This window comes from Plantactinospora siamensis (assembly GCF_042434095.1).
Taxonomy (GTDB): Bacteria; Actinomycetota; Actinomycetes; order Mycobacteriales; family Micromonosporaceae; genus KBS50.
The window spans coordinates 114,924-168,454 of record NZ_JBHLUE010000034.1 but is presented as its reverse complement, the minus strand read 5'-3'; the positions used below and the strand labels follow the sequence as shown (position 1 = coordinate 168,454).

Here is a 53,531-nt window from a genome sequence, read left to right as displayed (position 1 = left end):
TGACCCGGCCGCAACCCGGCTCCGGCCGCAACCCCGGGGGACTGACCCGGCCGCAACCCGGCTCCGGCCGCAACCCCGGGGGACTGACCCGGCCGCAACCCGGCTCCGGCCGCAACCCCGGGGGACCGACCCGGCCGCAACCCGGCTCCGGCCCGGCCCGCAGACCCCGTGGCCGACCTGGCGCGTAACCCCGGCTCCGGCCCGGCCGCAGACCCCGTGGCTGACCTGGCGCGCAACCGGCGGCACGTCGGGGGAGGGCTGCGACGCCACCGACCTCCCGGCTCCAGCCCGGCCCGCAAACCCCGTGGCCGACCGGGCGCGTAACCCCGGCTCCGACCCGGCCCGCAATCCCGGGTCCGGCCCCGGCCGCGAACCCGGGAGCCTGAGCCACCGGAACCCCGGATCCGAGGTACGACCGGGACGCTCCCACCCGGCGGGGATGCTCCTCCCGCCCGCTGGGGAGGCCCGGACCGGCGCCGGTGGCGCACCGTGAACCTCACGGCGCCGGTCGGGCGTCGCGGCCGGGCCGGCGGCGCCGGGACGGCGTCACGGGGGAGGAGCGGGACCATGCTGCCCATCGCCGATGAGGCGCTGCGAGACTGGTTGTCCGGGGCGTTGACCCGGGTCGACGGGACCATCCGGGGCTCCCTGTTGGCGCCGGACGATCCGTTCCTCACCGAGGTGGCCACGCACCTCACGGCGGCCGGTGGCAAGCGGTTGCGGCCGGCGCTGGCCCTGCTGGCGGCGCAGTTCGGCGACCGGGACGCCGGGAACGTCGTCGCGGCGGCGGCCGCCGTCGAGCTGATTCACGTGGCGTCGCTCTACCACGACGACGTGATGGACTCGGCCGACGTGCGGCGCGGGGTGCCCAGCGTGAACGCCCGTTGGGGCAACCGGATGGCCGTCCTGGCCGGCGATTACCTGCTGGCCCGCGGCGCCGAACTCTGCGTGCCGCTGGGGTCTGAGGCGCTGCGCGAGCAGGCGCGGCTGCTGACCCGGCTGGTCCGCGGTCAGCTCCGGGAGACGGTCGGCGCGCGCGCCGGCAGCGACGCCGAGCGGTACTACCTCGGGGTGATCGCCGACAAGACGGCCGCGCTGTTCGCGCTGGCCCTGCGGCTCGGCGCGCGGGCCGCGGGCGCGCCGGCCGGCGCGGTCGAGGCGCTCGGCCGGTACGGCGAGGCGCTCGGGCTGGCGTTCCAGCTCACTGACGACCTGCTCGACCTCACCGTGCCGGTCCAGGTCTCCGGCAAGCCGGCCGGCGCCGACCTGCGCGGCGGGGTGGCCACCCTGCCGATGCTGCGGGCCGCGCGCGGTCCCGGCCGGTCGGCGGTACGACTGCGCCGGCTGCTCTCGGCCGGTCCGCTCGGCGCCCCGGGCCGGCGGGCCGCCGCGCGGCTCATCCGGCGCTCGCCCGCGCTGGCCGAGACCGGCGTCGAGGTGGACCGGTACGTCGACCGGGCCCGGGCCGAGCTGGTCGCGCTGCCGGCCGGGCCCGCCCGGGACGCCCTGGCCGACCTCGCCGCGGCCCTCGGCGCCCGCGGCCGGACCCTCGTGGCGGGATGATCCCGCCGACCCGCCGACCCGCCGACCCGCCGACCCGCCGACCCGCCGACCCGCCGACCCGCCGACCCGCCGACCCGCCGGGCGCCGCCTGGACGCCGGCTGGACTCCGCCTCGGCTCGACCGAGGACTTTGACCCGCGCCCTAGGACGGCGGGGTCGACCCGGTCAGGGCCGCGGCGCCGGACCGGGTGCGATCAGCGCGGCCGCCTCGCCGGTACGCACCATCCGGTGCCACCGGAGCCGGTTGCCCAGCAGGGCGGTGACCACCGACTGCACGACCACCAGGTACATCAGCTGCCGGTAGACCACCTGCTGGAACGGCAGACTCCACAGCGGACCGTACCGCTCGCGGTCCAGGTGCAGCGCGTACCCGGCGGTCAGCGCCTGGAGCGCGAGCAGCCCGAACCAGGCCGCGGCGAGCTGGGATCCGGGCAGGAACACGAGCCCGTACACCGCGTACACGTCGACGGCCGGCGCCACCAGCGGCAGGCCGACCTGGAAGACGGCCAGGTACGGCAGCGCCCGGCGGCCCAGCTTGCCGGCCGGTCCGCCGGACCGCACCGTCCGGCGGTGCTTCCACATGGCCTGCATGGTGCCGTAGCACCAGCGGTACCGCTGCCGCCACAGCTGGCGCAGCGACCCGGGCGCCTCGGTCCAGGCGATGGCCCGTTCCTCGTACACCACCCGCGAGCCGGCCCGGAGCACGGCCATGGTGAGGTCGGTGTCCTCCGCCAGGGTGTCCGTGGGCACCCCGCCCACCCCGTGGAAGACCTCCCGGCGGAAGGCGCCGATCGCGCCGGGGATGGTGGGCATGCAGCCCAGCACGTCGTACATCCGGCGGTCCAGGTTGAACCCGATGACGTACTCCAGGTGCTGCCACCGGCCCAGCAGCCGGCGCCGGTTGGCGACCTTGGTGTTCCCCGAGATCGCCCCCACGGCCGGGTCGGCGAAGCCCTGCACGAGGTGGTGGATGGTGTCCGGCTGGAACACCGTGTCGCCGTCCACCAGGATCAGCAGCCGGCCGCGGGCGTACCGGGCGCCGGTGTTGAGCGCCGCCGGCTTGCCCGCATTGGCCTGCCGGATCACCCGTACGCCGGGCAGCCGCAGCCGCTCGACGAGGTCCGCCGTCCCGTCCGTGGAGCCGTCGTCCACCACGATCACCTCAAGCCGCGGGTACGCGCTGGTGACCAGGGAACGGACGGTGGCCGCGATGTTGGCGGCCTCGTTGTACGCCGGCACGATCACCGAAACCGGCAGCCCCACCCGGGCGTCCAGGGCGCGCCGCCGGCGCACCTGCCGCAGGTGGACCCGGGCGCACACCAGCTGTACGGCCAGCCGCGCCAGGCCCAGCACCAGGGCGATGGTGAGCAGCACGGTCATCACCCGGGCGATGGCCGCGGCGCCGAGCTGCACCGATCGCAGCGCCAGGCCGCCGAGGCGCGCGCCTGCCGGGGCCGGCACGGTGGCCGGCGCCGTGCCGAGCCCCTCGCTCACCGTGCTGAACCGGTAGCCCCGGTCGCGCAGCGCGGGCAGCAGCCGGTCGAGCGCGGCCACCGTCTCGGCCCGGTTCCCACCGCCGTCGTGCATGAGCACCACGGCGCCGCGGGCGCCGGCCGGCGTCGCCCCCCGGACGATGGCCGGCACCCCGGGCCGCTCCCAGTCCCGGGTGTCCAGGTCGGCAAGCACCGCGATCCGGCCGCTGCGGCGCAGCGCCGTCACGTCGTCCGCGGTGAGGGCCGACGGCACCGAGGAGTACGGCGGGCGCAGCAGCGTCTCCCGACGCCCGGTGGCAGCGCTGATCGCCTTGCTGGTCAGGTCGAGCTCGAGATCCTGCCGCCAGCCGGGCAGCCGGGCCAGGTCGGCGTGGGTGTAGGTGTGCGACCCGAGCTCGTGACCCTCGGCGAGGATCCGCCGGACCAGCTCAGGGTGCTCGTTGACCCGGGCGCCGACCACGAAGAACGTGGCGTGCGCGTGGTTGCGGCGCAGCGCGTCCAGGATCCGGGGCGTCCAGACCGGGTCGGGGCCGTCGTCGAAGGTGAGCGCGATCGTCCGGGCCGGCATCGTCCGGGCCACCGGCCGGTCGCCGTCGAGGCGCAGCACCGGACCGCCCCCGGTCACCGCGGCCGCAGCGGGCCCCGCCGGCACGTCGGATCCGGCGCGGCCGGAGCCGCCGCCCAGGCCCGTCACGTACCCGTTCAGGGTCAGCGCGGCCAGCAGGACCGCGAGGCCGAGCCCGAGCAGCAGCCAGTGCGCGCGGGGGTCCCGGCGCGCGACGTGCCGGGACACGGCTACCGGGCCTTGGGCGACTTGCCGACCCGGCCGGGCGGCGTGGCGTTGTGTCCCACCCCGTGGCCCGCCCGGGCGGTGGCGCTCGGGGTGGGGATGACGCTGGCGGTCGGGACGCCCGCCGTGGTGGGGCTCGGTTCGGGCGCGGCCGACGGCGCCGGCCGGACTTCGGCGGCCGGCGCGCGGCCCGGCGGGGGCGCGGTGGAGACCGCGCTGCCCACCTGCTCGACCACGGTGCCGCCGCGCTCGGGTCGGGCCCGGTCCGGCCACCCGGGCAGCGGGGCGCCGGCGCCGGTGCCGAGGGCCACCGCCGCGAGGGAGAGGCCGGCCAGCAGGGCGGCGCCGAGGCCGAGCCCCAGCACGACGATCCGCCGGCGACGCCGGCCGGAGCGGTCCACGAAGACCGGCCGCGGCCGGCGGGGGTCGGTGGGATCTTTCGACGGGTTTCCCCGCATCTGCCCTCTCTCAGTCCTTCTTGGCCGGTGGGCTGGCCACCGGCGCCGCGTCGGATTCCGGCTTAGTCGGCTTCGCCTTGGGCGTCTGCTTCGCCTTGGGCGTCGGCGTCTTCTCCTGCCCCGGCGGCGTGCTGACCTGACCGGGCGGCACGGTGGCCTGCCCCGGGGGCGTGCTGGCCTGGCCGGGCGGCACGGTCGGCGGCCCACCCGCCGGGCTGGCCACGACGCCCGCGCAGTACGCCTCCACTCCGGCGGCGCCGCCGGCCGCCGTCACCAGCCGCTGGTAGGACGGGCTGCGCAGCGCCTTTTCCCGCCGGACCGGGTCCTTGTGCAGGTAGGCCTTGCACAGGCCGACAATCTCCGGGGCGGCGCTACCTGGCCCGACGGTCCCGGCGGGGCCGGAGATTGACGCGCCGGGGGATCCGATGACACCGCCGGGCGCGGTGGCGGCGCTGGTGCCGTCCTGCCCGGGCGCCGGAGCGGGTGTGGTGCTCGGCCGGTCGACCGGGCCGTCCTTGGTGAAGACGTGGGTGCCGGCCGCGAGGGCGACCCCGGCGGTCACCGTGGTGGCCCCGATGGCGGCCCAGGCCGCGGCGCCCGCGGTGAGCCGCCGCCGCCAGCTGCGGGCCGGCGCCGGCCGGCCGGGCGCCCGGGCCGCCTGCCGGAAGGCCGCGAGCGCGCGCTCCTCCCCGGCCAGCTCGCCGGGCCGGGGCGGGGCCGCCGCGGCCGCGAGCAACCGCGCCACGGGCTCGGCGCCGGCTTCCCGGCCGGGGGTGTCGAGCATCCGCTCCATCGCCTCCGCGTCCCGGCGTCCGGTCCGGCGGATTCTCATGGCTGTTCCTCTCGGCGCCCGCTCACCGTCGGCGCGGTGCTCGGGTCGGTGTGGCTTCCCCGGCGCGGGCCCGGGGGCCCGGCCGCCGGGCGCTGCCCGGCGCCGGCGCCGTCCTCGGCCAGCATCGCGGCCAGCCGGCGCAGGCCCCGGTGGGCGGCCGTCCGGATCGCACCGGGACGGCGGCCCACGATCTGGCCGGCGCTCTCGGCGTCCAGGCCGAGGACGGCGCGCAGCAGCACGGCCTCGGCCTCGCGTTGCGGCAGGGTGGCGATCAGCGCCAGGGCGTTGTCGGTGGCCAGGCCGTCGGTGGCCCGCTGGGCGGTGTCGTCGACCGCCGGCAGCAGCTCGGCCAGGGTCTCCATCGGGACGGTGACGACCGGGCGGCGGCGCCGGTGCCGCAGGTGATCGAGCGCACGGTGCCGGGCGATCGTCGCGGCCCAGGCCCGGAAGCCCGGCCCGCCGTCGAACGCGGCCAGGTCGCGGGCGATCTGCAGCCACGTCTCGGAGGCCACGTCCTCGGCGTCCGCCCCGACCAGCACGGTGAGGTACCGCAGCAGGCCCGGCTGCACGGTCCGGTAGACGATCCGGAACGCGTCCTCGTCGCCCCGCTGGGCGGCCCGTACGGCGGCGGTCAGGTCAGCGGTCACGGTGTCCGGTGCCCGCCGGGAGCGGTGATCGGCGGCCGGCGGGGCGATCAGGGTCGTCATCGGCGCGCGTCAGCCCCCGGCCCGGCCGGCCGGCCGCGCACGATCCGGGCCACCCGCCGGGAACCGCCTGATCCGGAACCATCTGCCGCATACCGCGCGCACCGCCCGCTCTCCGTGACCTCCGCCAGCCGCCTGAGGCTAGGGGGTCGGCGCGCGCTCATCAACCGGCCCCCGCCCGCGCCGGGTACGGCGGCGTGGCGGTCGCCCGCCGGAGCGAGCGCCGCAACGGCGACGACGGGGAGATCGGGGCGCACCGCCGTCACCTCCGATCTCCTGGCGTTGGGGGGCCGCCGCCCAGGTGGGTGAGCGGCGGCCCGGCGTGGGAGTCGACCCCCTGCCGATCCCACACCCGATATGCGCCGGCCCTCCCGGCCGCGTTACACCGGCGGCGGTTCCTTTTGTCGCATCACCGCTGGTGACGGCCCGGATCTCGTGCGTCACCGTCGGCGCCTGGGCCGCCGCGGGCGTCGACCGCGGCAAGCCGCCCGCCATCCGGGCCCGCCCATCGGCGCCGGCGCGCCCGCTCGCCCATCGAGGCCGGCCCGCCCGTCCGGCGCCCGCCGGTCGGTCAGCCGTGCCCGCCGTGGAACGGCGTGACCACCCCCACATAGCCCAGGTGCAGCGACATGCCCTGATCGGCGTGGCCGAGGTTGTGGCAGTGGTTCATCCAGACTCCCGGATTGTCCGCCCGCAAGGCCACCTGCCACACCTCGCCCGGCCGGACGTCGAAGGTGTCCAGCCACAGCGGGCTGCCGGTGACCGGGCGGCCGTCCCGGGAGAGCACCAGCACCCGGTGGCCGTGCAGGTGCCACGGGTGGGTCTCCAGGCCCCGGTTCACCACGGTGAACCGCACCAGATCGCCGTCGCGCACCAGCAGCGGGGGGATGTCCGGGTGCGCGCGCCCGTTGACCGTGTACGCGTACCGCGGCACGCCGTCCACGAGCGCGAGGCCACGGTCGAGCACCAGGGTGAAGCGGCGGTCGAACCGGTCGGCCGGGGAGATCGACGCGGGCGCCGGCGTCCCGTACCGGGTCAGGTCGAGCTCCGGCCAGCCGGCCGCGGTGCCGTCGTCGGTCCCGGCATCGCCGCCGGCCGCGGGCTGGCCGGTCCCGGCCGTGCCGCCACCGGCCGGGCGCCGGCCCGCACCGGTCGGGCCGCCGTCTGCGGCGCGGCCACCCGCCGCGCCGGTCGCCGGGTCGCCACCCGCCGTCCCGGCCGGGCCGGGTGGCGCGAGGAGCAGCCGGGTCCGGCCGTCCACCAGCAGCCGCACCGGCCCGGCCGGCGCGGCGAGGGCGAGGTCGTACCGGCCGCCGGCGGGCAGCCGCAGCGTCGACCGGGTCAGCTCACCCGGCTCGTGCAGGTCCGTGCCGTCCACCGCGACCAGCCGGTACGCCGTGCCGACCAGCGCGAATCCGTGCGGCCCGCTGTCGGTGTTGATCAGGCGGAGCCGGACCGGCGTGCCGGGCGGCACCTCGCGCCGGTCCACCTCGTCCCGGTCGCCGAGCAGCAGGGTCCCACCGAGGGTGTGCACCGCAACCGTGAAGTCCAGGCCTCGGGCCGGCCGGCCACGGGGGGAGACCACGAGGCTGCCGTAGAGACCCATCCGGACGCCGCGGCTGGACACCTGGTGGGTGTGGTACCAGTACGTCCCGACCTGGTCGGCCCGGAAGCGGTACCGGAACTCGCCCCCCGGCGCCACCGCCTCCTGGGTGACCCCGGCCGCGCCGTCCTCGGCGTTCGGTACGTCGTAGCCGTGCCAGTGCAGCGTCACCCCGCCGGAGATGTCGATGTTGCGCAGCGTCACCTCGATCAGGTCGCCCCGCACGGCGGTCAACGCCGGCCCCGGAACCGTGCCGTCGAAGGTCCAGGCCGGCGCCGTCCGGCCGGAGCCGAGCCGCACGGTGGCCTGCCGGGCGGTGAGGGTGAACCGGCGCACCGTGCCGCCCGGGTCGGGCGTCGCCGGGCCGGCCAGCCCCGTGACTGGCCGGATCGGGAGCCCGCCGCCGGCCTCCGGCGCCGCCCCGCCGGCGTCCACGCCCGGCCCGGGGAGCAGCGCGAGCGCCGTACCGGTGATGGCCAGCGCGAGCAGGACCGCGGCGCCGGCCCGGACGTACCGCCGGGTGCCGGCCGGCGCCAGCACCCGGGCCGTGACCAGCGCGGCCACGCCGACCAGCAGCACCGCGAACAGGCCGCCCGCCCACCGGACCGGGTAGCCGATCAGCAGCGGGTAGAGCAGACCCGCCGCGGCGGCGTACCCGGTGAGTAGGAGCGGGACCGCGAGCCGGCCGGGACCACCCCTTGGACCCGCCGTCCCCGCCGGACCCGCCGTCCCGGCCGGACCCGCCGTCCCCGCCGGACCGGCCGGACCCGGCGGATTCGGCCGGTCGGCCCGGGGTGGCGTTGCGCTCCGGCGGCCGCCGCCGCGCCGGCGCAGCTCCACGCTCGGGCGGCGACCGCGGACCGCGACCAGCGCGGCGACCGCGGCGGCCAGCAGCGGTAGCGCCAGGGTCACCCGGTCCTGGACGAACCACCAGCCGCCGGTCGCGGCCAGCGCCGCCACCACCACGAACCGGGCCAGCGTGCTCAGCGCCGCCATGGCGATCAGCGGGGTGAGCGCGCGGGCCCGGCGGCCGAGCGCGGCCACCACGCCGGCGCCCAGCCAGCCGGCGGTGGCCAGCGCGGCGGCCACCAGATCCGCCAGGAGGAGCTGGCGCACGGTCATGGTCGGGGCGCCGGGGCAAACCCGCCGGACCGGCCCGACTCGCCCGCCCGGCCCGACTCGCCCGCCCGGCCCGACTCGCCCGCCCGGCCCGACTCGCCCGCCCGGCCCGATTCGCCGGACCGGTCCGGCCGGCTGGACCGGGCCAACTCGCGGGACCGGGCCAGCACCCGGCCGCAGACGCCCATGATCAGCAACCCGTTGACCGCGTGCAGCCCGAGGATGGCCAGCGAGACGGCCGGGGTCCGATCCTCGGTGGCGCCGCCGACGGCCCTGCCCAGCTCGACGATCAGCACCTGGACGACCACCAGGCCGAGCGGCAGGATCGTCAGGCCGATCAGCCGCCCCGGCGCGCGGGCCAGCGCCGCGGCCACGGTGGCCAGGATCGCCGCCAGCGGAATGACCGCCATCCCGACGATCCCGTGCGCGGTGTAGGAGTCGTCGTCGTTCGGCCGGTCGAAGGCGCCGACGGCGGCCAGGTAGAACTGGACCACGACGGCGGCCAGCAGCAGCACGCTGAGCACGACATAGGCCCGGCGCATCATCGGGCACCCCCGGCGACGGACCGGTCGGCCGCGGCCCGGCCCTGCGCCGGCCGCGATGTCCCCTGTGGAATGAACAGCTCGGTGAGCATCATGCGACGATGGTGGGCCCGGCCGGGCCGCCGGGTCGTCGCCGCGCGGGCGACAGTCCGGTACGCCGCGCGGCTGCGGCCGCCACCCGGCGGGTACGTCGGACGGCGTACCCGGCTGCGCCCCTCGACGGATCCGTCGCGACGCCCCGGCCATCTACGATCGGCGCATGACAGCCGGCTCCGGTGACGCGTTCCCGGCCGTCGGCGGGTCCGCCCGGGCACCCTGGTGGCGGCCGTCTCCCTGGTGGCGGCCGTCCCTGTGGCGACGGCTGCCGCCGCTGGCCCGGGACGGGCTGCTGGCGGTCTTCGTGGCGCTCATGCAGATCCAGGGCACCCGCCGGGCCGCCGGGCTGACCGAAATGGCCGCGCTCAACCGGTTCGGCCAGGTGGCGCACGCGTTGATCCTGCTGTTCAGCGGCCTGGTCCTGGTGTTCCGCAGCCGGTGGCCGGTGGCCGTCTTCGGGTTCGTGGGCCTCAGCAGCCTGGCCTACTACTCGGCCGGCTATCCGGACGGCCCCGGCTGGGTGGGCCTGTTCGTGGCCCTCTACACCGTCACCGCCGAGGGTGACGGCCGGCGGTCGGTCCGGATCGCCACCGGGGGCCTGGTGGCGCTGAGCGTCGGCTGGCTGGTGATCGCCCACGTGCGGCCGCCGGCAGACGTCGGCTGGGTTTTCTTCCGGATCGGCACGGCCGCCATGGCCGCCGCGCTCGGCGAGTCGGTGCGGACCCGGCGGGCGCTGGCGGCCGAGGCGGAGGCGCGGGCCGAGCGGGCCGAGCGGGCCGGCCGGGCGGAGGCGCGCCGGCGGGTGGACGCCGAGCGGCTGCGGATCGCCCGGGAGGTGCACGACACCGTGGCGCACTGCATCGCCGCCGTCAACGTGCATGCCGGGGTCACCGCGCACGTGCTGGACAAGCGCCCGCAGCAGGCCAGGGAGACGCTGCTGATGATCGAGCAGACGAGCGCCCGGGCGCTGCGTGAGCTGCGGGCCATCCTCGGCGTGCTCACCGACCCGGACGAGCAGCGCCGGGCGCCTGCGGCGGGGCTCGACCGGATCGGTGAGCTGGTGGAACTGGCCCGTGACGCCGGCCTCACCGTCGAACTCGACGCGGGGGTGGTGGCCGGGGACCTGCCGAGCGCCGTGGACGCGGCCGCCTACCGCATCCTGCAGGAGTCGATCACCAACGTCATCCGGCACGCCGGACCGACCCGGGTGGCCGTCTCGGTCCGGTGCGTCCCGGACGAGCTGTGGATCCGGGTGGTCGACGACGGCGTTCCCGGCCGGTCACCGGCCCCGGCCGGCTGGGCAATCCTGCCGGGTCCGACGGGCGCGCCGACCTCGGCGGGGGTGGGCGGCCGGGGGATCGCCGGCATGCGCGAACGCTGCGAGCTGTTGGGCGGGCGGGTGACCGCCGGCCCGCGCGCCGGCGGCGGGTTCGAGGTGTCGGCCTGGCTCCCGGTCGGATCGGTACCGGCGCCGCGGACCGGGCCGGGTGGTGCCGGGTGATCAAGGTGCTGCTCGCCGACGACCAGGTGCTGGTCCGGACGGGCTTCCGGATGCTGCTCGACGTCGAGCCGGACCTCACGGTCGTCGGCGAGGCCGCGGACGGCGCGGAGGCGGTTTCGCTGGCCCGCGCCAGCCGGCCGGACGTCGTGCTCATGGACATCCGGATGCCGGTCCTGGACGGCATCCAGGCCACCCGGCGGATCGCGGCCACCGACGGCCTGGCCGGGGTACGGGTGCTGATCCTCACCACCTACGACACCGACGGGTACGTCTTCGACGCGCTCGACGCGGGCGCCAGCGGCTTCCTGCTCAAGGACAGCGGGCCGGCCGAGCTGCTGCACGGCATCCGGGTGGTGGCCGCCGGGGACGCCCTGCTCGCGCCGCGGATCACCCGCCGGTTGATCGCCCGGTTCACCTCGGTCCGGGCCGTCCACCAGGCCGGCGAGCAGCGGCTGGCCGTGCTCACCCCGCGCGAGCGGGAGGTGCTGGCGCTGGTCGGCCAGGGGCTGTCCAACGACGAGATCGCCGACCGGCTCGTGCTCAGCCCGGCCACGGCGCGTACCCACGTCAGCCGGACCATGACCAAGCTGGGCGCGCGGGACCGGGCCCAGCTCGTGGTCCTCGCGTACCGGACCGGGCTGGTCCGGCCATAGCCCCGCGCCGGCGGACGACACCCGGCGGACGGCCATAGCCCCGCGCCGGCGGACGACACCCGGCGGACGGCCGTAGCCCGCGCCGGCGGACGACACCGGGCGGGCGGCGCGATACGGTTGGGGGTGCGGGTGGCCGGCCACGGGCGTCCGTTCCGGATCGACGAGAAGAAGGCAGGGCCGTGTCCGCGGCGTCAACCATCACCGCCGAGGCGGCCCGCCGCCGCACCTTCGCGGTCATCTCCCATCCCGACGCGGGCAAGTCCACCCTCACCGAGGCGCTCGCGCTGCACGCCCGGGTGATCGGCGAGGCGGGGGCGGTGCACGGCAAGGGCGGCCGGCGGGGTGTGGTGTCGGACTGGATGGCCATGGAGCGCCAGCGGGGCATCTCGATCACCTCGGCCGTGCTCCAGTTCGCGTACCGGGACCTGGTGATCAACCTGCTGGACACGCCGGGCCACGCCGACTTCTCCGAGGACACCTACCGGGTGCTCACCGCGGTCGACTGCGCGGTCATGCTGCTGGACGCGGCGAAGGGCCTGGAGCCGCAGACCCTGAAGCTGTTCGAGGTGTGTCGGCACCGCGGCATCCCGGTGATCACCTTCATCAACAAGTGGGACCGGCCCGGCCAGGACCCGCTCGCGCTGCTGGACGAGATCGAGCAGCGGATCGCGCTGAAGCCGACCCCGCTGAGCTGGCCGGTCGGGATCGCCGGACAGTTCCACGGCGTGATCCAGCGCGGGGACGGCGTCATGACGGCCTTCCACCGGACCCCGGGCGGCGCCACCACGGCGATCGAGGAACGCGTCGAGCCGGTCGAGGCCGCGCAGCGGTACGGCCCGGACTGGCAGCGCGCCCAGGAGGAGCTGGAGCTGCTCGAGCTGACCGGCGCCGACCATGACCAGGGCGAGTTCCTGGCCGCCAAGACCACCCCGGTGCTGTTCGGCGCCGCGGTGGCCAACTTCGGCGTCCGGCAGCTGCTCGACGCGCTGGTCGCGTACGCGCCGCCGCCCGGCCCGCGGCCGGTGACCGACGGCGACCCGCGCCCGGTCACCGCGCCGTTCGCCGGCTTCGTCTTCAAGATCCAGGCGAACATGAACAAGGCGCACCGGGACCAGGTGGCGTTCGTCCGGATCTGCTCGGGCCGGTTCACCCGGGGGATGACCGTGCTGCACGGCGGCACCGGCCGGCCGTTCGCCACCAAGTACGCGCAGCAGCTGTTCGGCGCGGACCGGGAGACCATCGACGAGGCGTACCCGGGGGACGTGGTGGGGCTGGTCAACGCCACCGCGCTGGGCATCGGGGACACCCTGCACGAGGGCCCGTCCGTGCGGTTCCCGGCGCTGCCGTCGTTCACCCCGGAACACTTCGCGGTGCTGCGCTCGCCGGACACGGCCACCTACAAGCGGTTCCGGCGCGGCGTGGAGCAGCTCGACGCCGAGGGCGTCGTCCAGGTGCTCCGCTCGGACCGGCGCGGCGAGCAGTCACCGGTGCTGGCCGCGGTGGGTCCGATGCAGTTCGAGGTGGCCCAGGCGCGGCTGGAGGCGGAGTTCGGCGTGCGCACCACCCTGGAACACCTGCCGTACGAGGTGGTCCGCCGCACCGACCCGGCAGGCGAGGACCTGCTGCGCACGATGGCCGGGGCCGAGGTGCTCACCCGGGTCCGCGACGGCGCCCTGCTGGCGCTGTTCACCAGCAACTGGCGGATGCGCGCCATCGCCGACAACACCCGCGGCCTGTCGCTCGCCCCCCTGCTCTAGCTCGGTGTAAGGAAGGGCCCCTTCTTATCGTTTTTTGTATAGGAAGGGCCCCCTGCTAACGCTCCGGCTGACGGGCGCTCAGTCGCGGAGGGCACGCAGGATGCGGGTCAACTCGGCCTGGTCGTCGGCGCCCAGCGAGCCGAAGAACCGGTCGGCCGCCTCCCGGCGGGTCGTCTGGATCGCGGTCGCGACCTCGGCGCCCCGATCGGTGAGCGCCACCAGGGTGGCCCGGCGATCGTCCGGGTCGGGCCGGCGCTCCACCAGGCCGCGCTCGGCTAGCCCGTCGATCACCTCGGTGGTGGAGCGGGGGGCGATGTGCAGGTGTTGGGCGACCTTGCTGAGCCGGGAGGGACCGTGCCGGACCAGCACCGCGAGCACCCGGGCGTGGCTGGGCGCGATCTCCCAGGGCTCCAGCGCCTCCCGATTGGCCTGGCGCAGTCGCCGGGCCACCGACCAGAACGCCTCGGCCAGGGTGTCCTCGTCGTTGTCGGGCTGCCGGTCGAGCACGGGAATAGCGTACCAGCGGATGCGGTTGTACCCTCATGTTGAGGTAACCTCAGCAATGCATCCGACCACGAAAGGCGGCCCCCATGCCGACGCACCCCTCCGGTCGGGGCCACGGCCTCGACGTACCCGCCCCGGCCAGTTCCGACGACAAGGCGGCGGCCCGCGCCGTCCCGCTGCGCCGGGTGGCCGCGCTCTTCCGCCCGTACCGTGTCCAGCTGGCCGCGGTAACCGCGGCCATCGTCGGCTCGGCCGTGCTCGGCATGGCCAACCCGTTCCTGCTGCGCGCGGTGCTCGATCGCGCGCTGCCGGAACGCGACGTCGGCCTGCTCGGCTGGCTGGTCTCCGGCATGGTGGCCGTCGCCGCGGTGACCTCCGTGCTCGGCGTCCTGCAGACCTGGATCTCCACCCGGGTCGGGCAGCTGGTCATGCACCGGCTCCGCACCGACGTGTTCGGGCACCTCCAGCGGCAGTCACTGGCGTTCTTCACCCGGACCCGCGCCGGCGAGGTGCAGTCGCGGATCACCAACGACATCGGCGGCATGCAGGCCGTGGTCACCTCCACGGCCACCGCCGTGGCGGCCAATCTCACCACGGTGCTGGCCACCGTGGTGGCCATGGTGGCGCTGTCCTGGCGGCTCTCCCTGATCTCGCTGCTGGTGCTGCCGCCCGCGATCTGGCTCACCCGGCGGGTGGCCCGGCTGCGCCGGAAGATCACCGAGGTGCGCCAGCGGGAGCTCGCCGACCTGAACGTCACCATCGAGGAGGGGCTGTCGGTCAGCGGCGTGCAGCTCAGCAAGACGCTGGGCACCGGCGCCGCCCTCACCGACCGCTTCACCGCCTCCTCCGCGCGGCTGGTCGACCTCGAGCTGCGCTCCGAGCTGGCCGGCCGGTGGCGGATGGCCACCATGACCATCGTCTTCGCCGCCATCCCCGCGATCATCTATCTGGGCGCCGGCCTGCCGGGCACGGCCGGCACGCTCAGCGTCGGCACGGTGGTGGCGTTCACGGCGCTTCAGTCCGGGCTGTTCCGCCCGCTCATGGGCCTGCTCAACGTGGGCGTCTCGGTGACCGCCTCGCTGGCGCTGTTCGCCCGGATCTTCGAATATCTCGACCTGCCCGTCGAGGTGGCCGACCCGGCCCGGCCGGTGCCGCTGGATCCGGCCCGGGTACGCGGCCGGCTGCGCTTCGAGGACGTCACGTTCAGCTATCCGGACAGCGACACCGCGGCCGTGGCCGGGATCAACCTGGACGTGCCGCCCGGTTCGACGCTGGCCCTGGTGGGGGAGACCGGCTCCGGCAAGAGCACCATCGCCGGCCTGGTCAGTCGGCTGCACGACCCGACCGCCGGCCGGGTCACCCTGGACGGTGTCGACCTGCGCGACGTCCGGCTGGCCGACCTGGCCGCCGTCGTGGGCGTGGTGAGCCAGGAGACCTACCTGCTGCACACGACCATCCGGGAGAACCTGCGGTACGCCAAGCCGGACGCCACCGACGCCGAGCTGGAGGCGGCCGCCCGCGCAGCGCAGATCCACGACCTCATCACCGGCCTGCCGGACGGGTACGACACGGTGGTCGGCTCCCGCGGCCACCGCTTCTCCGGCGGGGAGAAGCAGCGGATCGCCATCGCCCGTACGCTGCTGCGGGACCCGCGGGTGCTGGTCCTCGACGAGGCCACCAGCGCGCTGGACACCGAGACCGAGCGGGCCGTGCAGCAGGCGTTCGAGGAGCTGGCGCGGGGCCGGACCACGATCACCATCGCGCACCGGCTCTCCACGGTGCGCGACGCCGACCAGATCGCGGTGCTCGACCACGGCCGGATCGTCGAGGCCGGCACGCACCGCAGCCTGCTCCACGGCAACGGCCGCTACGCGGCGCTGGCTTCCTAAGGTAAGGAAGGGCCCCTTCTTATCGCTTTTTGTATAGGAAGGGGCCCTTCCTAACCACCGGACGTCGGCTCGGGCCGGGGCGGGGCCGCCGGCTCCAGCACGAGGTCCCGGTCGGCGCCGGTGACCGCGAGCAGGTAGTGCACGAAGGTCGAGGGCTGCCGAAGCGTGCACCGGCCACCGGCCAGCACGACCGCGGCGTGGATCCGGAGCAGCGCGCTGATGCCGTGCGCGCCGAAGAAGGTCACCCCGGACAGGTCGAGCACCAGCCGGATCGGCCGGTTGCCCAGCGCCGACTCCGCCAGCTCGCCGATCAGATGGGCGTTGCTCATGTCGACCTCGCCCGACACGGTGAGCACCGTCTCCGAGTCCGCGGCAGTCAGGTTCAGCGACATGATCGACTCGTACAGGTCGGCGCACTGCACGGGCAGCGCGCACGGCCGGGCACGGCGAACCGGAAGCCGCTGGATCGACATGGACGCCTCCGCACAAAACTCCTGGTAACGGATAGGCGCTCGTCTTGACCCGAGTTAGACGGTACCCAGAGTGCCCGCCCGTGACACCCGCCGGCACCCGATGTGGCAGGGGTCGCGGCCCGGCTCTGCCGCCCATCCCGCGGGAGAGGGTGCGGCATCGAGCCGGATGGGTAGGGTGACGGGGCAGGCCGGCCACCCCAACTGGCCGAAGGGCGGAGCTGTGACAGAGCGTTTGGAACCAGCCGAGGCGTTCGCCGAGATCGGGCGGATCAAGCTCGGCGCCACCGACCTGGACGGCGTGCTGCGGCGCGTTGCCGGGCTGGCCAGGGACGCCATCCCGAACACCGACGAGGTGTCGGTGACCCTCGTGCAGGGCGGCACCGGCCGGACGGCCGCCTCGACGTCCATGGTCGCCCGCGACCTGGACGAATGGCAGTACCACCGCGAGCACGGCCCGTGCCTGGACGCCTCGGCCAGCGGAGACGCGGTTTCGGTGCCGGACACGGCGGACGAGGAACGCTGGCCGGAGTGGGCGACGGCCGCCCAGGCCGTCGGGATCTCGAGCTCACTTTCCGTGGGACTGCCGATCCAGGAGGCGGTGACGGGGGCGCTCAACATCTACAGCCGCATCCGGGAGGCGTACGACCCGGCGGCCGTCGACCTGGCCAAGACCTTCGCGGCGTACGCGGCCGTGGCTGTGGCGAACGCCCAGCTCTACGACAGCACGGCCACGCTCGCCCGGCAGATGCAGACGGCCATGGAGGGCCGGGCCGTGATCGAGCAGGCCAAGGGCATCATCATGGGCGACCGGCGGTGCGGCGCCGATGAGGCCTTCGCGCTGCTGTCCAAGATCTCCCAGGACACCAACCGCAGGGTCCGGGACGTGGCGGCCGCGCTCGTGGAACGGGCTACCGGCCACCCGCCGCTGGGCTGACGGCCGCGCTGCGCCGCCCGGCGGTGGGTGGCGGCGGTCCGAGACGGGCCGGCGGCGGTCCGGGATCGGGTCGGCGGCGGCGGCGGTCCGGGACCGGGTCGACGGCGGTCCTGAGCCGGCCGGGGCGACGCCGGCCGGGGCGACGCCGGCCGGGCCGTCACCGGCCCGGGCCGTTGACCGCCCGGTCCACCAGCGCCTCGGCCACCTCGCGGAGCTTCCGGTTCGAGTCCTGCGACACCTTGGCGAGGATCGCGAACGCGTCGTCGGCGCTGCACCGGCGATCGCCCATGATGATGCCCTTGGCCTGCTCGATGACCGCCCGGCTTTCCATGGCGGCACGCATCTGCTCGGCCAGCGTGGCCGTGCTCTCGTACAGGTGGGCGTTCGCCAGGGCGATGGCGGCGTAGCCGGCGAACTGCTGCGCGACGGCCGTGGCGTCGTCGAACGCGCCGCGGGCGGTGCCGTAGATGTTGAGCGCGCCCACCAGCGCCTCCTGGATGGGCAGCCCGATGGAGAGCGAGCTGGCGGCGCCCGCATCGTGCGCCCGGGCGGCCCACTCCGGCCAGCGACCCTCGATCTCCATGTCCGTCACCACCATGATGGTGCCGGTGGTGGCCGCGTCCAGGCACGGGCCGCGACCCTGCTCGTACTGCCACTCGTCGAGCTTGAGCGCCAGGTCGCCGGTGTACGCGGCCGTGTACGCCTCGGCGCCCCGGACCAGGGTCACGGACACCTCGTCCGTACCGGGGATGGCCTGCTTGGCCACCTCTGCTATCCGGGAGAGCACGGTGCTCAGGTCGGTCTCACCGTGCCTGATCGCCCCGATCTGGAGAAAGGCTTCGGTGAGGTCGAAGGGTTCCTGCTGCATCGGGTGTGTCGTCCTATGGGCGAGCGGCACCCCGGGGGTGTCCGGGAGGGCCGCGACGGCGCATGACTGCGGCCCGTGCTCGCCGGCAGTGCTGCTGGCCGTCGCCCACGGACCGTCGTGCCGGATCAACGCAAGGTCCGGCACCGGCGCCGCTGCTTGACGCCCGTTACCCCCGACCGGTAAGCCAGGGGCACAGGTGTTCCATATTACGACCCGGACGCCAGAACGGCCCGAGCCGGTCACCGGTGAGCCCGTTCAGATCGCCCGGGTGCTGTCCCGGATCACCAGCGGGGTGGCCAACTCGATTCGCTCGCCACCCAACTCCTCGCCGTCGATGAGGGTGCGCAGCATCCGGGTGGCCATGCTGGCCATCTCGGTCAGCGGCTGCCGGACCGTGGTGAGCGGCGGGATCGACCACCGTGCGGCGTCCAGGTCGTCGAACCCCACGATGCTGAGGTCGTGCGGGACCCGCAGGCCCCGCTCGTACAGCGCCTCGTACGCGCCCAGCGCCATCTCGTCCGAGCAGGCGAAGATGGCCGTGGGCGGGTCGGGGAGGTCGATGAGCGCGTTCGTCTCCCGGTAGCCGGCGGGCGCGGTGAAGTCGCCCGCGCGGACGTACCCGGGTGGGATCTTGTGGCCGGCGGCGTTCATGGCGGCCCGGTAGCCGTCCACCCGGGCCCGGCTGCACGGCACCTCGCCGGGGCCGCTGATCACCGCGATGCGTTCGTGTCCCAGCTCCAGCAGGTGTTCGGTGGCGGCCACCCCGCCGGCCCAGTTGGTGGCCCCGACCGACGGGATGCCGGGACGGGGCTGCCCGGCCGGGTCGATGATCACCACCGGGATGCCCAGCTCGTCGAGCTGCTCCTGCTGGCTGTCGGAGAGGTCCGACAACACCAGCAGGACGCCGTCGCAGCGCCGCGCGGAGAGCTGCTCGATCCACTGCCGGTCGGGCCGGCTGCGGTGCCGGCCGTGTACGGCGGAGACCACCACCGCCATGCCGGCCCGGAAGGCGTGTTCCTCCACCCCGTCGATGATCTGCATGGCCCACGGGCTGCCCAGGTCGCGCAGCACCAGGTCGATGAGGCCGGCGCCGTCACTGGGCCGGACGGCGCGGCGGGCGGTGTAGCCGCGCCGATCGAGCAGCGCCTGAACCCGCTGCCGGGTCGCCGGGGCGACGTCCGGGCGGCCGTTCAATACCTTCGAGACGGTCGGGATCGAGACCCCGGCCGCGGTCGCGATCTCGGACAGCGTCGCCCGCTGAGTTGGCATCCCGGCTCCTCGACTCCCGCTCGTGCCCTGGGCAGCAGCATATCTGCGAAAGTTTCGAGAGTCAGTCGACGGGCCCCGGTCGCCGCGGCGACCGGGGCCCGTCGGAACCGTCGACTCGACCAACCTCGGTCGGAAACTCAGGCGGCGGTGCAGGACTGGACGGAACCGGCGCCGGGTCCGGTCCCGGTGCCCTGGAAACCGAACTCGGTGGACTGGCCCGCCCCCACGGTGCCGTTGTAGTTGACGTTGGCGAACCGGACCGCGCCGCTGCTGCCGCTGGCCTGGGCGCTCCAGGTGTTGGTCACCGAGGCGCCGGACGGCAGGGCGATGGTGACGCTCCAGCCGTTCAGCGCGGCCGCGCCGGCGATGACGCGGACGTTGGCCACGAAGCCGCCGTTCCACTGGTTGAGCGTCACCGACGCGGTGCAGCCGGCGTTTCCGGGCGGCGGGCTCGTCGGCGGTTCCGAGGTGGGCGGCGCGGAGGTCGGCGGCGGGCTGGTGGGCGGCGCCGAGGTGGGCGGGTTGCTGGTCGGCGGCGCCGTGGTCGGGACCGGCGTGCCGCTGTTCAGCGCGTCCAGCACGGCCGTGTAGGCCGCCTTCTTGTTGCCGCTGCCGTCGAAGAGCAGCGGGTTCTGCGAGGAGCGCCACGAGTCCGAGTCCCGGATGCCCCACACGGTGATGCCGGCGCAGGCGGCCACCGCCAGGCAGTCGCTGGTGACGTTGCGGTACCAGGTCGTGTTGGCCTGCTCGATGTCCAGCTCGGTGATCTGCACCTCCACCCCGAGCGCCGCGAAGTTGGACAGCGTGGTGCGGTAGTTGCTCGGGTACGGCGACTGGTTGTTGAGGTGGGACTGGAAGCCGACGCAGTCGATCGGCACGCCCCGGGCCTTGAAATCCTTGACCATGTTGTAGACGCCCTGGGTCTTGGCCTGGTTCCAGTCGTCGGTGTTGTAGTCGTTGTAGCAGAGCTTGGCGCCGGGGTCGGCGGCGCGCGCGGTGCGGAACGCCACCTCGATCCAGTCATTGCCGGTGCGCTGGAGGTTCGAGTCGCGCCGGCCTCCGCCGCCACCGTCCGCGAACGCCTCGTTGACCACGTCCCAGGCGTAGATCTTGCCCTTGTAGTGGCCGGCAACGTTCGTGATGTGATTGATCATCGCGTTGCGCAGGGCGGTGCCGGAGAGGTTCTGCGCCCAGCCGGGCTGCTGGGAGTGCCAGGCCAGGGCGTGACCGCGTACGCGCATGCCGTGCGACTGGGCGTAGTTGACGATCTGGTCGGCGCTGCCGTAGCTGAACTGGTTCTGGTTGGGCTCGGTGGCGTCCCACTTCATCTCGTTCTCGGGGGTCACCATGTTGAACTCGCGGTTCAGGATCCCCGAGTAGGTGGAGTCGGACAGCTTGTACGCGGCCACGGCCGTGCCGAAGTACCGGCCCTTCTCGGCGGCCGCGGTGCCGAGCGTGGTGCCGGCGCTGGCCGTGCCGGCCAGGACCAGCACCAGGCCGGCGGCGAGCGTTCCGGCCGCACCGGTCAGCGCGGCCGTCCGGGGCAGGCGCCCCCGGCTGGGGCGGCTCGGGTCGGGGATGGGATCGGGTTTCATGCGGGTCGCCTTCCGGGCTGAGGCTGCGAGGCGCCGGATGTCGCGGGGGGCGAGGGCAATCGCCCGGCCGCGCAACGCCTCGACCAATGTCGATGCATGTTACCGATAAACTTTCCGAAACATCAAGGACATGGATGTCTTGCGCTTGCCGGAAAGCGCTCGCCGGACCGGTTCCGATAGTTTCGCCGTCGCCGTCGCCGTCGCCGTCGCCGTCGCCGTCGCCGTCGCCGCGGGCGGGGCGGGGCGGGGGAGGATTCCGGGATCAGGAGCGGGGGAAGGATGCCCAGATGTGCTTCGTGTCGTCGGTGGCGTACCAGCCGACGTCCAACGAGAGCGCGCGGGCGAGCTGGAGGCCGCGGCCGCTGGCGCCCTGCGGCCTGGTGTCCGCGAGCTCCGGTACGGAGGCGAGGTCGTGGTCGGCCACGTCGAGCACGAAGTGGTCGTCGTAGGTCAGCAACCGGATGATCGTCGGCGGCATCCCGTGCCGCAGCGCGTTCGTGGCGAGCTCGGTGGCGACCAGCACCACCTGCTCCGGGATGTCGTCGAGGCTCTCACCATCGGCCAGCACGTTGCCGGTCAACGCCTCGTGCAGCGACGCGCGCAACCCGCTGAGTTCGGCGGGGGTGGCCAGCATCCACCGCCGTACCTCGACGGTTTCCGGCAGCGGCGGTGAGGTGCGCAGCGATCCCATCGCTCCTGCTTACCCCGGGTGACACCGCGCTATCCCTGCCGGCGTCGCGAGCGGTGGACCGCCCGCGGGTGATGTGCGCGACACCGGGAGCGCCGTCGCGGCCGGACGGCCCGGAAACGCCGCGGGCGCCGCGCGTGGAGCGCGGCGCCCGCGGGCGGATCTTTGGCGGGTACGCGTCAGAGCAACGACATGTGTACGTGGTCGGTGTGGTCCGACTCGCCGTGGTACGCCCGCCATCCGGTGGCCGGGAACCAGATCTGCTTGTACCAGATGACGTAGTAGATCCCGAGCCGGTCGGCATTGCGGATCAGGAACGCGGCCAGGTTGTTGCCGTACAGGATCTGATCCCTGTTCTGCGCGTGCACGAACCCCCGGTTGATCAGCGACCAGTCGCAGGCCCGGCCCTTCGGATGCTCGAACGGGCCGCCGTTGCGGTGGCAGCCCGCGAACCGGTTGAAGCCCGCCTTGCGGGTCTCCTTGTAGGCGTTGAGCGTGCGCGACGTGATGCAGCCGTCGGTGGTGGGGTCGTCCCGGTTGCAGGACTCCGGCGCGAAGCTGCCGTCGGCGGCCCGCGGCGCGGCCTTGGCGATCGGCGAGGTGGCCGACACGAAGCCCTTGCCGATCTGCCGGTTGCCGCCCAGCAGGTCGAGCGACTTGTCCACGTCCTGCTTCTGCTTGGCCATCACGGCGGTGAGCCGCTGCTGCTCCTGGACCTGCTCGTCGAGGGCCGCGCGCGCGGCCTCCGCCCGGTGGCTGGCCTCGTTCAGCTCGGCGATCTTGCCGTCGTTGACCGCGTTGATCTCGTCCAACCCGGTGGCCCGGGCCAGGAAGTCGCTCGGCGAGGCGCTGCCGAGCAGCATGGCCGCCCGACCGGCCGGGCCAACCCGGTACGACGAGACGGCGATCCGGCTCATGTCCGGGGCCAGCCGGTCCCGGTCCTCGTCGGCCCGCTTCGCCTCATCGGCGAGCTGCCGCTGCCGCGCGACGGTCTTGTCCAGCTTGGCCTTGGCGGCCACGTAGTTCCGGTTGGCCGTCTCCAGCGCGCCGCTGAGCAGCTTGTCGTCGCCGTCCTTGCCGCTCGGTCCCTGCTCGTCGGGGCCCTGCCCCGAGCTGGACGGCGACGGCGTGCCGGGGGCGGCCATGGCGGGACCGGGGCCGACCGCCACGACCAGCGCGGCAACCGCAGCCACCAGCGAGCCCAACCACATCGGTCGGAGTGTCAATCCGCTCTGTCCTTCCCTGACCGCCGGCCGGGTTAGCTGTCGGGCTCGGGACGGAAGCTGCCCCTACCGCGGGTGACGCGGATTCGCCCCAGTTACCTGGTTCCCCGACTCGCCCCGGAGGGGGCGATTAGGCGGTGCCACCGCAGACGCCTTTCGCGCCTGAAGGCGATGACCGGGCGTGAGGTTACCGCACGGTGATTCGCGTATCCACCGGAACGTCGCACCGTAGCTGAGCCGTCACGTAGACGTCCAACGTGGAGCCGATTCTGGCGGCTTTTTGCATTGGTCGACGTACATATGGTCCGACTGCGCAGAGTGACGAGGACGGCGTCACTCGGGCGGGGGATCGGGACCCAACCGCCGGGGGACGCGGCCGGCCAGCGCCGTTGCGCACGCTGAAGGAAGGCCCGCGAGCGGACGCCGCGGGCGGATGAGAGGACGGCCTTCCCGCCATGCTCCAGCCAGCGCACATTCTCGTCGTCGGTGGCGGCTACGTCGGCATGTTCGCCGCCCGTCGCCTCAGCCGCAAGCTCAGTCCCCGTGCGGCGCGGATCACAGTGGTCAACCCGCAGCCCACGATGACCTACCAACCATTCCTGCCCGAGGCCGCGGCCGGCTCCATCGAGGCGCGGCACGTGGTCGTGCCGCTGCGCCGGATGCTGCCGGGCTGCCGGGTCATCGTCGGCGAGGTGTCGTTCGCCGACCACCAGCGCCGGGTGGCCACGATCGCGCCGCCGCAGGGCCCGGCCTTCGAATTGCCGTACGACATCCTGGTGCTGGCGCCCGGTTCGATCACCCGGACCCTGCCGGTGCCGGGGCTGGCCGAGCACGGCATCGGCTTCAAGAACATCGGCGAGGCCATCTACCTGCGCAACCACGTGCTGTCCCGGTTGGACGCCGCGGCCGCCACCGACGACCCGGCCCGGCGCCGCCGCGCGCTCACGTTCGTCTTCGTCGGTGGCGGCTACTCCGGGGTGGAGGGCTGCGCCGAGCTCGCCGACATGACCCGGTCCGCGCTCCGGTACTACCCCGAGCTGTCCGCCGACGAGCTGCGCTGGCTGCTGGTCGAGGCCACCAACCGGATCATGCCCGAGGTGGGCGTCGGGCTGTCGGCGTACGTGGCCCAGCGGATGGTCCGGCGCGGCATCGAGGTACGCCTCGGCACCCGGGTGACCTCGATGGTCGGCGGCCACGTGGTGCTCTCCGACGGGGAGGAGTTCCCGGCCGAGACGGTGGTGTGGACCGCCGGGGTGCGGGCCAACCCGCTGGCCGCCCGGAGCGGCCTGCCGGTCGACCGGACCGGCCGGCTGCGCTGCGACGCCGAGCTGCGGGTCTGGGGCGTGCCCGCGGCCTGGGGCGCCGGCGACAGCGCGGCCGTGCCGGACCTCAGCGTGCCGGGAGACGCCACCTGCGCCCCGACCGCCCAGCACGCGGTGCGGCAGGCCCGGCGGCTCGCCGACAACCTGGTCCGGGAGCTGCGCGGCCGGCCGCTGCGACCGTACCGGCATGCCAACGCCGGCTCGGTGGCGAGCCTGGGCCTGCACCAGGGCGCCGCGGAGATCTACGGGATCCGGATGCGCGGGCTGGTGGCCTGGCTCGTGCACCGGGCGTACCACCTGATGATGGTGCCCACGGTGAACCGCAAGGCCCGGGTGGCGGCCGACTGGGCGCTCGCGCTGCTGTTCCGGCGCGAGATCGTGCCGCTGGCCCAGGTGCAGGCCCCGCGCCGGGACTGGGCGGTGGCGGCGCACACGCCGGCGCCGGCCGGCGCCGGCGTGCTGCCCGAGCCGTTGGTCAGCCGGCGAGCAGCTCGTCAACCTGCCGGGCCGCCGCGTCGAGAGCCTCCCGCGAGCTGACCTCGCCGAGCAGGGCCGCCCGGAGGTGCGGGCGGATCAGGTCCATGATCTTGCGCGCCTGGGGATGGATCAGCCCGGCGGTCATCTGCGGCAGGTACGCCTCGGCCTGAGCCTCCGGCGAGCCCGTCGGGTAGAGGCCGGTGACCGATGTGCGGGGCGAGAGCTGCCGCCGTGGCGGTAGGAACTGCCGGAGTTGCTCCGGAGCAGTGAGCCAGTCCACCCACGCCTTCGCGGCGGCCTGGCTGGTCGAGGTCTTGAAGATCGAGTACCCGCCTACGGCGGCGTAGCCGACCGACCTGCGGTCGCGCAGCGGCGGCGCGAGCAGCATGTCGGAGTCGGCCAGCCCGCCCTGCCGGGCGGCACCGAGTGACTGGGAGTAGAGCATGGCCACCTTGCCCTGCCCGGCTGGTGCCTTCCCGCCCGATGCCGGCCCGTCGAGGGCGTCCTTCGGGAGGTGACCGTTGTCCGCCAGCCACACCGCGAAGTCCAGCGCCCGCACGCCCTCCGGTCCATTGAACGCGGCCTTCGTCCGGCTGGCATTGAGGACCTCGCCGCCGGCCTGCCACAGCAGCGGGAAGAAGGTGCCGTCCAGGGTGGCGGCCGGCGTGGCGTCGTACGTGGTGGTGAAGTAGCCGGCCCGCTTGAGCCGTGGCGCTGCGTTCCGGACGTCGTCCCAGGTCTGCGGCAGCGGGGTCAGCCCAACCTTGTCGACGACCTTCCGGTTGAAGATCGTGGTGGCCGGTGACATCAGGGTGGGTACGCCGTACAGGGCGCCGCCGGAGCTGACCGCGTCGAGCGCGGCGGGCCGGAAGTCCCCGCGGTCGTCGGCGATCACGTCCGAGACGTCCACCAGCAGCTTCTGGTCGGCATAGCTCGCCACCTCGTCTGGGATCAGATACGCGACATCCGGCGTGTGGTGGCTGGCTACCGCCTCGGCCAACCGCTTGGCGCGATCCGGCCACGGCACCACCTCGACCTGGACGGTGACGTTGGGATACCTGCCGGTGAACTGCTTGACCCGGTCGGCCCACCAGGTCGACTCCAGCGGACCACCGACCGGCGCCATCCACATGGTGATCTTGCCGCTGACCTGCTCGGTCGCCCTCTGATCGGAGTTGTGCGAGGTGTCGTCGGTGCACGCCGCGAGCATCGCTCCGGCGGTCACGAGCGCGAGACCCGCCCGAAGAATCCGCATGCTCTTCCTCCCTGCCCGCTCTGCCGCGGCGGTGGCGGCGCCGGCGAGGCTCGGTGGGTCCCGCCGGTGCGGCGGGGCTCGGCACCGAAACCGACTGGTCCAACGGCCCGGCCCGGCCGGGCGATGCGGTCGGCACCGTTCTCGGCACACCGGGGAGTTCCGCCGGTGGTCGCTGCGGGCGCGGCGAGTCGTAGGGCGGTTCGGCTCAGCCGACCCGCGCCGCTGCTGCGCCGGTCCCCACGAGGCGCGGCCGGCGCAGGCCGGCCCGGATCAGGTACGGGTAGGCCAGCCCGGCGGCGGCGAGCAGCCCGGCCACCCCGAGCCAGCCCGGTACGCCGTACCCGATCACCAGCGCGGTGAGCACCGGCGGCGCGATCATGTTCCCGACCTGCCGGCCGGTCTGGTAGGCGGCCTGGTACTGGCCCTGCGCCCAGTCCGGCGCCACGTCGAAGATCACCGCGAAGGTGGAGCTGGACAGCCACAGCTCGCCCAGCACGTGCACCGTGGCGGCCGCCAGCACGAGCGTGCCCACCAGCCAGGACGGCCGGTGGGCGGTGAGAGCGAGCAGCAGGCAGGAGGCGGCCACCAGGAACGCGCCGCGCCGGGCCACCGGGATCGCGTCCACGGCGGTGTCCGTGCCGCGGGCGGCCCGGACCTGCAGCGTCACGCAGCCGATCGTGTTGATCAGCAGCGCCGCCGTGACCAGCGTGACCGGGGCGTGCGTGTAGCGGATCAGCCACAGCGGCAGCGCCAGGCTCAACAGCTCGTTGAACAGCGCCGCCACCGTGCCGTCGACCAGGACGAACGCCAGGAACGGCCGGTCGGCCAGGGCCGCCAGCCGGGATCCGGCCGGCGGCCTGGCCACCGGCTCGGTGGCGCGGGCCCGGCTGACGACGCCGGCCGCGAGCAGGTACGTGGCCGCGTTGCCGAGCAGCACGGCGAGGTAGCCGGCGCGGCTGTCCAGCAGCAGGGGCAGCCCGCCGGCCAGGGTGCCGAGCGCCACCCCGGCGTTGTTGGTGGACCGGATGAAGGCGCGGGTGCGTACCCGGTCGGCGGGCGGCACGGCCGAGGCGATCATCGCGCCGTTCGACGCTTTCACGGTGGCGTCGCCCACCGCGATGACGCTGGCCAGCACGGCGAACGACCACAGGCCGGCGATCCGGGTCAGCCCGAGGAAGCAGGCCGCCACCACCAGCAGCGACCCGAGCTGCATCCGCTTAGGGCCCAGCCGGTCCACCAGGTAGCCCATCGGGGTGGTGAGGGCGACGCCGGCGAGGGCGGCCGCGCTCAGCCCGAGGGCCACCTCGGCCGGGCTCAGCCCGACCACGCGGGTGAGGAAGAGCGCGCTGGTCGTCAGGTACGCCCCGTTGCCCAGGGTGTTCACCCCGGTGGCCAGCATGAGGATCCGGGGGGTGCCGGGGGCGGGGAGCAGCCGGGTGAGCACGCCGCCGATTAAACAATACGTACGTACGGTTTGCAAGCCGATCTGATCGCAGCGGGCCCCCATCGACGGACGGCGTCAAAACGGCGTCAAGAAAACCCGAGTCCCCGTCACGGTCGCGTTATAGGCCCTGTCAGTCGGGCTCCCGAGGGGATTTGATTCGCGGCGCGACCCGAAATCGGTCGTAGGGGTCCTTCGCTTCAAGAGGAGTCAGCCGTGTCTGACGTGGTGTTCGTGTTGTTGACGGTGGCGCTGTTCGGGGCGCTCACCCTCGTGCTGAGGGGCGTGGAGAAGCTGTGAGCGCCGTCAACATCGTCGGCCTGGCGCTGTCGATCGGGCTGGCCGCCTACCTGGTGGCGGCCCTGCTGTTCCCGGAGCGCTTCTGATGACCACGACAACGGCCGGCATCGTATTCATCCTCTCCCTGGTGGTGGCGCTGGTCGCCGCGTACCGGCCGCTCGGGGACTACCTGTACCGGGTGGTGTCCGGCGACCGGCAGTCCAGGGTGGAGCGGGGCGTCTACCGCCTGGTGGGCGTCAACCCGGCCGCGGAGCAGACCTGGGGCGTGTACGCCCGCGGCGTGCTGGCCTTCTCGGCCGTGTCGATCCTGTTCCTCTACGCCTTCCAGCGACTGCAGCACCACCTGCCGCTGAGCCTCGGCTTCGCCGGGGTCGTCCCGCACGGCGCCTGGAACACGGCCGTCTCGTTCGTGACCAACACGAACTGGCAGTGGTACTCGGGTGAATCCACCATGGGCCACCTGGTGCAGATGGCCGGTCTCGCGGTGCAGAACTTCGTCTCGGCGGCCGTGGGCATCGCGGTGGCGGTGGCGCTGGTCCGCGGCTTCGCCCGCAGCCGCACCGGCGAGCTGGGCAACTTCTGGGTCGATCTGACCCGGATCGCCCTGCGCGTCCTGCTGCCGATCGCGGTGCTTGGCGCCCTCGCGCTGATGCTCGGTGGCGTCGTGCAGAACCTCTCCGGCGGCACCGACGTCTCGACGCTGACCGGCGGCGCGCAGCACCTCACCGGCGGCCCGGTGGCCAGCCAGGAAGCGATCAAGGAACTCGGCACCAACGGCGGTGGCTTCTACAACGCCAACAGCGCCCACCCGTTCGAGAACCCCACCTCGTGGACCAACTGGATCGAGATCTTCCTGATCCTGGTCATCCCGTTCAGCCTGCCCCGGCTGTTCGGCCGGATGGTGGGCCAGAACCGGCAGGGGTACGCCATCGCCGCCGTGATGGCGATCCTGGCGCTGGCCAGCGTCGCGCTGACCAACGTCTTCGAGCTGACCGGCAGCGGCACCGTGCCGCGGGCGGTTGGCGCCGCGCTGGAGGGCAAGGAGATCCGGTTCGACGTGTCGAACTCGGCCACCTTCGCGGCGGCCACCACGCTCACCTCGACCGGTGCGGTCAACTCGTTCCACGACTCCTTCACGGCACTCGGCGGCATGATGACGCTCGGCAACATGATGCTCGGCGAGGTGGCGCCGGGTGGCGTCGGCTCCGGCCTGTACGGCCTGCTGATCCTCGCCGTCATCACGGTCTTCGTGGCCGGCCTGATGGTCGGGCGCACGCCGGAATACCTCGGCAAGAAGATCGGCAGCCGTGAGATCAAGTTCGCCTCGATGTACTTCCTGGTCACCCCGGCCCTGGTGCTGATCGGCACGGCGGCGGCGTTCGCCACCGGCCACAACTCCACCGCGCTCAACGTCGGCCCGCACGGGTTGTCCGAGGTGCTGTACGCGTTCACCTCGGCGAGCAACAACAACGGCTCCGCCTTCGCCGGCATCACCGTCAACACGCCGTGGTGGAACGTGACGCTCGGGCTCTGCATGTTGATCGGGCGATTCCTGCCGATCATCTTCGTGCTGGCCCTGGCCGGCTCGCTGGCCCGGCAGCAGCCGACCCCGGCATCCGAGGGGACCCTGCCGACCCACCGACCGCTGTTCGTGGGGATGGTCGTCGGCGTCACGGTGATCCTGGTCGCCCTCACCTTCCTGCCCGCCCTCGCGCTCGGCCCGCTGGCCGAAGGAGTGTGAACACCATGATCCGGTCCCTGCCGGACGCGCTGCGCAAGCTCGACCCGCGCGCCATGTGGCGCAACCCGGTGATGCTGATCGTCGAGGTGGGCGCGGTGTTCACCACCGTGCTGGCCGTGGCCGACCCGTCGGTGTTCGCCTGGCTGATCACGATCTGGCTGTGGCTCACCGTGGTCTTTGCCAACCTCGCCGAGGCGGTCGCCGAGGGCCGGGGCAAGGCCCAGGCCGCCGCGCTGCGGCAGGCCAGGAAGGACACGATCGCCACCCGGCTGCTCGGTTGGCGGCCGGGTGCCCCGGCGGGCAGCTACCGGGACGAGGCCGTGCCGGCGCCCCAGCTCAAGCAGGGCGACATCGTCCTGGTCGAGGCCGGGGGCACCATCCCGGGCGACGGGGACGTGGTGGAGGGCATCGCCAGCGTCGACGAGTCGGCCATCACCGGCGAGTCCGCCCCGGTGATCCGGGAGTCCGGCGGCGACCGCAGCGCGGTGACCGGCGGGACGAAGGTGCTCTCCGACCGCATCGTCGTCAAGATCACGCAGAGGCCGGGAGAGAGCTTCATCGACCGGATGATCGCGCTGGTCGAGGGCGCCAACCGGCAGAAGACCCCGAACGAGATCGCGCTGAACATCCTGCTGGCCGCGCTCACGATCATCTTCCTGCTGGCGGTGGTGACCCTGCAGCCGCTGGCGATCTTCTCGAAGGGTTACTCGGCTGCCGCGCCGGACACCGGGGCCGTCACCGGCGGCGGGGTCACCGGCATCGTCCTGGTCTCCCTGCTGGTCTGCCTCATCCCCACCACGATCGGGGCGCTGCTGTCGGCCATCGGCATCGCTGGCATGGACCGGCTAGTGCAGCGCAACGTGCTGGCCATGAGCGGTCGGGCCGTGGAGGCGGCCGGCGACGTCAACACGCTGCTGCTGGACAAGACCGGCACCATTACCCTGGGCAACCGCCAGGCCGCCGAGTTCCTCCCGGTGGCCGGGGTCGAGGCACAGACGGTGGCGGACGCCGCCCAACTGTCCAGCCTGGCCGATGAGACCCCCGAGGGCCGCTCGGTGGTGGTGCTCGCCAAGAACGCCTTCGGGCTGCGGGAGCGGGAACCCGGGTTCATCCCGCACGCCACGTTCGTGCCGTTCACCGCGCAGACCCGGATGAGCGGCGTGGACATCGGCGCCGAGAGCGTGGACGGCGGGGTCCGGCACATCCGCAAGGGCGCCGCGGCCGCGGTGCTGAAGTGGGTACGCGACAACGGCGGTCACCCGACCGGTGATGTCGGCGAGCTCGTCGACGCGATCAGCGGCACCGGCGGCACCCCGCTGGTGGTGGCCGAGCGCGTCGACGGCGAGCCGGCCCGGGCGCTCGGGGTCATCCACCTCAAGGACGTGGTCAAGTCCGGAATGCGCGAGCGGTTCGCCGAGATGCGCCGGATGGGCATCCGGACCGTGATGATCACCGGGGACAACCCGCGTACCGCCAAGGCCATCGCCGACGAGGCCGGGGTGGACGACTTCCTGGCCGAGGCCACCCCCGAGGACAAGCTCGCGCTGATCAAGCGGGAGCAGGAGGGCGGCCGGCTGGTCGCGATGACCGGAGACGGCACCAACGACGCCCCGGCGCTGGCCCAGGCCGACGTCGGGGTGGCGATGAACACCGGCACGTCGGCCGCCAAGGAGGCCGGCAACATGGTCGACCTCGACTCGGACCCCACCAAGTTGATCGAGATCGTGGAGATCGGCAAGCAACTGCTGATCACCCGGGGCGCGCTGACGACGTTCTCCATCGCCAACGACATCGCGAAGTATTTCGCGATCATCCCGGCCATGTTCGCCGGGCTCTACCCGAGCCTGGACACGCTCAACATCATGCGGCTGGCCAGTCCGGAGTCGGCCATCCTGTCCGCGGTGATCTTCAACGCGCTCGTGATCGTGGCGCTCATCCCCCTCGCGCTGCGGGGTGTGCGCTACCGGCCGGCCAGCGCAGCCAAGCTGCTCGGCCGCAACCTCCGGGTCTACGGCCTCGGCGGCATCATCGTGCCGTTCATCGGCATCAAGCTCATCGACCTGCTCATCCAGCTCATCCCGGGGATCTCGTGATGCGTCTCCCATCCTGGCTGTCCCAACATCTCGCGGCGCTGCGGGCCGTGCTCGTGCTGACCGCGCTGCTCGGCCTGGCGTACCCGCTGGCGCTGGTCGCCGTCGGGCGGCTACCCGGCCTCGACCACCGGGCCGACGGCTCGATCGTCACGGCCGGCGGCAGAAAGGTCGGCAGCGCCCTCATCGGCCAGTCGTTCACCGACGCCGAGGGCAGGCCCGTGCCCTGGTACTTCCAGAGCCGGCCCTCGGCGGCCGGCGACGGGTACGACCCCACGTCCACTGCGGCCAGCAACCTCGGCCCGGAGAGCGTGGTCGACACCCTCGCGACGAACCCCGACGACGCCAGGCTGAGCCTGCTCACCCAGGTGTGCGAGCGCAGCCGGGACATCGGCGCGCTGGAGGGGGTCGACGGGCGCCGCCCGTACTGCACGGCCGACGGGGTCGGCGCGGTGCTGGCGGTGTTCCGCGCGCACGGGCTGACCGGCCCGGTCACCCGGGTGGTCAGCGTCAACCAGGCGGCCCCGGCCACCCCGTTCCTCGCCTCCTACCAGGGGGTCCGGGTGGAACTCGCCAAGCCGGGCGAGGACTACGTCGCCGAGGGCGGCCTGGTCACCCCGATCCGGGGCGACGCGCCGGACCGGCCGGCCGTGCCGGCCGACGCGGTCACCGCGAGCGGCAGCGGCCTCGACCCGCAGATCAGCCCGGCGTACGCCGAACTCCAGCTGGCCCGGGTGGCCCGGGAGCGCGGCGCGGACCCGGCGGCCGTCCGCCGGCTGGTGGCCGCGCACACCACCGGGCGGGCGCTCGGCTTCATGGGCGGCCCCGGGGTGAACGTGCTGGAGCTCAACCTGGCCCTGGACCGCGAGTTCCCGCGCGGCTGACCGGTTAGGAAGGGTCCCCTGCTATACAAAAGGCGATAACAGGGGGCCCTTCCTTCGAAGGGAGGGACGGGTGCGGGGCGAGCTGCGGATCTATCTCGGGGCGGCGCCGGGGGTCGGGAAGACGTACGCGATGCTGGAGGAGGCGCACCGGCGGGCCGAGCGCGGCACCGACGTGGTGATCGGCTTCGTCGAGACGCACGGCCGGAAGCACACCGCCGCCATGATCGGCGAGCTGGCGCAGGTGCCGCGGCGCGCCATGACCTATCGGGGCGCGGAGTTCACCGAGCTGGATCTCGACGCCGTGCTGGCCCGCCGGCCCGAGGTGGCGGTCGTCGACGAGATGGCGCACACCAACGTGCCCGGCTCCCGCAACGACAAGCGGTGGCAGGACATCCAGGAACTCCTGGACGCGGGCATCACGGTGCTCACCACCGTCAACGTCCAGCACCTCGAATCGATCAACGACGTGGTCACCCAGATCACCGGTACGGTGCAGCGGGAGACCGTGCCGGACGAGATCGTGCGGGCCGCCGAGCAGGTCGAGCTGGTCGACATGACGCCCGAGGCGCTGCGCCGCCGGATGGCACACGGCAACATCTACCGGCCCGACAAGATCGATGCGGCGCTCGGCAACTACTTCCGGGTCGGCAACCTGACGGCGCTGCGCGAGCTGGCCCTGCTCTGGCTCGCCGACAAGGTCGACGACCAGCTCGACGCGTACCGGGCCCAGCAGGGCATCTCGGCCACCTGGGAGGCCCGGGAACGGGTGGTGGTGGCGCTCACCGGCGGGCCGGAGGGCGACACGCTCGTTCGCCGGGCGGCCCGGATCGCCGCCCGGGGCAGGGGTGCCGACCTGCTCGCCGTGCACGTGGCCCGCAGCGACGGGTTGGCCGGCGCCGATCCGGCCCGGCTGGCCCGGCAGCGGGTGCTGGTGGAGAGCCTCGGCGGGACGTACCACCAGGTGCTCGGCGCGGACGTGCCCGCCGCCCTGCTGGACTTCGCCCGCGGGGTCAACGCCACCCAGCTGGTCCTCGGGGCGAGCCGGCGCGGCCGGTTCGCCCAGCTGTTCTCGCCCGGGGTGGGCGTCACCACGGCGGCCCAGTCCGGCGCCATCGACGTACACCTGGTGACCCACCCCGAGGTGGGGCGCGGCCGGCGGCGGTCGGCGGTGCCCGCGGCGCTGTCCCGGCGGCGCCGGCTGGCCGGCTTCGGGCTGGCCGTCCTGGGCATGCCGGTGCTGACCGCGCTGCTGGCGCTGTTGCCCGACCTGACGCTCACCAACGACATCCTGCTCTTCCTCGCCGGAGTGGTCGGGGTGGCGCTGGTCGGCGGTCTCTGGCCGGCGCTGCTGGCGGCCCTCGGCGGATCGCTCCTGCTCAACTGGTTCTTCACCCCGCCGTTCCACACGCTGACCATCGCCGAGGCGGACAACCTGCTCGCCCTCGGAGTCTTCGTGGCCGTCGCCGTCGCGGTGAGCTGGGTCGTCGACGTGGCCGCCCGGCGCACCCGGGAGGCGGCCCGGGCCTCGGCCGACGCGCAGACCCTGGCCACCGTGGCCGGCGGTGTGTTGCGGGGCGAGCGCCCGCTGCACGCCCTGTTGGACCGGCTGCGGGAAACCTTCGGGCTACGTGCCGTGAGCGTCCTGGAGCTGGCCGCCGAGGCGCAGCGGCGGCCGGACCGGGCCCGCGAGGAGGGCGTCTGGCGGGTGGTGGCCAGCGTCGGCGACGAGCCGCCGTGCAGCCCGAGCGCCGGCGAGACGAACGTGCCGGTCGACGACCGGATCACCGTGGTGCTCTGCGGCCGGCGGCTGGAGGCGGCCGACCGGCGGGTCGTCGAGGCGTTCGCCGCGCAGGCCGCCGTGGCGGTGCGGCAGGAGCGGCTGGCCGAGGAGGCCGCCGCGGCCCGTCCGCTGGCCGAGGCGGACCGGATGCGTACGGCGCTGCTCGCGGCGGTCAGCCACGACCTGCGTACGCCGCTGGCGTCGGCCAAGGCGGCGGTGAGCAGCCTGCGCAGCCCGGACATCGAGTTCGACGTCGAGGACCGGGACGAGCTGCTGGCTACCGCCGACGAGTCGCTGGACCGGCTCGGCCGGCTGGTGGCCAACCTGCTCGACATGAGCCGGTTGCAGGCCGGGGCGCTGGGGGTACGGGCCGCGCCGATCGGACTGGAGGACGCGGTGCCGCGGGCACTCGACGAGATCGGGCCGGCCGCCGCCGACGTACGCACCGACATCCCGGCCGATCTCCCGGCCGTCACGGCGGATCCGGGGCTGCTGGAGCGGGTGCTGGTGAATGTGGTGGCGAACGCCCTGCGGCACAGCCCGCCCGGCGAACCGCCCCGGATCACGGCGAGCGCCCACGGCGGTCGGGTCGAGCTGCGGGTGATCGACACCGGTCCGGGCATCCCCGAGGACCAGTGGGAACACGTCTTCCTGCCGTTCCAGCGGCTGGGCGACCGGGACAACCAGACCGGGGTGGGGCTCGGGCTGGCGCTGTCCCGAGGGCTGGCCGAGGCCATGGGCGGCAGCATCACCCCGGAGACCACGCCGGGCGGCGGCCTCACCATGGTGCTGCGGTTGCCGGCGGCGCCGCCGGGCGGGGGGACCGGATGATCCGCATCCTGGTCGTGGACGACGAGCCGCAGATCCTCCGCGCGCTGCGGATCAACCTGCGGGCCCGGGGGTACGACGTGGACGTGGCCGCCACCGGCGCGGCGGCGCTGCGGGCGGCGGCCGGCCATCCACCCGAGCTGGTGGTGCTCGACCTGGGCCTGCCCGACCTGGACGGCGTCGAGGTGATCCGCGGGCTGCGGGGCTGGACCAGCGTGCCGATCATCGTGCTCTCCGGCCGGGCCGGCAGCGCGGACAAGGTCGCGGCCCTTGACGCGGGGGCCGACGACTACGTCACCAAACCGTTCGGGGTGGACGAGTTGCTGGCCCGCATCCGCGCGGTCACCCGCCGGCTCGCGGTCCCGGCCGAGGCCGGCGTTCCCGGGGGATCGACGGCCCGCATCGGTCGGCACATGATCGACCTGGCCGACCGTACGGTGCTGCGGGACGACGGCGTCGAGGTCAGGCTCACGCCCACCCAGTGGGCGGTGCTGGAGAGGCTGCTCCGGAATCCGGGCAAGCTGATCAGTCAGCGCCAGCTGCTGCACGAGGTGTGGGGACCGGAGTACCAGAACGAGACCAACTATCTGCGCCAATATCTGGCCCAGTTGCGCCGCAAGCTCGAGGACGACCCGGCCCGCCCGCGCCACCTGATCACCGAGCCCGGCATGGGCTACCGCTACCGCCCCTGATCCGTCCCGAAGAGACGGGTCAGCAGGTCGGCGGCGGGGTGGTCGTGTCCTCGATGCAGGGCACGGCAGCGCCCTTGGTGGCCTGGCGGAGCAGGTCGTAGAGCGTCTCGCGCTGCCGGTCGTCGAGGCAGCCGAGCACCTCGTCCTCCGCCTCGGCCAGCGTGCACTCGGCCTCGGCGAGCCGCGCCTGCCCGGTCGCGGTCAGCTCGACCACGTGCCGGCGCCGGTCGTCCGGGGAGCGTCGCCGCCGGACCAGCTGCGCGGTCTCCAGGTCGTTGAGCAGGCCGACGATGTTGGTGCCGTCCATCTCGAGAAGCTGGGCGAGCGCCTGCTGGCCGATCCCGCCCCGATCCCGGAGCAGGGTGAGGGCCACGAGGTGGCGGGGCCGCAGCCCGAGCGGCGCCAGCGCCGTCTCGGCGCGCAGCCGCAACCGCCGGGCCAGGTGGTCGAGCAACGGCCCCGAGCGGCGCTCCGGCTGGTCAACCGGTACGGCGGGCACGTGACCAAGGATACCCGCAGGCCCCGCTACCGGCATGCTATAAACGATTAGCGCAGCACTAATCATTATGAGGAGACAAGCCATGCCGCATTTGCTGCACATCGACTCGAGCATCCAGGGGGAGCGCTCGGTCAGCCGCCGGCTCACCGCCCGCGCCGCCGCGGCGTGGCGGCGCGCCCACCCCGGCGGCACGATCACGTACCGCGATCTTGGCGCCGAGCCGCTGCCGCACCTGGACGCCGCCGGCGGCCTGGCCCGGATGACCCCGCCCGATCGGCACACCGCGGAGCAGCGGGCGTCCTGGGAGCTCAGCGCCCGGCTGGTCGACGAGGTGAAGCGGGCCGACACGGTCCTGCTGGGTCTGCCGCTCTACAACTTCGGCGCCCCGAGCAGCGTCAAGGCCTGGGTCGACCACCTCATCACGCCCGGGGCGGCGTACGACCCGGCGAGCGGGACCGGCCTGCTCGGTGACCGGCAGTTCATCGTGCTGGCCAGCCGGGGCGGCGGGTACGGCGCGGACACCCCGCGCGCCGGCTGGGACCACGCCGAACCGTGGCTGCCGCACGGCCTGTCCATGACCGGCCTCCGGCCGCAGTTCATCACCGCCGAGCTGACGCTCGCCCCGGTGAACCCCGCCATGGCCGCGCTGGTGCCGCTCGCCGAGCAGAGCCTCGCGGCCGCCGAGCACGCCATCGACCAGCTCTGGCTGCCCGCCGCCTCCGCCGCGGCCTGAACCCCCACCCCGCGCCCCCGGCCCCCGGCTTCCCACCGGGATCGCGTCCGGGCTGATCATGAAGTTGGCGGGCGATTTGATCATAAAGTCGCCCGCCAACTTCATGATCGACGCCGGTGGGCGGGGTCGGTTGCGCGGACGTGGGGGTTAGTGGAGCAGGTCGGCCAGGCCGGGCAGCCGCTCGCGGTAGCCGGCCAGCAGCCGGCGGGCGGTGTTCACCGAGTCGACCAGCGGGTGCAGCGCCAGGGCCCGTATGGCGAGCGCCGCCGAACCGGTCACGGCGGCCTCGATGGTCAGCTGCTCGACGGCCTTGACCTGCTGGACGAGCCCGAGCATGTGGCCGGCCAGCGGTTCCGTGGCCACCGGCCGGGCGCCGGCCGCATCCACCACGCAGGGCACCTCGACCACGGCGTCCGGGGGCAGCCCCGGCACGGCGCTCCCGTTCCGGACGTTGAGGATCATCGTGCCGGCCCCGCCGCCGCCGAGGGCGGTCATCAGGTCGAGCGCCACCTGCTGGTAGCCGCCGCCGGCGACGTCCTGCGGCCGCCGTTCCCCGGCCCCGCTGCTCTGCCGGCCCTCGGCCAGGTACGTCGACTCGCGGTCGGCCCGGGTCCGGTCCCATAGCTGCAGGGCGGCGTCGGGCCGGCGGGACACCTCCGCGTAGAAGCGCTCCTGCTGCCGGCGCAGGTACTCGCCGCGGGTCGTCCCGGCCGATTGGATCGCGGCCACCGCCTCCCGGGTGAAGTAGTAGTAGTAGAGGTACTCGTTGGGGATGACGCCCAGCGAGCGGACCCAGTCCGGCCCCAGCAGGCGCGCCTCCTCCAGCTCACCCAGGGCGGCGTCGTTGGCCAGCAGTTCGGGCAGCCGGTCCACCCCGTCCACCCGGAGCGCCCGCAGCCAACCGAGGTGGTTGAGCCCGACGTAGTCCAGGGCCACCCGGGCCGGGTCCTCGCCCAGCGCCCGGGCCGCCCGGTCGCCCAGCCCGACGGGGGAGTCGCAGATCCCGACGACCCGGTCACCGAGCCGGCGCCGCATCGCCTCGGTCACCAGCCCGGCGGGGTTGGTGAAGTTGATGACCCAGGCCGCCGGGGCGAGCCGGGCCACCCGGTCGGCGATGTCCAGGCAGACCGGCACGGTCCGCAGCGCGTACGCGAGGCCGCCCGGCCCGGTCGTCTCCTGGCCGAGTACGTCGAGTTCGAGCGCGACCCGTTCGTCCACGGTGCGTCCGGCGAGGCCGGCCACCCGGATGGCCGAGAACACGAAGTCGGCGCCGGCCAGCGCGTCGTCCAGGTCGGTGGTCGGGCGTACCCGGGGCGCGTCCGGGTGCCCGACGGCCAGCTGGGTCAGGACCGCGACGATCGCGTCGAGCCGGCCGCTGTCCGGGTCGTACAGCACCACCTCGCGGACGTCCGGCCCCCGGTCCTGGGTGAGCAGTTGCCGGTAGACGAGCGGCACCCGGAAGCCGCCGCCGCCCAAAATGGTGAGTATCACGCTGCGGCCCGATCGCCCACACGCATCACGGCCTCGAAGCTAGCACCGGCCGGGTTGTCGAGCTTGCCTGGCAGGGGCACCATGCACAGACAATTGCCGGAAACCGTTACCGCGACCGACCGATCCGAAAGTGAGCGAGAGTGAGCACGGCAGGACCCGGAGCCGCGGACCGCGGCCGCGCCGCGCGGGACCAGGCCGGCCCGGAGGGCGGGGACGCCGCGCGGGACCGGCCCGGCCCGCATGGCGGGGACGCCGCGCGGGACCGGCCCGGCCCGGAGGGCGGGGACGCCGCGCGGGACCAGTCCGGCCGGGACCGCGGGCACGCCGAGGGGGACAAGCCGCGCTGGGACCCGCTGGCCGGTCTCCGGCGGGACGATCCCACCGCCATGGACGTGTTCATGTCGGCGACCGTGTTCCTCGACATCGTCTTCACCGGGCTGCCCGCCGTGCCGGCGGCCGGCACCGAGGTGTGGGCGACCGGCATGGGCTCGGCCCCGGGCGGCATCGCCAACCTGGCGGTCGGCGCCGCCCGGCTGGGCCTGCGTACGAGCCTGGCCGCCGGCTTCGGCGACGACGCGTACGGCGACTTCTGCTGGCGCACGCTCCGGCAGGAGGGGGTGGACCTGTCCCGGTCGCAGCGGTTCCCCGGCTGGCACACCCCGGTCACCGTCTCGATGGCGGTCGACCGGGACCGCAGCATGGTGACGCACGGCCACGACCTGCCGGTGCCGGTGGACGAGATGGTGGGCGTTCCGCCGCGGTCCCGGGCCGTGGTGGCCAGCCTCGGCGACGTGAACGGCGGCGTCGAGCTGCCCGGCTGGGCCCGCGCCGCGCGGGACGGGGGCGCCCTGGTCTTCGCCGACGTCGGCTGGGACCCGTCGGGCACCTGGAACCAGGTGCTGGCCGAGCATCTCGCCGGCTGCCACGCCTTCATGCCCAACGCGCCGGAGGCGATGTCGTACACCCACACCGGCACGCCGGAGGCGGCGCTGCGCCGGATTGCCGGCTGGGTGCCGCTGGCGGTGGTGACCCTCGGCGCCGAGGGGGCCATGGCGATCGACGCCAGCACCGGCGAGGAGGAACGCGTACCCCCGCTGCCGATCATGGCGCTGGACCCGACCGGCGCCGGGGACGTCTTCGGCGCGGGCCTGGTGCTTGGCACGATCGCCGGCTGGCCGCTGCGCGAACGGCTGCTGCTGGCCGGTCTCTGCGCCGGCCTCGCGGTGCAGCACTTCGGCGGCTCGCTGGCCGCGCCCGGCTGGGGTGACCTGGTCGACTGGTGGCGGGGCACCGTCGAGCGCGGCGCGGCCGGCGACCCGCTGGCCCGGGAACTCGCCATCCGGTACGGGTTCCTGCCCGACCTGCTGCCCTCGGGCCCGGTGAGCCAGGTGCGCCGGGCCCACGCGACGCTGGCGCGCTACTCCGACCTGGACGTGACCTGACGCGCGTTGGTCCGCCCGTGACGTATACGCCAGCCACCTCAACCGGCCCGGTTGAGGTAGCTGGCGTATACGTCACCGATCGCGCCTGCGGCGTGGGGGAGGGGCGGGGCGGGCGGGGGTGGGGGCGGGGGTGGGGGCAGGGGCTACGAGTTCGCGCTCAGCCGTGTAGCCGGGCGATGTGCCGCATCTTGTTCATCGCGTCCAGGGCGGCCACCTTGTACGACTCGGCCAGGGTCGGGTAGTTGAACACCGCGTCCACCAGGTAGTCGACGGTGCCTCCGCAACCCATCACGGTCTGCCCGATGTGGACCAACTCGGTGGCGCCGGTGCCGAACACGTGGACGCCGAGCAGTCGGCCGTCGGAAGGGGAGACAAGGATCTTGAGCATCCCGTACGAGTCGCCGATGATCTGCCCGCGGGCCAGTTCCCGGTAGCGGGCGATGCCCACCTCGAACGGGACCCGCTCGTCGGTGAGCTCGTCCTCGGTGCGGCCCACGAAGCTGATCTCCGGGATCGTGTAGATGCCGATCGGCTGGACCGCCTGCATCTCGCGGACCGGTTCGGCGCAGGCGTGGTGGGCGGCCAGCCGGCCCTGCTCCATGGAGGTCGAGGCGAGCGCCGGGAAACCGATCACGTCGCCGACGGCGTACACGTAGTCGACGTCCGTCCGGTAGTGCTCGTCGACCTGCACCCGGCCGCGGGCATCGGCGGTCAGCCCGATGGCGTCGAGGCTGAGATCTCCGGCGGTGCCCTGCCGGCCGGCGGAATACATCACCGTGTCGGCGGCGATCTGCTTGCCACTTTCCAGCACGGCCACGGCGCCCCGCTCGTGCCGCTCGACCGAGGCCACGGACTCGCGGAACCGGAACGTGACGGCCAGGTCGCGCAGATGGTATTTGAGCGCCTCGATGATTTCCAGGTCGCAGAACTCCAGCATCCGTTCCCGCCGCTCGACCACGGTCACCTTCGTGCCGAGCGCGGCGAACATCGAGGCGTACTCGATGCCGATCACCCCGGCGCCGACGACCACCATGGATCCGGGCACCTTCTCCAGGTTGATGATGCCGTCGGAGTCGATGATCGTCCGGTCGTCGAAGTCGACGCTGTCCGGGCGCGCCGGCCGGGTGCCGGTGGCCACGATGATCTTTTCGGCGGTCACCGTGCTGACCCGCCCGGCGTCTTCGGTGATCTCCACGGTGTGCGGCGCGGTGAACCGGGCGCTGCCGGTCAGCAGGTGGACGCGGTTGCGCGCGAACTGGCTGCGGATCACGTCGATCTCGCGGCCCACCACGTGCTGGGTACGGGCGGCCAGGTCGCTGACCGTGATGTCCTCCTTGAGGCGGTAGCTCTGGCCGTACATCTCGCGCTGGTTGAGCCCGGTGAGGTAGAGGACGGCCTCCCGGAGCGTCTTGGAGGGGATCGTGCCGGTGTTGATGCAGACCCCACCGATCATGTGGCGGCGCTCGACCACCGCCACCCGGCGTTCCAGCTTCGCGGCCGCGATGGCGGCCTTCTGGCCGCCCGGACCCGAGCCGAGGACCAGTACGTCGTAGTCGAACACCTCTCCAGTGTCGAGGAACATCGACGTACCGGCACGGCGGCGACGGGCGTTGCCCGGATCACCCGCCTTAAATACCCCTAGGGGGTATGGTGGGCGCCGAGGAGGCGATGAGATGTCCCATGACCCCGAGGCATTCCGTGGCCGGTTCTGGCTGAGCCTGCTGCTGACCGTGCCCATCGTGCTGACCAGCCACATGGTGATGGACTGGTTCGGCTACCGGCTGGACTTTCCCGGGTTGGACCTGGTCGGTCCGGTGCTCGGCACCGTGGTCTTCGGCTACGGCGGCTGGCCGTTCCTGACCGGCGCGGTGGCCGAGGCGCGGTCCCGGACGCCCGGGATGATGCTGCTGATCGCCATGGCCATCACGGTGGCCTTCGTGGCCTCGCTGGCCACCGCGGTGGGCGCGTTCAAGCTGGACTTCTGGTGGGAGCTGGCCGCGCTGGTCACGATCATGCTGCTCGGGCACTGGCAGGAGATGAAGGCGATCGGTCAGGCCCAGGGCGCGCTGTCGGCGCTGGCCGCGCTGCTGCCGGACGAGGCCGAGCGGCTCGACGCCGACGGCCATGCACGGCCGGTGCCGGTCGCCGAGCTGCGGGTCGGCGACCTGGTGTTGGTCCGGCCGGGCGGTCGGGTTCCGGCCGACGGCCCGATCGCCGAGGGCGCCGCCGCACTGGACGAATCCATGATTACCGGTGAGTCCCGTCCCGTCGGCCGCGGCGTCGGCGACCGGGTGGTGGCCGGCACGGTGGCCACCGACGCGGCCATCCGGGTCCGGGTCGACGCCGTGGGCACCGACACGGCGCTGGCCGGCATCCAGCGGCTGGTGGCGGAGGCTCAGCAGGCGGGCGGTCGGGCCCAGGCGCTCGCCGACCGGTTCGCGGCCTGGTTGTTCTATGTGGCCACCGCGACCGCCGCGGTGACCCTGGTGGCCTGGACCGTGGTCGCCGGTCTCGGCGAGGCGGTCGTGCGGACCGTCACCGTGCTGGTGATCGCCTGCCCGCACGCGCTGGGCCTGGCCATCCCGCTGGTGATCGCGCTGTCCACGGCCGTGGCGGCCAGGGGCGGCATCCTGGTCAAGAACCGGCTCGCGCTGGAGCGGATGCGCGGGGTGGACGCGGTGCTGTTCGACAAGACCGGCACGCTGACCCGGGGCGAGCACGCGCTCACCGCGGTGGCCGGCGCGAACGGCACGGCCGACGACGAGGTCCTGGCGCTCGCGGCCGCCGTCGAGGCCGACAGCGAGCACCCGCTGGCCCGGGCCATCGTGTCGGCGGCGCAGCAGCGCGGGACCTCCCGCCGGGCAACCGGCTTCCAACCGCTGGCCGGGCGCGGCGTCCGCGCCGAGGTCGACGGCATCCGGTACGCCGTCGGCGGTCCCGCGCTGCTGCGGGAGCTCGGCGTCGCGGCGCCGGACGAGCTGACCGACCGGCAGTCCGAGTGGTCCCGGCGCGGCGCGGCCGTACTGCACCTGCTGCGCCTCGACGACGGCGCGCCCACGGTGCTCGGCGCCCTCGGCCTGGCCGATCAGGTCCGCCCGGAGGCCCGCCGGGCCATCGCCGAGCTGCGCGCCGAGGGCGTCCGGACCATCGCGATGATCACCGGGGACGCCCGTCCGGTGGCCGAGGCGGTCGCCGCCGACCTCGGTTTCCGCCCCGGCCAGGACGAGGTGTACGCCGAGGTGCTGCCGGCCGACAAGGACGACGCCGTCGCGGAGTTGCAGCGGCGCGGGCTGCGGGTGGCGATGGTCGGCGACGGGGTCAACGACGCGCCGGCGCTGGCCCGCGCCGACGTCGGCATCGCCATCGGCGCCGGTACGGACGTGGCGATCGAATCGGCCGGGGTGGTGCTCGCCTCGTCGGACCCCCGCGCGGTGACCGGGGTGATCCGGCTGTCCCGGGCCTCCTACCGGAAGATGGTCCAGAACCTGGCCTGGGCCGCCGGCTACAACGTGGTGGCGCTCCCGCTGGCGGCCGGCGCGCTGGCCTGGGCCGGGGTGACGCTGAGCCCGGCGGTCGGCGCCGTGCTCATGTCGGTGTCGACCATCGTGGTGGCGCTCAACGCCCAGCTGCTGCGCCGGGTCCGCCTGCGCCCGGCGGGCTGACGGCCGCTCCCGACGGACGCCGCGCCCGGCGGGCTGACGGCCGGGCCCGGCGGGCTGACGGCGCCCGACGGACGCCGCGCCCGGCGGGCTGACGGCCGCTCCCGACGGACGCCGCGCCCGGCGGGCTGACGGCCGCGCCCGGTGAGCTGACGGCCGCGCGGCGCCGGTTCCGGACGCGGATCGTCCGGGACCGGCCCTACGGTTGCCGCCATGACCTCCTGGCAACCCGCTCCCTGGGAACCCCCGTTCGCCGGCACCGAGCCGGAGCAGCTGCTCGGCGCGCTCGACCGGCTGCGCGCCACCTTCCGCTGGAAGACCGATGGCCTCGACCCGGCCGGCCTGAACACCCGGATCGGCGCCTCCACGCTCACCCTCGGCGGGCTGCTCAAGCACCTGGCGGCCGTGGAGGACTTCCACTTCACCACCAAGCTCCGCGGGGAGCCGTTGGGCGAGCCGTGGAAGTCCTTCGGCTGGGACGGCAGCGACGACTGGGAGCTCCAGTCGGCCGCCGACGACACCCCGGAACAGCTGTACGCGCTCTGGGATGCCGCCGTCGAACGGTCCCGGACCAGGCTCGGCGCGGCACTGGCCGACGGCGGCCTCGACCAGCCCGTCAACGTCACCGCGCCGGACGGCCAGCACGCCAGCCTGCGCCGGCTGGTCTGCGACCTGATCGAGGAGTACGGCCGGCACACCGGACACGCCGACCTGCTCCGCGAGGCGGTGGACGGTCGCGTCGGCGAGGACCCGCCGGGCGACTGGCGACCGTCCTCCGACCGGTCCACCGCGGCCGCCTGAGGACGACCGCGCCGCCCGCCGGGCGTACCGGGGTCGGCCGCGCCCGGCCCCCGGCTCGGCCGCCCGGGCCTCGCGTCGGGTCCGGGGCCTCGCGTCGGGCCCGGGGCCTCGCACCGGGCCCGGCGCCTCGGGTCGGGCCCGGGGCCTCGCGTCGGGCCCCGGGCCTCGCGTCGGTTGCCGCGGCCTCGCGTAGGAGGGCCGGCCAGGGCTCGGCCGCGGTTGAGCCCCGGCCCGCCGACCGGGTCTCCGCTCAGCCGACCGGGGCCAGCACGGCCGGGCGCGTCGCCGCGGCCGCGAGCCGGCGCCGGGCGGCGTTCCGGTACCGCACGACCTGCACGGCGCCCACCGCCCACAGCAGGTACTGCGCCGCGAAGGCCCAGCGGAAGGTGTCCAGCGACGGTGTCCGGCCCGCGGGCGTACCGAGGTCGAGCACGAGGCCGACGCCGAGGATGAGCAGGATCGAGGCCACGAAGCCACCCACGTTGACGATCCCGGTGGCGCTGCCGATCCGGCTCACCGGGTTGAACGTCCGGGCGTAGTCGAAGCCGATGACCGAGCCGGGACCGTTGGCCGCCAGCACCAGCACGAGCACCACCAGCAGCGGGGTCGGCGCCCGGCCGGGCCAGCTCAGCACCACGGCCCAGACCAGCGCGCTGGTGGCGGTGACCGTGAGCACCAGCACCGAACGGTGGAACGGGTGACGGGCGCACAGGTGCGCGATCAGCGGCCCGAGGACCAGCGCCGCCACGGTCATCAGGGTGAGCAGCGCGGCCGCCGCCGTCGGCGCCAGCCCCTGGCCCTGTACGAGGAAGGGGAAGCCCCACAGCAGCGCGAAGACCGTCCCGGAGAACTGCGTGACGAAGTGGGTCCACAGCCCGAGCCGGGTGCCCGGGTGCGACCAGGCGGCCGTGAGCTGCCGGCGTACCCGATCCAGACCGGTGGCCACCTCGGCGGCCGGCGCGTCCGCGGCCGGGACCCCGGCGGTGGCCGCGACCGGCAGCGGGTCGGGGGTGTCCCGCACGGCGGCGAGGACCATCGTGAGGACCGTCGCCCCGAGCGCGGCCGCGGCCAGGAAGGTGGGCGTCCAGCCCGCGTGGTGCAGCAACGCCACCAGGGGTACGGCGCCGAGCACCGCGCCCAGCTGCCCGAGGGTGCCGGTGAGCTGCACCATCAGCGGATTGCGCCGGCCCGGGAACCAGAACGTGACCACCCGCAGCACGCTGATGAACGTCATGGCGTCGCCCAGCCCGACCAGGATCCGGGCCAGCACCGCCAGCCGGACGTCGGTGGCCAGCGCGAATACCAGCTGCCCGGCCGCCATGAGCGCGCCGCCGGCCAGCAGCAGCCGGCGCGAGCCGAACCGGTCCAGCAGCACGCCCACCGGGATCTGCATGACCGCGTACACCGCCAGCTGCGCCACCGAGAAGGTGGCCAGCACCGCCGGATCGATGTGGAACCGGTCCGCCGCGGCCACCCCGGCCACCCCGAGCGAGCTGCGGTGGAACACCGCGGCGACGTACGCGCTCAGCGCCACGCCCCAGACCAGCAGCGCGGACCGGCGCGCGGGTTCGACGGGCAGGGTCGGGCCGACGGTGGTGAGCGAGGGGGGCATAGATCCATCGTGTGCCGGCGGTGGGCCGGTCGCCCAGGCCGGCGCCCGGATCGTGGCCGGACTCACCCGTCACCCCGGCCCCGACCGCCCCACCCCAACCGCCGCACTCCTACCGCCGCACACCTACCGCCCCACCCCAACCGCCCACCGCCACCGGTTAGGAAGGGCCCCTTCCTATACAAAAAGCGATAAGAAGGGGCCCTTCCTTCCCCCCGGCCGGGGGGCGATGGGGGCGAACTTCCCGAAAGGGTGAAGAGTGTAGATAGCGTACATAACACGTGAAAGGTCTTGTCTACTGCTCTCGATGACGAATCCGTCCGGAGAGGTGGCGAGACCATGGACCGCCGTACCCTGCTTGCCGCCGGCGCCGCCGGCGGCGCCGGCATCCTGCTCGGCGGCCCGGCCGCGCTGGCGGCCGACGGCGGCCACCCGCCGCGACCGCCGGCCGGCGGTCGCCCACCGCGGCCGCCGGGCGGCGGGCACGGGCCGCGGCCGCCGGACGGCGGGCAGGCGCCGCCGCTGGACCCGACCACCATTCCCAAGTACGTCACGGTGCTGCCGCTGACGGCGCCCATGCCGGTCAGCGGTCGCCACGGCGGCATCGACGAGTATCAGATCGCGATGCGGCAGTTCGCCCAGCAGGTGCTCCCCAAGGGGATGCCCAGGACGACCGTCTGGGGCTACGGCTCGCTGTCCCATCCCGACACCTTCCGGTTCCCGGGCCGGATCATCGAGGCGCGGTATGGCCGGCCGGTGCGGGTGGACTGGGTCAACGACCTCGTCGACCGGCGCGGCCGGTACCTGCCGCACCTGCTGGCGGTGGACCAGACCATCCACTGGGCGAACCCGCCCGGCGGGATCGCGGGCCGGGACTCGACGCCGACCTTCACCAGCACACCCGGTCCGTACACCGGGCCGGTGCCGCTGGTCACCCACCTGCACGGCGCGCTGACCCAGCAGGAGAGCGACGGCTATGCCGAGGCGTGGTACCTGCCGCGGGCCTGCGACATCCCGCGCGGGTACGCCCGGGTGGGCAGCTGGTACGACCGGTTCCAGGCCGCGTTCGCGGACCGGTACGGCGTCCGCTGGCGGCCCGGGTCGGCCACCTTCCAGTACCCGAACGAGCAGCCGGCGGCGTTCCTCTGGTACCACGACCACGTGCTGGGCATGACCCGGCTCAACATCTACGCCGGGCTGGCCGGCGGGTACATCCTGCGCGGCGGCCCGTCGGACCTGCCGGCCGGGACGCTGCCCGGCACCACCGCCGCCGCCCAGCGGGACGGCCGGCCCGGGCCGGGGCATTACGAGATCCCGCTGGTCATCCAGGACCGGTCGTTCCGGACGGACGGGTCGCTGTTCTATCCGGAGAGCCGCGCGTTCTTCGACGGGTACACCGGGCCGTACATCCCGTACACGGACGTGCCGCCGATCTGGAACCCGGAGTTCTTCTCCGACACGATGGTGGTGAACGGCGCGACCTGGCCGGTGCTGCCCGTGGAGCGGCGCCGCTACCGGCTGCGGCTGCTCAACGGCTGCAACTCGCGCTCGTTGATCCTCTCCATCGCGGCCAACCCGACCGCCCGGCCGGCCCAGCCGGTGCTGCCGTTCTGGCAGATCGGCACCCGCAACAGCTTCCTGCCGGACCCGGTCCGGGTGGAGAAGCTGGTGATGGGCAACGCCTACCGGGTGGACGCCATCGTGGACTTCAGCAACGTCCCCGAGGGCACGGAGCTCTACCTGGTGAACGAGGGCCCGGACGCGCCGCTGTCCGGGTACGACAATCCGGGCGAGCCGACCAACCCGCAGACCACCGGCCAGGTGCTGAAGTTCGTGGTCGGCGCCCGCCAGGGCACCGACCGCAGCGCCCCGCCGGACCACCTGAGCCTGCCTCCGGTGCCCACGCTGCGCCAGGCGGTGCGGACCCGCAAGCTGGCGCTGCTCGAGCAGGAGAACCCCGACGTGGGGCCGGTCGAGGTGCTGCTCGGCATCGTCGACGAGAACGGCACGGCGGTCCCGCTGGAGTGGGACGCGCCGGTCACCGAGATCGCGACCATGGGTGAGAACGAGATCTGGGAGTTCCACAACACCACGGCGGACGCCCACCCGATCCACCTGCACGACACGCAGTTCCGGCTCATCGGTCGCGGCCCCGACGGCACCACCCCGCCGGCCCCGCAGGAACTCGGGCTGATCGACACGATCCTCGCGTACCCGAACGAGATCACCCGGATCCTGGCGCGGTTCGCCAACCCCGGCCGGTACGTCTGGCACTGCCACATCGTGGAGCACGAGGACAACGAGATGATGCGGCCCATCGACGTGCTGCCGGCGGGCGCGCCGAGAACCGGTGACGGCGGCGCGGCCGGCGGGGTGAAGGTCGGGCTCGCCGCGGCCGGGGCGGCCACCGTGGCCGTGGCCGGCGCCGCGGCCGCGGTGGTGATCAAACGGCTGGGCGACCGTGCGGACTGACGGCGTTTCGCAACTCCTGGTTGCGGTCGGGTCGAGTCCCGGGGTAGCCTCTCTGCAACCAAAGGTTGCAGGAGGGTCCCGTGGAGTTCGGCACCATCGAGCGCGAGGTCTACATCGAGGCGTCGCCGGAAATCGTCTTCGACGTGGTGAGCAGTCCGGAGCACCTCAAGCAGTGGTGGCCGGACGACGCCAGCTACGACCCGACGCCCGGGTCGGCCGGGGAGATCGTCTTCGGCGAGCGTGACGCCGGCGGGACGGTGGTGGCCTTCACCGTGGTCGACGCCCGGCCGCCGCGGACGTTCGCGTTCCGCTGGACCCACCCGGCCGATCAGGTCGCGGCCGCGGGCAACTCGCTGCTGGTCACCTTCGACCTCACCCCGTCCGGCGGCGGGACGCTGCTCAAGATGACCGAGAGCGGCTTCCGGGAGATGGGCTGGGAGGTCGCCCTCCTGGAGCAGCAGTACCGGGAGCACGCCACCGGCTGGGACTTCTACCTGCCGCGGCTCGCGCCGTACGCCGCGAAGCTCGAGGCGCGGCCGTGACCCCCGGGACGGTCGATGACGACCTCTGGTCGGCGATCGGCGACCCGACCCGGCGCCGGATGCTCGACCTGCTGCTCGTCGATGGCGGCGGCACGGCCACCACGCTGAGCCAGCGGCTGCCGGTCACCCGGCAGGCGGTGGCCAAGCACCTGGGCGTCCTCGACCGGGTCGGGCTGGTCCGGGCCACGCCGGCCGGCCGGGAGAAGCGGTACCGGGTGGACGACGCCCAACTCGCCCGGGCGGCGGACCAGTTGGCCTCGGTGGGGACGGCGTGGGACGCCCGGCTGCGGCGGATCAAGGGGATCGCCGAGGCGATCCAGCGCGCCCAACCGAATCCGGACGCCTAAGGGCCTGTGCGACCGCCGGTCACCGGCAGGACCGAGGACCGCGGCCGGCCCGATGGGTCAGACCGCAGCAAGCAGGTCATCCAGCGGCCGGGGCAGGACATCCCGCTCGACGGCGGCCTCGACGAGCAGCCGGGCGTAGCGCAGCTTGCGCGTCGAGCCGCTGCCGAGGAAGCGGCGCAGCTGAGCGGGGAGTTCCCGACCGCGCCAGGCGGGTTGGTTCTGCAGCGAGCGGAACGAGCCCAGGTCCCCCTGCGAGTCGAAGAGCACCTCGACCGCCGGGGCGCCGATGCTGCGGATCAGCTCGTCTTCCAGATCCTCGACGCAGACGTACAGCAAGGGGTGTCCGATGCGGGGGTCCGATGCGCCCGGCGGGGCCGCGACCAGCCCGCGCCGGAAGATCTCCGCCTCGCGCAGGTCGCACAGGCCGACCAGCCGGACCCCGGGAACCAGCGGGCCCAGCCTGGCGAGGAAGCCGCGGATCGCGTGCGCCCCGCCGATCGGCACGATCGCCACCCGCTCCGCGTCGAGATTCCGGCCGCGACCCGCGGCGGCCGTCTCCAGGGCGATCTGGTCGCTGATGCCCTCGACCAGCACGACGGTCGCGGCCCCGGCGATCTTCGTAACGGCCCGGGCCGTCGCCTGGATGGGCGCGGCCGGCCCGCTCAGGTAGCCCTCGAGCGCCCGGCGCGCCAGCTCGGCGCGGCTGGCGCCGGTCATGCCGGTCTCGGCTCGGCTGGCGCCGGTCGTGCCGGTCTCGCCGCGGGCGAACTCGTCGGGGCGGGCCACGCGGACATCATCGGGCAGGGACGCGGCGCCGGCCAGGGGTTTAACCCCGCGACGCGGCGCGGCCCGGCGCGGAGGGATGGGACCTCCGCACCGGGCCGCAGCGCCGGGCACGCCCGGCGGTTGCGCTCACGGCGTCGGGTGCGCCGAGCGCATCGGGTACGCCGACCGCGACGCCGGGTGGGTCAGCTCGCGGCGCAGGTGGCCGTGGCGCCGGTGCCGGTTCCGGTGCCCTGGAAGCCGAAGTTGGTCGACTGCCCGGCGCCGACCTGCCCGTTGTAGCTGACGTTGGTGAACCGCACGGTGCCGGTGGTGCCGCTGGCCTGGGCGTTCCAGGCGTTGGACACCGCGGCGCCGCCGGGCAGGGCGATGGTCACGGTCCAGCCGTTGATGGCCGATGAGCCGGCGGTGACGTTCACGCTCGCGGTGAAACCGCCGGACCACTGGTTGATCGCCACCGACGCCGAGCAGCCGTTGCCCGCCGGCGGGGTGGTGGGCGGCGCGGTGGTCGGGGGCGTGGTGGTCGGGGGCGCGGTCGTGGGCGGCGCGGTCGTCGGAGGCGCCGTGGTCGGCGGGGCCGTGGTGGGCGGCGTGGTGGTGGGCGGCGCGGTCGTCGGCGGGTTCGGCGCGCCGTTCGCCAGGCTGTAGGCCAGGTCGGGCTGGAAGGATCCGGCCGTGTACCGGCAGCCGTCCGCCTCGCCCGGCGGCTTCACCCAGAGGTACGCGTCGATGTTGCCGTCACCGGTGTTGGTCGTCGGGTACAGCCCGATCCGCCGGTCGGTGTTGTCGTCGGCGCACCAGTCGCCGGTGGCGCCGCCGTTGCGGCTGGTGTCGATGACCTGGTGCTTGCCCGAGATGCCCATCCCGTTGAGGGCGGAGATGATCGCCCGGCCGTAGTTGGCCTCGCCGGAGGTGGGGTTGAAGTTCGACACGTTGGTGAAGAAGCCGTCGGCGTACTGCACGCCCGCGGCCCGCAGCCGGTTGGCCTGCTCGCTGGCGCTGTTCCAGGTGGAGTGGCCGCCGTCGAGGTAGACCTTGGCGTTGGGGTTGCCCGACTTGATGGTCCGGGTGGCGGTGGCGATCGCCTGGTCGCGCGCGTTGACGTCGTTGCCGCTCAGGCAGGTCTGCAGCGCGAGGGCGTCGGTCTCCAGGATGATGATGACGGTCTGGTTGCCCAGCCCGCGGGAGAAGTTCGACACCCAGGTCTGGTACTGGTTGAGGTCCGGCGCCCCGCCGGCGCTGGCGCCGCCGCAGTCCCGGTTGGTGATCTCGTAAACCGACAGCACCGGGATCTGCCCCGCCGCGTTTGCCGCGCCGACGTACCCGGAGACCTCGGACTGCACGGTGGAGGGGTTGAAGTTGGCGAACCAGCGGGCCTGCGGCTGGCTCGCGATCTTGTCGCGGATGACGGGCGTACGCGAGTCGCCGGGGTTGGCGGCGACCCAGCGGACGACGGCGGAACTCGGGTCCCGGTAGAGCGACCCGGACAGCGTGCCGGCGGACGCGTTGCCGACGGCGAGGCAGACGGCCGCGGCCGTGGCGCCCGCGACGGCCGCCACGGTGATCACCGCCGATCTGCGGCGGGGCGGGGAGAGGGTAGCCACGATGTGTTGCCTCCCGGTCAAATTGATGTATCTAAGTCTATGGGAGCGTTCCCAAGACGGTAGCGGAGCTTCGCCCCGCTGCCAAGAGGTGACGGGCGGCCCCAGGGGTTCGCTGCGGTTGCCCCCCGGTTCTAGGCTTCGGTCCGTAAGCCGAGCCGGCAGGGCAGGGATCGAGCTTCGATGGGTCGAGGATTTCGGGAGCGATGCAGGGGCGACCGGGTGGTCCTGCGTGCCTGGCGCATGCCGCTCATCGTCGCGGTGGTGTGGTGCTCGCTCATCCCGCTCGGCGGCGGAGTGCTGCTCTACGGAATCTCCGTGGTCGTGCTCCCGCGGGAGACCGACCGGACCGACGTCGTCCTCGGCACGATGGTCATCGTCCTGTGGTTGATGTGCCTCGTGCCGGCCGCACGTTCCCTGGCGGCCCGGGTCGTCGGGGACCCCGACGGCCTGACCGTCCACAATGCGCTTCGGACGATCCGAATTGGCTGGGTCGACGTCCGCGGCGTCGATGTGATCATCACCTTCAACTCCCAGGCGTTGATCAACGGCCTGTGGTTCGGCGTGGCCGTAGCGGTCCGGGGCCGCCCGCGACCGCTGCGGATACTCGCCTCGTGGGTGCGGCGGGAGGACCGGGCGGAGGCCTTCGCGCAGCGGCTCCGGACGCTCGCCGCCGACGCTGCCGCGGGTGGCCCGGGACCGTCGCCGGCCGGCGCCGGGCACTGAAGTAGGCCCGGCAACGCTCGATCCGGCGGTCGGGGTCGACCATCCGGCTGAAGGGCGCCCGGATGGCGTGGAGCGGGTCCGGCCGGCTGGCCGGACCCGCTGCCTGTCTCCGGTACGGCGTTCCCGGTCTATCCGGTCACGGCAGGGCGCCGTACGCGGCCGCCAACCGTTGCGCCAGCATCTCGTGGCCGGTGGCATTGGGGTGCGGCGAACCGCTGATGAACGTGTCCTGCAGGTTGGCGGTCTGCAGCCGCGGCGGGGCGACGACCGCGAGCCGGTCGTTCAGCGGCATGCCGAACAGGATGCTGGTGTTCAACTGGTTGCCCACCGACTGGGCCGCCTCCTGCCACATCGGGTCGATCAGCGGCTCCCACCTCGGGCCCAGCGGAGGCACCTTTTTCGCGTACCAGTCCGGAAGCTGGGAGCGCAGCCACTTCTCGGCGACCGTCCCGACGTCGATCCGGGCCGGGGTGATGTCGTAGTACAGCATCCACACCACCTTGTCGGCGCCGGCGTCGAGCATCCGGCTCACGATGGCGCCGGCGTTGCCGGCGATCGCCGGGAACAGCTGGGGTCCGTCGAACCGCGGCACCTCCGCGGAGAGCAGCTTCTCCTGACCGGTGATCTTGTTCTTCAGGTCGAGCACGCAGCCGCCGCCGTCGAGCACGATGCCGGCCCGGCCGCGCGGACTGGCCCAGTTCGTCGGCAGGCCCAGCTTCTGGCCGATCATCTCGATGCCCCGGCATTCGAGCAGCTTCTCCAGCACCTTCGTCCAGTTGGTGTCGTTGATCCCGCCGGTGGTCACGAAGTACGCCCGGTGACCGTCGTTCTTGGCCTTGACGACCTCGGCCTCGGCCATGTCCAGCGGCGACGCGTTGCGACCCCAGGGCCGGCCGCAGGCGTCCGGTGTGTCGGGACCGCCACCCACGATGTTGCCGGTGGTATAGCCGGTGCGGGCGAAGTTGTAGTAGTCCACGACATTGGTGTTCATGTTGAAGTACTTGCCGACGTAGCTGAACATGCCGTCGTTGCCCGGGATGTTGCGATGGTCGACCGACAGGAAGCCGCATTTCAGATCGCTGGACTTCATCTGCAGATGCGCCGAGGTCACCGAGTCACCGGTGGCGACCAGTACGGTCCGGGCGTCCTTGTCCACCTGACTGACGTCGCGGCAGTTCACCCGGTCCGACTTGGCCTCGTCGAGGGTGTCGTGCCAGTCGTCGTCCTCGTCGGTGACCTGGGTCGGGCAGCCGGTCGGGTTCGGCGGGTTGGGCGGTGTCGGGTTCTGATCGGGGTCGGTCGGATCCGGTCCCGGATCGGTGGGCTCGGCGCTCGGCGAGCTGCTCTCCGACGCGCTTTCGGACGGATCGGCCGAGCCGGACGCCGACGCCGAGGGATCGGCGGAGCCGGAGCCGGACGGGTCCGCGGAGCCGGAGGGGCTGGCCGAATCCGAGGGACTCGCC

Annotated in this window: 43 protein-coding genes and 1 riboswitch (1 of these 44 only partly in view); of the genes, 21 read left to right on the top strand and 22 right to left on the bottom strand. The window is 73.9% G+C overall.

Going from position 1 to position 53,531, the window contains the following annotated elements:
* The first annotated feature begins 567 nt into the window (after positions 1-567).
* Positions 568-1,563 (top strand): polyprenyl synthetase family protein, encoded by a 996-nt coding sequence (locus tag ACFFHU_RS29880; protein ID WP_377343828.1) that lies wholly within the window; start codon positions 568-570, stop codon positions 1,561-1,563.
* A gap of 164 nt (positions 1,564-1,727) precedes the next feature.
* Here ACFFHU_RS29880 and ACFFHU_RS29875 read toward each other — a convergent pair whose 3' ends face one another.
* The 6 genes from ACFFHU_RS29875 to ACFFHU_RS29850 all read right to left on the bottom strand — a co-directional run bounded on the left by ACFFHU_RS29875 (position 1,728) and on the right by ACFFHU_RS29850 (position 9,106).
* Complete coding sequence (locus tag ACFFHU_RS29875) at positions 1,728-3,848, bottom strand: bifunctional polysaccharide deacetylase/glycosyltransferase family 2 protein (RefSeq protein ID WP_377343827.1); 2,121 nt, start codon at positions 3,846-3,848, stop codon at positions 1,728-1,730.
* A 2-nt stretch (positions 3,849-3,850) separates the two neighbouring features.
* The gene (locus ACFFHU_RS29870) at positions 3,851-4,303 is read right to left on the bottom strand and encodes a hypothetical protein (protein WP_377343826.1); all 453 of its coding nucleotides are present in this window, start codon (positions 4,301-4,303) and stop codon (positions 3,851-3,853) included.
* A 10-nt stretch (positions 4,304-4,313) separates the two neighbouring features.
* Positions 4,314-5,135, bottom strand: a complete 822-nt coding sequence (locus tag ACFFHU_RS29865) for a hypothetical protein (RefSeq protein WP_377343825.1) — start codon at positions 5,133-5,135, stop codon at positions 4,314-4,316.
* Positions 5,132-5,842: an RNA polymerase sigma factor gene (locus tag ACFFHU_RS29860; RefSeq protein WP_377343822.1), complete on the bottom strand. Its 711-nt coding sequence runs from the start codon at positions 5,840-5,842 to the stop codon at positions 5,132-5,134. Before ACFFHU_RS29860 ends, ACFFHU_RS29865 begins: the two co-directional genes overlap by 4 nt.
* A 568-nt stretch (positions 5,843-6,410) precedes the next feature.
* Positions 6,411-8,558, bottom strand: coding sequence for a multicopper oxidase family protein (locus ACFFHU_RS29855; RefSeq protein ID WP_377343821.1), 2,148 nt, complete (start codon positions 8,556-8,558; stop codon positions 6,411-6,413).
* A gap of 2 nt (positions 8,559-8,560) precedes the next feature.
* Positions 8,561-9,106, bottom strand: coding sequence for a DUF6220 domain-containing protein (locus ACFFHU_RS29850; protein ID WP_377343820.1), 546 nt, complete (start codon positions 9,104-9,106; stop codon positions 8,561-8,563).
* Between the two features lie 256 nt (positions 9,107-9,362).
* On the opposite strand from ACFFHU_RS29850, the gene ACFFHU_RS29845 reads away from it, so the two are divergent.
* The 3 genes from ACFFHU_RS29845 (at position 9,363) to ACFFHU_RS29835 (ending at position 13,110) form a co-directional block, all read left to right on the top strand.
* Positions 9,363-10,700: a sensor histidine kinase gene (locus ACFFHU_RS29845; protein WP_377343818.1), complete on the top strand. Its 1,338-nt coding sequence runs from the start codon at positions 9,363-9,365 to the stop codon at positions 10,698-10,700.
* A complete protein-coding gene (locus tag ACFFHU_RS29840; RefSeq protein WP_377343816.1) occupies positions 10,697-11,353 on the top strand; it encodes a response regulator in 657 nt (218 codons plus the stop codon). Before ACFFHU_RS29845 ends, ACFFHU_RS29840 begins: the two co-directional genes overlap by 4 nt.
* Positions 11,354-11,532: 179 nt before the next feature.
* Complete coding sequence (locus ACFFHU_RS29835; protein ID WP_377343814.1) at positions 11,533-13,110, top strand: peptide chain release factor 3; 1,578 nt, start codon at positions 11,533-11,535, stop codon at positions 13,108-13,110.
* Positions 13,111-13,188: 78 nt separating this feature from the next.
* On the opposite strand, the gene ACFFHU_RS29830 is transcribed toward ACFFHU_RS29835, so the two are convergent.
* Positions 13,189-13,617, bottom strand: coding sequence for a MarR family winged helix-turn-helix transcriptional regulator (locus ACFFHU_RS29830; RefSeq protein ID WP_377343812.1), 429 nt, complete (start codon positions 13,615-13,617; stop codon positions 13,189-13,191).
* 83 nt (positions 13,618-13,700) lie between these two features.
* Here ACFFHU_RS29830 and ACFFHU_RS29825 point away from each other — a divergent pair, with 83 nt between their 5' ends.
* Complete coding sequence (locus ACFFHU_RS29825; protein WP_377343810.1) at positions 13,701-15,503, top strand: ABC transporter ATP-binding protein; 1,803 nt, start codon at positions 13,701-13,703, stop codon at positions 15,501-15,503.
* Between the two features lie 50 nt (positions 15,504-15,553).
* On the opposite strand, the gene ACFFHU_RS29820 is transcribed toward ACFFHU_RS29825, so the two are convergent.
* On the bottom strand, positions 15,554-15,976 hold the full coding sequence (locus ACFFHU_RS29820) for an STAS domain-containing protein (protein ID WP_377343808.1): 423 nt from the start codon (positions 15,974-15,976) through the stop codon (positions 15,554-15,556).
* Between the two features lie 220 nt (positions 15,977-16,196).
* On the opposite strand from ACFFHU_RS29820, the gene ACFFHU_RS29815 reads away from it, so the two are divergent.
* Entirely contained in the window at positions 16,197-16,910 is a 714-nt protein-coding gene (locus ACFFHU_RS29815) for a GAF and ANTAR domain-containing protein (protein ID WP_377343806.1), read from the top strand.
* A 157-nt stretch (positions 16,911-17,067) separates the two neighbouring features.
* Here ACFFHU_RS29815 and ACFFHU_RS29810 read toward each other — a convergent pair whose 3' ends face one another.
* From ACFFHU_RS29810 to ACFFHU_RS29790, 5 genes are all read right to left on the bottom strand, one after another.
* Entirely contained in the window at positions 17,068-17,778 is a 711-nt protein-coding gene (locus ACFFHU_RS29810; protein WP_377343804.1) for an ANTAR domain-containing protein, read from the bottom strand.
* 255 nt (positions 17,779-18,033) lie between these two features.
* The gene (locus ACFFHU_RS29805) at positions 18,034-19,047 is read right to left on the bottom strand and encodes a LacI family DNA-binding transcriptional regulator (protein ID WP_377343802.1); all 1,014 of its coding nucleotides are present in this window, start codon (positions 19,045-19,047) and stop codon (positions 18,034-18,036) included.
* 137 nt (positions 19,048-19,184) lie between these two features.
* Positions 19,185-20,642 (bottom strand): glycoside hydrolase family 10 protein, encoded by a 1,458-nt coding sequence (locus ACFFHU_RS29800; protein WP_377343801.1) that lies wholly within the window; start codon positions 20,640-20,642, stop codon positions 19,185-19,187.
* Positions 20,643-20,904: 262 nt separating this feature from the next.
* Positions 20,905-21,333 (bottom strand): ATP-binding protein, encoded by a 429-nt coding sequence (locus ACFFHU_RS29795; RefSeq protein WP_377343800.1) that lies wholly within the window; start codon positions 21,331-21,333, stop codon positions 20,905-20,907.
* A gap of 176 nt (positions 21,334-21,509) precedes the next feature.
* Positions 21,510-22,541, bottom strand: a complete 1,032-nt coding sequence (locus tag ACFFHU_RS29790; protein ID WP_377343799.1) for a coiled-coil domain-containing protein — start codon at positions 22,539-22,541, stop codon at positions 21,510-21,512.
* A 21-nt stretch (positions 22,542-22,562) separates the two neighbouring features.
* Positions 22,563-22,700: riboswitch (cyclic di-AMP (ydaO/yuaA leader) on the bottom strand.
* A gap of 308 nt (positions 22,701-23,008) precedes the next feature.
* On the opposite strand from ACFFHU_RS29790, the gene ACFFHU_RS29785 reads away from it, so the two are divergent.
* Positions 23,009-24,412, top strand: coding sequence for an NAD(P)/FAD-dependent oxidoreductase (locus tag ACFFHU_RS29785; RefSeq protein ID WP_377343798.1), 1,404 nt, complete (start codon positions 23,009-23,011; stop codon positions 24,410-24,412).
* Here the strand turns inward: ACFFHU_RS29785 and ACFFHU_RS29780 are convergent.
* Together ACFFHU_RS29780 and ACFFHU_RS29775 are read right to left on the bottom strand one after the other, a co-directional pair.
* Positions 24,351-25,607, bottom strand: a complete 1,257-nt coding sequence (locus ACFFHU_RS29780) for an ABC transporter substrate-binding protein (protein ID WP_377343797.1) — start codon at positions 25,605-25,607, stop codon at positions 24,351-24,353. The genes ACFFHU_RS29785 and ACFFHU_RS29780 overlap by 62 nt on opposite strands.
* Before the next feature lie 205 nt (positions 25,608-25,812).
* Positions 25,813-27,051: an MFS transporter gene (locus ACFFHU_RS29775; protein WP_377343796.1), complete on the bottom strand. Its 1,239-nt coding sequence runs from the start codon at positions 27,049-27,051 to the stop codon at positions 25,813-25,815.
* Positions 27,052-27,344: 293 nt separating this feature from the next.
* Between ACFFHU_RS29775 and kdpF the strand changes: the two genes are divergently transcribed.
* The 6 genes from kdpF to ACFFHU_RS29745 all read left to right on the top strand — a co-directional run bounded on the left by kdpF (position 27,345) and on the right by ACFFHU_RS29745 (position 35,363).
* Positions 27,345-27,434, top strand: a complete 90-nt coding sequence (gene kdpF, locus ACFFHU_RS29770; protein WP_377343795.1) for a K(+)-transporting ATPase subunit F — start codon at positions 27,345-27,347, stop codon at positions 27,432-27,434.
* Positions 27,434-29,089, top strand: a complete 1,656-nt coding sequence (kdpA, locus tag ACFFHU_RS29765) for a potassium-transporting ATPase subunit KdpA (protein ID WP_377343794.1) — start codon at positions 27,434-27,436, stop codon at positions 29,087-29,089. The genes kdpF and kdpA overlap by 1 nt, the downstream gene beginning before the upstream one ends.
* Positions 29,090-29,094: 5 nt before the next feature.
* Complete coding sequence (gene kdpB, locus ACFFHU_RS29760) at positions 29,095-31,182, top strand: potassium-transporting ATPase subunit KdpB (RefSeq protein WP_377343792.1); 2,088 nt, start codon at positions 29,095-29,097, stop codon at positions 31,180-31,182.
* Positions 31,182-32,063, top strand: coding sequence for a potassium-transporting ATPase subunit C (locus ACFFHU_RS29755; protein ID WP_377343791.1), 882 nt, complete (start codon positions 31,182-31,184; stop codon positions 32,061-32,063). Before kdpB ends, ACFFHU_RS29755 begins: the two co-directional genes overlap by 1 nt.
* Before the next feature lie 130 nt (positions 32,064-32,193).
* Positions 32,194-34,674 (top strand): sensor histidine kinase, encoded by a 2,481-nt coding sequence (locus ACFFHU_RS29750; protein WP_377344069.1) that lies wholly within the window; start codon positions 32,194-32,196, stop codon positions 34,672-34,674.
* The gene (locus ACFFHU_RS29745; RefSeq protein ID WP_377343790.1) at positions 34,671-35,363 is read left to right on the top strand and encodes a response regulator; all 693 of its coding nucleotides are present in this window, start codon (positions 34,671-34,673) and stop codon (positions 35,361-35,363) included. The genes ACFFHU_RS29750 and ACFFHU_RS29745 overlap by 4 nt, the downstream gene beginning before the upstream one ends.
* 19 nt (positions 35,364-35,382) lie before the next feature.
* On the opposite strand, the gene ACFFHU_RS29740 is transcribed toward ACFFHU_RS29745, so the two are convergent.
* Positions 35,383-35,862: a MarR family winged helix-turn-helix transcriptional regulator gene (locus ACFFHU_RS29740; RefSeq protein WP_377343789.1), complete on the bottom strand. Its 480-nt coding sequence runs from the start codon at positions 35,860-35,862 to the stop codon at positions 35,383-35,385.
* Positions 35,863-35,944: 82 nt separating this feature from the next.
* Here ACFFHU_RS29740 and ACFFHU_RS29735 point away from each other — a divergent pair, with 82 nt between their 5' ends.
* Entirely contained in the window at positions 35,945-36,595 is a 651-nt protein-coding gene (locus tag ACFFHU_RS29735; protein WP_377343788.1) for an FMN-dependent NADH-azoreductase, read from the top strand.
* Between the two features lie 147 nt (positions 36,596-36,742).
* Here the strand turns inward: ACFFHU_RS29735 and ACFFHU_RS29730 are convergent, their stop codons facing one another.
* Positions 36,743-38,086, bottom strand: coding sequence for a 6-phospho-beta-glucosidase (locus ACFFHU_RS29730; protein ID WP_377343787.1), 1,344 nt, complete (start codon positions 38,084-38,086; stop codon positions 36,743-36,745).
* A 140-nt stretch (positions 38,087-38,226) separates the two neighbouring features.
* Here ACFFHU_RS29730 and ACFFHU_RS29725 point away from each other — a divergent pair, with 140 nt between their 5' ends.
* Entirely contained in the window at positions 38,227-39,528 is a 1,302-nt protein-coding gene (locus ACFFHU_RS29725; RefSeq protein WP_377343786.1) for a carbohydrate kinase family protein, read from the top strand.
* A gap of 157 nt (positions 39,529-39,685) precedes the next feature.
* Here ACFFHU_RS29725 and sthA read toward each other — a convergent pair whose 3' ends face one another.
* The gene (gene sthA / locus ACFFHU_RS29720) at positions 39,686-41,110 is read right to left on the bottom strand and encodes a Si-specific NAD(P)(+) transhydrogenase (protein WP_377343785.1); all 1,425 of its coding nucleotides are present in this window, start codon (positions 41,108-41,110) and stop codon (positions 39,686-39,688) included.
* A gap of 91 nt (positions 41,111-41,201) precedes the next feature.
* Here sthA and ACFFHU_RS29715 point away from each other — a divergent pair, with 91 nt between their 5' ends.
* A complete protein-coding gene (locus ACFFHU_RS29715; RefSeq protein ID WP_377343784.1) occupies positions 41,202-43,190 on the top strand; it encodes a heavy metal translocating P-type ATPase in 1,989 nt (662 codons plus the stop codon).
* A 210-nt stretch (positions 43,191-43,400) separates the two neighbouring features.
* Positions 43,401-43,988: a DinB family protein gene (locus ACFFHU_RS29710; protein ID WP_377343783.1), complete on the top strand. Its 588-nt coding sequence runs from the start codon at positions 43,401-43,403 to the stop codon at positions 43,986-43,988.
* 250 nt (positions 43,989-44,238) lie between these two features.
* Here the strand turns inward: ACFFHU_RS29710 and ACFFHU_RS29705 are convergent, their stop codons facing one another.
* Positions 44,239-45,600 carry an MFS transporter gene (locus ACFFHU_RS29705; protein WP_377343781.1) on the bottom strand — a complete coding sequence of 454 codons (1,362 nt, stop codon included), beginning with the start codon at positions 45,598-45,600 and terminating at the stop codon, positions 44,239-44,241.
* Between the two features lie 336 nt (positions 45,601-45,936).
* Between ACFFHU_RS29705 and ACFFHU_RS29700 the strand changes: the two genes are divergently transcribed.
* From ACFFHU_RS29700 to ACFFHU_RS29690, 3 genes are all read left to right on the top strand, one after another.
* A complete protein-coding gene (locus ACFFHU_RS29700; RefSeq protein WP_377343779.1) occupies positions 45,937-48,069 on the top strand; it encodes a multicopper oxidase family protein in 2,133 nt (710 codons plus the stop codon).
* Between the two features lie 80 nt (positions 48,070-48,149).
* On the top strand, positions 48,150-48,611 hold the full coding sequence (locus tag ACFFHU_RS29695) for an SRPBCC family protein (RefSeq protein WP_377343777.1): 462 nt from the start codon (positions 48,150-48,152) through the stop codon (positions 48,609-48,611).
* Entirely contained in the window at positions 48,608-48,958 is a 351-nt protein-coding gene (locus tag ACFFHU_RS29690) for an ArsR/SmtB family transcription factor (RefSeq protein WP_377343775.1), read from the top strand. The genes ACFFHU_RS29695 and ACFFHU_RS29690 overlap by 4 nt, the downstream gene beginning before the upstream one ends.
* 57 nt (positions 48,959-49,015) lie before the next feature.
* On the opposite strand, the gene ACFFHU_RS29685 is transcribed toward ACFFHU_RS29690, so the two are convergent.
* Positions 49,016-49,744 (bottom strand): TOPRIM nucleotidyl transferase/hydrolase domain-containing protein, encoded by a 729-nt coding sequence (locus tag ACFFHU_RS29685; protein WP_377343774.1) that lies wholly within the window; start codon positions 49,742-49,744, stop codon positions 49,016-49,018.
* A gap of 182 nt (positions 49,745-49,926) precedes the next feature.
* A complete protein-coding gene (locus ACFFHU_RS29680; protein ID WP_377343773.1) occupies positions 49,927-51,345 on the bottom strand; it encodes a glycoside hydrolase family 6 protein in 1,419 nt (472 codons plus the stop codon).
* Between the two features lie 219 nt (positions 51,346-51,564).
* On the opposite strand from ACFFHU_RS29680, the gene ACFFHU_RS29675 reads away from it, so the two are divergent.
* Complete coding sequence (locus ACFFHU_RS29675; RefSeq protein WP_377343772.1) at positions 51,565-52,068, top strand: hypothetical protein; 504 nt, start codon at positions 51,565-51,567, stop codon at positions 52,066-52,068.
* Positions 52,069-52,204: 136 nt separating this feature from the next.
* Here ACFFHU_RS29675 and ACFFHU_RS29670 read toward each other — a convergent pair whose 3' ends face one another.
* On the bottom strand, positions 52,205-53,531 hold the 3' portion of the coding sequence (locus ACFFHU_RS29670; RefSeq protein WP_377343771.1) for a hypothetical protein. It continues 671 nt past the right edge of the window; 1,327 of the gene's 1,998 nt are visible here — the last part of the coding sequence; the start codon falls outside the window, past its right edge; the stop codon is at positions 52,205-52,207.

Excerpts from the sequence above, each read along its gene's own strand:
- ACFFHU_RS29880 (WP_377343828.1), top strand. The coding sequence starts at position 568 with ATGCTGCCCATCGCCGATGAGGCGCTGCGAGACTGGTTGTCCGGGGCG.
- ACFFHU_RS29870 (WP_377343826.1), bottom strand. The coding sequence starts at position 4,303 with ATGCGGGGAAACCCGTCGAAAGATCCCACCGACCCCCGCCGGCCGCGG.
- ACFFHU_RS29865 (WP_377343825.1), bottom strand. The coding sequence starts at position 5,135 with ATGAGAATCCGCCGGACCGGACGCCGGGACGCGGAGGCGATGGAGCGG.
- ACFFHU_RS29860 (WP_377343822.1), bottom strand. The coding sequence starts at position 5,842 with ATGACGACCCTGATCGCCCCGCCGGCCGCCGATCACCGCTCCCGGCGG.
- ACFFHU_RS29850 (WP_377343820.1), bottom strand. The coding sequence starts at position 9,106 with ATGATGCGCCGGGCCTATGTCGTGCTCAGCGTGCTGCTGCTGGCCGCC.
- ACFFHU_RS29845 (WP_377343818.1), top strand. The coding sequence starts at position 9,363 with ATGACAGCCGGCTCCGGTGACGCGTTCCCGGCCGTCGGCGGGTCCGCC.
- ACFFHU_RS29825 (WP_377343810.1), top strand. The coding sequence starts at position 13,701 with ATGCCGACGCACCCCTCCGGTCGGGGCCACGGCCTCGACGTACCCGCC.
- ACFFHU_RS29820 (WP_377343808.1), bottom strand. The coding sequence starts at position 15,976 with ATGTCGATCCAGCGGCTTCCGGTTCGCCGTGCCCGGCCGTGCGCGCTG.
- ACFFHU_RS29810 (WP_377343804.1), bottom strand. The coding sequence starts at position 17,778 with ATGCAGCAGGAACCCTTCGACCTCACCGAAGCCTTTCTCCAGATCGGG.
- ACFFHU_RS29805 (WP_377343802.1), bottom strand. The coding sequence starts at position 19,047 with ATGCCAACTCAGCGGGCGACGCTGTCCGAGATCGCGACCGCGGCCGGG.
- ACFFHU_RS29800 (WP_377343801.1), bottom strand. The coding sequence starts at position 20,642 with ATGAAACCCGATCCCATCCCCGACCCGAGCCGCCCCAGCCGGGGGCGC.
- ACFFHU_RS29795 (WP_377343800.1), bottom strand. The coding sequence starts at position 21,333 with ATGGGATCGCTGCGCACCTCACCGCCGCTGCCGGAAACCGTCGAGGTA.
- ACFFHU_RS29790 (WP_377343799.1), bottom strand. The coding sequence starts at position 22,541 with ATGTGGTTGGGCTCGCTGGTGGCTGCGGTTGCCGCGCTGGTCGTGGCG.
- ACFFHU_RS29785 (WP_377343798.1), top strand. The coding sequence starts at position 23,009 with ATGCTCCAGCCAGCGCACATTCTCGTCGTCGGTGGCGGCTACGTCGGC.
- ACFFHU_RS29780 (WP_377343797.1), bottom strand. The coding sequence starts at position 25,607 with ATGCGGATTCTTCGGGCGGGTCTCGCGCTCGTGACCGCCGGAGCGATG.
- kdpA (WP_377343794.1), top strand. The coding sequence starts at position 27,434 with ATGACCACGACAACGGCCGGCATCGTATTCATCCTCTCCCTGGTGGTG.
- kdpB (WP_377343792.1), top strand. The coding sequence starts at position 29,095 with ATGATCCGGTCCCTGCCGGACGCGCTGCGCAAGCTCGACCCGCGCGCC.
- ACFFHU_RS29755 (WP_377343791.1), top strand. The coding sequence starts at position 31,182 with ATGCGTCTCCCATCCTGGCTGTCCCAACATCTCGCGGCGCTGCGGGCC.
- ACFFHU_RS29750 (WP_377344069.1), top strand. The coding sequence starts at position 32,194 with ATGCTGGAGGAGGCGCACCGGCGGGCCGAGCGCGGCACCGACGTGGTG.
- ACFFHU_RS29745 (WP_377343790.1), top strand. The coding sequence starts at position 34,671 with ATGATCCGCATCCTGGTCGTGGACGACGAGCCGCAGATCCTCCGCGCG.
- ACFFHU_RS29735 (WP_377343788.1), top strand. The coding sequence starts at position 35,945 with ATGCCGCATTTGCTGCACATCGACTCGAGCATCCAGGGGGAGCGCTCG.
- sthA (WP_377343785.1), bottom strand. The coding sequence starts at position 41,110 with ATGTTCCTCGACACTGGAGAGGTGTTCGACTACGACGTACTGGTCCTC.
- ACFFHU_RS29715 (WP_377343784.1), top strand. The coding sequence starts at position 41,202 with ATGTCCCATGACCCCGAGGCATTCCGTGGCCGGTTCTGGCTGAGCCTG.
- ACFFHU_RS29710 (WP_377343783.1), top strand. The coding sequence starts at position 43,401 with ATGACCTCCTGGCAACCCGCTCCCTGGGAACCCCCGTTCGCCGGCACC.
- ACFFHU_RS29705 (WP_377343781.1), bottom strand. The coding sequence starts at position 45,600 with ATGCCCCCCTCGCTCACCACCGTCGGCCCGACCCTGCCCGTCGAACCC.
- ACFFHU_RS29700 (WP_377343779.1), top strand. The coding sequence starts at position 45,937 with ATGGACCGCCGTACCCTGCTTGCCGCCGGCGCCGCCGGCGGCGCCGGC.